Annotated in this window: 42 protein-coding genes and 5 pseudogenes (1 of these 47 running past the window's edge); 20 read left to right on the top strand and 27 right to left on the bottom strand. The window is 64.3% G+C overall.

Annotation, left to right across the window (positions count from 1 at the left end; all coding sequences use genetic code 11):
- Positions 1-170: the 5' end (the start) of a lipase family protein gene (locus AB0L63_RS27055; protein WP_364506017.1), read on the bottom strand. Its footprint begins 1015 nt before the window's first position; the window shows 170 of its 1185 coding nt (coding positions 1-170); it begins with the start codon at positions 168-170; the stop codon falls past the left edge of the window.
- 594 nt (positions 171-764) lie between these two features.
- Between AB0L63_RS27055 and AB0L63_RS27050 the strand changes: the two genes are divergently transcribed.
- Positions 765-2285, top strand: a complete 1521-nt coding sequence (locus AB0L63_RS27050; protein WP_364506014.1) for an alpha/beta fold hydrolase — start codon at positions 765-767, stop codon at positions 2283-2285.
- A 304-nt stretch (positions 2286-2589) separates the two neighbouring features.
- Here AB0L63_RS27050 and AB0L63_RS27045 read toward each other — a convergent pair whose 3' ends face one another.
- A complete protein-coding gene (locus AB0L63_RS27045) occupies positions 2590-4122 on the bottom strand; it encodes a fatty acyl-CoA synthetase (RefSeq protein WP_364506011.1) in 1533 nt (510 codons plus the stop codon).
- A 256-nt stretch (positions 4123-4378) separates the two neighbouring features.
- On the opposite strand from AB0L63_RS27045, the gene AB0L63_RS27040 reads away from it, so the two are divergent.
- The 3 genes from AB0L63_RS27040 (at position 4379) to AB0L63_RS27030 (ending at position 6832) form a co-directional block, all read left to right on the top strand.
- Positions 4379-4669 (top strand): class I SAM-dependent methyltransferase, encoded by a 291-nt coding sequence (locus tag AB0L63_RS27040; protein ID WP_364506008.1) that lies wholly within the window; start codon positions 4379-4381, stop codon positions 4667-4669.
- Positions 4573-4911, top strand: a complete 339-nt coding sequence (locus tag AB0L63_RS27035) for a hypothetical protein (protein ID WP_364506005.1) — start codon at positions 4573-4575, stop codon at positions 4909-4911. The genes AB0L63_RS27040 and AB0L63_RS27035 overlap by 97 nt, the downstream gene beginning before the upstream one ends.
- A 679-nt stretch (positions 4912-5590) precedes the next feature.
- Positions 5591-6832, top strand: a complete 1242-nt coding sequence (locus AB0L63_RS27030) for an alpha/beta hydrolase-fold protein (protein ID WP_364506001.1) — start codon at positions 5591-5593, stop codon at positions 6830-6832.
- Between the two features lie 56 nt (positions 6833-6888).
- Here AB0L63_RS27030 and AB0L63_RS27025 read toward each other — a convergent pair.
- From AB0L63_RS27025 to AB0L63_RS26970, 12 genes and pseudogenes are all read right to left on the bottom strand, one after another.
- Positions 6889-7050: pseudogene (locus AB0L63_RS27025) on the bottom strand (IS3 family transposase); the annotation flags it as partial.
- A 47-nt stretch (positions 7051-7097) separates the two neighbouring features.
- A complete protein-coding gene (locus AB0L63_RS27020) occupies positions 7098-7997 on the bottom strand; it encodes a hypothetical protein (protein WP_364505998.1) in 900 nt (299 codons plus the stop codon).
- Complete coding sequence (locus AB0L63_RS27015) at positions 7994-8794, bottom strand: MerR family transcriptional regulator (RefSeq protein WP_364505995.1); 801 nt, start codon at positions 8792-8794, stop codon at positions 7994-7996. The genes AB0L63_RS27020 and AB0L63_RS27015 overlap by 4 nt, the downstream gene beginning before the upstream one ends.
- 506 nt (positions 8795-9300) lie before the next feature.
- A complete protein-coding gene (locus AB0L63_RS27010; protein ID WP_364505992.1) occupies positions 9301-10416 on the bottom strand; it encodes an aminotransferase class V-fold PLP-dependent enzyme in 1116 nt (371 codons plus the stop codon).
- Positions 10413-10823: a RidA family protein gene (locus tag AB0L63_RS27005; protein ID WP_364505989.1), complete on the bottom strand. Its 411-nt coding sequence runs from the start codon at positions 10821-10823 to the stop codon at positions 10413-10415. The genes AB0L63_RS27010 and AB0L63_RS27005 overlap by 4 nt, the downstream gene beginning before the upstream one ends.
- A 28-nt stretch (positions 10824-10851) precedes the next feature.
- Positions 10852-11847, bottom strand: a complete 996-nt coding sequence (locus tag AB0L63_RS27000; protein WP_364505986.1) for a zinc-binding dehydrogenase — start codon at positions 11845-11847, stop codon at positions 10852-10854.
- A gap of 72 nt (positions 11848-11919) precedes the next feature.
- Positions 11920-13242, bottom strand: coding sequence for an aspartate aminotransferase family protein (locus AB0L63_RS26995; protein WP_364505983.1), 1323 nt, complete (start codon positions 13240-13242; stop codon positions 11920-11922).
- 19 nt (positions 13243-13261) lie between these two features.
- Positions 13262-14134 carry a hypothetical protein gene (locus AB0L63_RS26990; RefSeq protein WP_364505980.1) on the bottom strand — a complete coding sequence of 291 codons (873 nt, stop codon included), beginning with the start codon at positions 14132-14134 and terminating at the stop codon, positions 13262-13264.
- Positions 14131-15072: a transketolase C-terminal domain-containing protein gene (locus tag AB0L63_RS26985; RefSeq protein ID WP_364505977.1), complete on the bottom strand. Its 942-nt coding sequence runs from the start codon at positions 15070-15072 to the stop codon at positions 14131-14133. The genes AB0L63_RS26990 and AB0L63_RS26985 overlap by 4 nt, the downstream gene beginning before the upstream one ends.
- 58 nt (positions 15073-15130) lie before the next feature.
- The gene (locus tag AB0L63_RS26980; protein ID WP_364505974.1) at positions 15131-16129 is read right to left on the bottom strand and encodes a thiamine pyrophosphate-dependent dehydrogenase E1 component subunit alpha; all 999 of its coding nucleotides are present in this window, start codon (positions 16127-16129) and stop codon (positions 15131-15133) included.
- A 62-nt stretch (positions 16130-16191) separates the two neighbouring features.
- Positions 16192-17046 carry an IclR family transcriptional regulator gene (locus tag AB0L63_RS26975; RefSeq protein WP_364505971.1) on the bottom strand — a complete coding sequence of 285 codons (855 nt, stop codon included), beginning with the start codon at positions 17044-17046 and terminating at the stop codon, positions 16192-16194.
- Positions 17043-18293: a M20/M25/M40 family metallo-hydrolase gene (locus AB0L63_RS26970; protein WP_364505968.1), complete on the bottom strand. Its 1251-nt coding sequence runs from the start codon at positions 18291-18293 to the stop codon at positions 17043-17045. The genes AB0L63_RS26975 and AB0L63_RS26970 overlap by 4 nt, the downstream gene beginning before the upstream one ends.
- Positions 18294-18765: 472 nt before the next feature.
- Between AB0L63_RS26970 and AB0L63_RS26965 the strand changes: the two genes are divergently transcribed.
- The 4 genes and pseudogenes from AB0L63_RS26965 to AB0L63_RS26950 all read left to right on the top strand — a co-directional run.
- Positions 18766-19530: an acetoacetate decarboxylase family protein gene (locus tag AB0L63_RS26965; RefSeq protein WP_364505965.1), complete on the top strand. Its 765-nt coding sequence runs from the start codon at positions 18766-18768 to the stop codon at positions 19528-19530.
- 17 nt (positions 19531-19547) lie between these two features.
- Positions 19548-20891 carry an MFS transporter gene (locus tag AB0L63_RS26960; protein ID WP_364505963.1) on the top strand — a complete coding sequence of 448 codons (1344 nt, stop codon included), beginning with the start codon at positions 19548-19550 and terminating at the stop codon, positions 20889-20891.
- Positions 20892-21091: 200 nt separating this feature from the next.
- On the top strand, positions 21092-21790 hold the full coding sequence (locus AB0L63_RS26955; protein ID WP_364505960.1) for a hypothetical protein: 699 nt from the start codon (positions 21092-21094) through the stop codon (positions 21788-21790).
- Between the two features lie 138 nt (positions 21791-21928).
- Positions 21929-22355, top strand: a pseudogene (locus AB0L63_RS26950) (IS701 family transposase); the annotation flags it as partial.
- Positions 22356-22382: 27 nt separating this feature from the next.
- Here the strand turns inward: AB0L63_RS26950 and AB0L63_RS26945 are convergent.
- The 3 genes from AB0L63_RS26945 to AB0L63_RS26935 are packed head-to-tail and all read right to left on the bottom strand — an operon-like array spanning position 22383 to position 35040.
- Entirely contained in the window at positions 22383-33575 is an 11193-nt protein-coding gene (locus tag AB0L63_RS26945) for an ATP-binding protein (protein ID WP_364505956.1), read from the bottom strand.
- 14 nt (positions 33576-33589) lie between these two features.
- Positions 33590-34189 (bottom strand): YbaB/EbfC family nucleoid-associated protein, encoded by a 600-nt coding sequence (locus tag AB0L63_RS26940; protein ID WP_364505953.1) that lies wholly within the window; start codon positions 34187-34189, stop codon positions 33590-33592.
- A gap of 2 nt (positions 34190-34191) precedes the next feature.
- The gene (locus tag AB0L63_RS26935; protein WP_364505951.1) at positions 34192-35040 is read right to left on the bottom strand and encodes a hypothetical protein; all 849 of its coding nucleotides are present in this window, start codon (positions 35038-35040) and stop codon (positions 34192-34194) included.
- Between the two features lie 348 nt (positions 35041-35388).
- On the opposite strand from AB0L63_RS26935, the gene AB0L63_RS26930 reads away from it, so the two are divergent.
- Both AB0L63_RS26930 and AB0L63_RS26925 read left to right on the top strand, forming a co-directional pair.
- Positions 35389-37221, top strand: a complete 1833-nt coding sequence (locus tag AB0L63_RS26930; RefSeq protein WP_364505949.1) for a hypothetical protein — start codon at positions 35389-35391, stop codon at positions 37219-37221.
- 27 nt (positions 37222-37248) lie between these two features.
- Positions 37249-38037, top strand: coding sequence for an ESX secretion-associated protein EspG (locus tag AB0L63_RS26925; protein ID WP_364505947.1), 789 nt, complete (start codon positions 37249-37251; stop codon positions 38035-38037).
- A 1-nt stretch (position 38038) separates the two neighbouring features.
- Here the strand turns inward: AB0L63_RS26925 and AB0L63_RS26920 are convergent, their stop codons facing one another.
- Together AB0L63_RS26920 and AB0L63_RS26915 are read right to left on the bottom strand one after the other, a co-directional pair.
- Positions 38039-38245, bottom strand: coding sequence for a hypothetical protein (locus tag AB0L63_RS26920; protein WP_364505945.1), 207 nt, complete (start codon positions 38243-38245; stop codon positions 38039-38041).
- 424 nt (positions 38246-38669) lie between these two features.
- Positions 38670-38942 (bottom strand): annotated as a pseudogene (locus AB0L63_RS26915) (phosphoribosyltransferase); the annotation flags it as partial.
- 140 nt (positions 38943-39082) lie between these two features.
- Here AB0L63_RS26915 and AB0L63_RS26910 point away from each other — a divergent pair.
- Both AB0L63_RS26910 and AB0L63_RS26905 read left to right on the top strand, forming a co-directional pair.
- Positions 39083-39703, top strand: a complete 621-nt coding sequence (locus tag AB0L63_RS26910) for a hypothetical protein (protein WP_364505943.1) — start codon at positions 39083-39085, stop codon at positions 39701-39703.
- A 948-nt stretch (positions 39704-40651) separates the two neighbouring features.
- Positions 40652-41215, top strand: a complete 564-nt coding sequence (locus tag AB0L63_RS26905; RefSeq protein ID WP_364505941.1) for a hypothetical protein — start codon at positions 40652-40654, stop codon at positions 41213-41215.
- Positions 41216-41322: 107 nt separating this feature from the next.
- Here AB0L63_RS26905 and AB0L63_RS26900 read toward each other — a convergent pair whose 3' ends face one another.
- Positions 41323-41778: a 2'-5' RNA ligase family protein gene (locus AB0L63_RS26900; protein ID WP_364506229.1), complete on the bottom strand. Its 456-nt coding sequence runs from the start codon at positions 41776-41778 to the stop codon at positions 41323-41325.
- 954 nt (positions 41779-42732) lie between these two features.
- On the opposite strand from AB0L63_RS26900, the gene AB0L63_RS26895 reads away from it, so the two are divergent.
- Positions 42733-42954 (top strand): tyrosine-type recombinase/integrase, encoded by a 222-nt coding sequence (locus tag AB0L63_RS26895; protein WP_364506226.1) that lies wholly within the window; start codon positions 42733-42735, stop codon positions 42952-42954.
- A 47-nt stretch (positions 42955-43001) separates the two neighbouring features.
- Here AB0L63_RS26895 and AB0L63_RS26890 read toward each other — a convergent pair whose 3' ends face one another.
- From AB0L63_RS26890 to AB0L63_RS26875, 4 genes and pseudogenes are all read right to left on the bottom strand, one after another.
- Positions 43002-43802: a CPBP family intramembrane glutamic endopeptidase gene (locus tag AB0L63_RS26890; RefSeq protein ID WP_364505939.1), complete on the bottom strand. Its 801-nt coding sequence runs from the start codon at positions 43800-43802 to the stop codon at positions 43002-43004.
- Between the two features lie 221 nt (positions 43803-44023).
- Positions 44024-44134 (bottom strand): annotated as a pseudogene (locus AB0L63_RS26885) (transposase); the annotation flags it as partial.
- A 290-nt stretch (positions 44135-44424) separates the two neighbouring features.
- Positions 44425-45585: an iron-containing alcohol dehydrogenase gene (locus AB0L63_RS26880; RefSeq protein ID WP_364505937.1), complete on the bottom strand. Its 1161-nt coding sequence runs from the start codon at positions 45583-45585 to the stop codon at positions 44425-44427.
- A 12-nt stretch (positions 45586-45597) separates the two neighbouring features.
- Entirely contained in the window at positions 45598-47124 is a 1527-nt protein-coding gene (locus tag AB0L63_RS26875; RefSeq protein ID WP_364505935.1) for a CoA-acylating methylmalonate-semialdehyde dehydrogenase, read from the bottom strand.
- Positions 47125-47211: 87 nt separating this feature from the next.
- On the opposite strand from AB0L63_RS26875, the gene AB0L63_RS26870 reads away from it, so the two are divergent.
- The 3 genes and pseudogenes from AB0L63_RS26870 to AB0L63_RS26860 all read left to right on the top strand — a co-directional run bounded on the left by AB0L63_RS26870 (position 47212) and on the right by AB0L63_RS26860 (position 49377).
- Positions 47212-48162, top strand: a complete 951-nt coding sequence (locus AB0L63_RS26870; protein ID WP_364505933.1) for a LysR family transcriptional regulator — start codon at positions 47212-47214, stop codon at positions 48160-48162.
- A 232-nt stretch (positions 48163-48394) separates the two neighbouring features.
- Positions 48395-49177 (top strand): annotated as a pseudogene (locus tag AB0L63_RS26865) (heavy metal translocating P-type ATPase); the annotation flags it as partial.
- Positions 49178-49221: 44 nt separating this feature from the next.
- On the top strand, positions 49222-49377 hold the full coding sequence (locus tag AB0L63_RS26860; protein WP_364505931.1) for a hypothetical protein: 156 nt from the start codon (positions 49222-49224) through the stop codon (positions 49375-49377).
- Between the two features lie 62 nt (positions 49378-49439).
- On the opposite strand, the gene AB0L63_RS26855 is transcribed toward AB0L63_RS26860, so the two are convergent.
- The 3 genes from AB0L63_RS26855 to AB0L63_RS26845 form a co-directional block, all read right to left on the bottom strand.
- Positions 49440-50189 (bottom strand): SDR family oxidoreductase, encoded by a 750-nt coding sequence (locus AB0L63_RS26855; protein ID WP_364505929.1) that lies wholly within the window; start codon positions 50187-50189, stop codon positions 49440-49442.
- A 138-nt stretch (positions 50190-50327) separates the two neighbouring features.
- Positions 50328-53054, bottom strand: coding sequence for an AAA family ATPase (locus tag AB0L63_RS26850; RefSeq protein WP_364505927.1), 2727 nt, complete (start codon positions 53052-53054; stop codon positions 50328-50330).
- Between the two features lie 596 nt (positions 53055-53650).
- Complete coding sequence (locus tag AB0L63_RS26845; RefSeq protein ID WP_364506223.1) at positions 53651-53944, bottom strand: radical SAM protein; 294 nt, start codon at positions 53942-53944, stop codon at positions 53651-53653.
- Positions 53945-54000: 56 nt separating this feature from the next.
- On the opposite strand from AB0L63_RS26845, the gene AB0L63_RS26840 reads away from it, so the two are divergent.
- The 4 genes from AB0L63_RS26840 (at position 54001) to AB0L63_RS26825 (ending at position 57518) form a co-directional block, all read left to right on the top strand.
- A complete protein-coding gene (locus AB0L63_RS26840) occupies positions 54001-54939 on the top strand; it encodes an SDR family NAD(P)-dependent oxidoreductase (protein WP_364505925.1) in 939 nt (312 codons plus the stop codon).
- Between the two features lie 59 nt (positions 54940-54998).
- Positions 54999-55823, top strand: a complete 825-nt coding sequence (locus tag AB0L63_RS26835; RefSeq protein WP_364506220.1) for a DEAD/DEAH box helicase — start codon at positions 54999-55001, stop codon at positions 55821-55823.
- Between the two features lie 658 nt (positions 55824-56481).
- Complete coding sequence (locus AB0L63_RS26830; protein ID WP_364505923.1) at positions 56482-56760, top strand: hypothetical protein; 279 nt, start codon at positions 56482-56484, stop codon at positions 56758-56760.
- 416 nt (positions 56761-57176) lie between these two features.
- On the top strand, positions 57177-57518 hold the full coding sequence (locus tag AB0L63_RS26825) for a hypothetical protein (RefSeq protein ID WP_364505921.1): 342 nt from the start codon (positions 57177-57179) through the stop codon (positions 57516-57518).
- Positions 57519-57671 lie beyond the last annotated feature (153 nt).

The following is a 57671-nucleotide window of genomic DNA, read 5'->3' as shown; positions in this document are numbered from 1 at the left end:
AGACCGAGCACTGGGATCGTCCGCGACCCGAGCACCGCGCCGTTGGGATGTGACGCGAGGTCGGCTGGTGCGGCATAGAAGGGATCATCACCCGGGGACAGCTCTGCGGCTCGAGCGACCGGCATCGTCAATGCTGCCGGCAGCATGAGGATGGCGAGTATGAGGGTCACAAGCCATTGCCCGCCGATCCGCCACCACCTCACTGGTTGCCGGGGCGCGCCGTCGACCGGCAGACCAGGCACATCAGTAGCCGAACACGCTGTGCGGCAAGCATCTTTCCGATACGTCGACAACATATGCCCGGATTCCATCACGCCTCCCGCGTCCAACTATCCGACGCGCAGGCACTCCGGGCCTGCATCAACCGGTCACACCACTGAGGGTTTGGATCACGGTAGCATAACGATTTCATCTTCACAGCTGTAAAGTTTTCAACAACTGTTGCGGCCGCCCAGCAGGGAGGAAAAGGCTCGCTGGACCGAGCCGATACGCGGATGTCCGTTCGCGATATATCGGGCAATTGATTGGCATGCGTAGCTATCGCAACCAGTCTGTGATTTGTGCAAATCGGCTCGCGCCACAAAACCTGATGTCGGAGGCGTAACACCGATCTGACCGGGGCAAGTGTGGGTGACGATTCTGTAAATCCGGACTTCGCCGAGCTGGTTTCAGCAAACGGCTGTATGGTGCTGGTTCGAGACCCCGGAAATGACAGTGCGACGGAATCAGGGATGCGTACACGGAGGTCTCGGGCAGGAGATGCGATGCCGATACGTTGGGTTCGATGGCTCGTACTGTGGGTCATATCGGCAGCCGCATTCGCCACATTGCCCCTGGGGCCGGCAAGCGCCGATCCGGTCGATGACATCCCGAGTGGGTTGGACTCGTTTTATCACCAGCAGCTGGACTGGAAGCCGTGTAACGACGCGGTGCTCGACAATGCGGGGGCCCAGTGCGCGGGCGTTGTCGTACCGCTCGACTACAACCGACCGGACGCACGCACGCTGACCGTAGCGATCTCGCGTATCCCGGCCACCGACCCGGCCCGAAGGCGCGGGATCATGCTGTCCAACCCCGGTGGTCCCGGCGGTCCGGGCCTGAGCATGATGGCCGAGCTCCGGGATCGGTTCACACCGGATGTCCGTGCCCAGTACGACCTGGTCGGCATGGACCCGCGTGGTATCGGCCGATCGGACCGAATGAGTTGTGCGCTGCCGCTTCCCACCATGTTGTTCTCGGCTGGCTTCGATGCCTTCGGCTACGCGCGCGACGCCGCCCTGGCCGCCGCGCTAGCGGCTTCCTGCGTAGCACCCGATCCCGAGAAGGCCCGGTCCATCACCACCCGCAATACCGCCCGAGACATGGATGTCATCCGCGGCGCATTCGGTGAACGCGAGCTCAACTATTACGGCCTCTCCTACGGCACCTACCTGGGCGCGGTGTATACACAGATGTTCCCGCAGCGCAGTGACCGGATCGTGCTGGACAGCGCCATCGACCCGGACCGCTACTGGATCGGCACATACCAGGACATGGGTGCCGTCAACGAGGCCGGGCTCGACGACTGGGCGATCTGGGCGGCCCGCCACGACGCCGAATACCACTTCGGTAGCAACGGACCACAGGTCCGAGCCTTTGTCGAGGACATGATCCGACGTTCCGCCACGCATCCGGTGATCGGCAACGGTTATCTCATCGACGAACACACCGTGCCGATGATGCTGCTGGCGCTGTTGTCGACTCCGCGGAGGAACACCAACCTCGCCGAGGTCGTACGGGGCGTAGCCGACGCGGTGTCCGGGCTGCCCGTCGACATGGAGCAGTTGAAAGCCAAGATCAGCGGTCCCGTTCCGCTGGATGCCTCGGGCATGGCGGCAGTCCTGTGTGGTGACAAGGCTGCACCTCGAGATCTGGCCTGGTATCGCCGCAACATCGAAGGCGTCCGGGCGACCCAACCGGTGTTCGGCGCGTTCGCCAACAACGTCACCGCCTGCGCGTTTTGGCCGGACCCGATCGAGCCTCCCACCGCCGTGCACAACTCGACACCAGCACTGATCCTGCAGGCAACCCGCGACACCCGCACCGCCTACCAGCAAGGCCTCGGGCTGCACCAGGACCTGACAGCGTCACGAATGGTCACACTGGCAGACACCCGCGTTCACGGCGTCCTCGGCTCCGACCTGAGCCACTGCGCGAACGACATCGTCAACACCTACTTTCGTGACGGCACCCTCCCCGATGCCGACCTCACCTGCCAACGCGACCCCAACTCTCTCCCCGACTGACCAGCCCGCGGCACCCAGCGACACGATCCACTCGACGGGCCGACCGGTGATCTCAACCGGTCGACATCACGGTAGTGCCTCCCTCGGCTTGGGCTTGTCCGGTGAGAGTGAGCAGTGGGCCGAGAAATTCACCGCGATGAGCGAATCCGCATTCTGGGTCGCCACCTGCTTCCGTCTCGTGCGCAGAAAGACGTAGAGGAGAACCAGCAATGGTGTTGCGGCACCGGCTTGTAGCGAAGGAATTACGTTCTAGCACTTCTGTTTTCGGGGCCGACACTCTTTCGAGTGGCGGCCTCGAAATCGTCTATGGCGTTGTAAATGGTTTCCGTAGTTCGCGTTTGAGTAGTTTGCCGCTCTGATTCCGGGGCAGTGAGCCGAGGAATCGGATCTTCTTGGGAACTTTGAACGGCGCTATCAGATCCTTGGTGTGCCCTATCAATTCGTCCGCGTTTGCCGTGTGCCCGTCGCGGAGCACCACGAGGGCGGTGACGGCCTCGATCCATTTCTCATCGGGTGTGCCGATGACCGCGACCTCCGCGACGGCCGGGTGGGTGTAGAGAGCGTCTTCGACCTCGCGGGAGGCGACCAGGATGCCGCCGGTATTGATGACGTCCTTGATCCGGTCGACCACGGTGATGAACCCCTGCGCATCGCGCGTGACGAGGTCGCCGGAGTGAAACCAGCCGTCGCGGAACGCTTCTGCGGTCGCCTCCGGATTGTCCCAATAGCCTCGGCACAGCTGCGGTGATCGGTAGAGGACTTCGCCGGACTCGCCGTCGGCGACGTCGTTGCCCTCGGTATCGACGACTCTGGTCTCCACGAAGAACACCGGGTGCCCGCACGACGAGGGCCGATCGGCATGTTCCTCGGGGCGCAGCACGGTGGCCAGGGGGCCGATTTCGGATTGTCCGAAGCAGTTGTAGAAACCCAGATCGGGGTAGCGTTCCCGAAGTCTGTTCAGCACCGTCACTGGCATGATCGAGGCACCGTACTGGGCTTTGCGCAGCGAGGACAGGTCGCGGAGGGCCAGATCAGGGTGATTCGACAGTGGCACCCACACCGTGGGAGCGAGGAACAGCGATCCGATTCGGTCGTCCTCGATCCGGCGCAGAATTTCCGGAATATCCGGTGCGGCCATCAGATTCACGGTCGCGCCCACTGATAGGTAGGGGAGTGTGAACACATGCATGCCGGCCGAGTGATATAGCGGCATGGCGATGAGGGGATTGTCGTCGGCGGTGAGGTCCAGCGCGATGACCGAGGAGACGTATTCGTGGACAAGCGCCTCATGGGTCATCATGGCGCCCTTGGGTTTCGACGTCGTACCCGAGGTGTAGAGCAGTTGGGCCAAATCGGTCGCGGCCACTCGCGAGACCGGATCGGGCACCTCGCCGGTCACAGCGACCGTCAGCAGTGAGTCCTGCGCGCCGCGCAACACCACCACATGCTCGAGCACGGTGAGATCACCGCGCACCGCGTCCAGATTCGACATGAGAGCAGGGTCGGCCAGCACCGCCCGGGCACCCGATTGGGACAGCAGATAGGTCAGCTCGTCCCCGCGCAACGCGTAGTTCACCGGCACGTGCACCAAACCCGCACGGGCACAGGCGAGAAAGCCGATCACATAGGCGTCGGAATTGGTGCCGTAGGCCGCGACCCGATCACCGGCGGCCAGGCCAAGCGCGAGCAGATGCGCGGCCGCCCGGCTCACCGCGGCGTCGAGTTCGCGGTAGGTGTGTGACCTGCCTTCGAACGTTACGGCGGCACGGTCGGGGACCTTCGCCGCCGAGCGGCGCAGGACACCGTCGATGGTGTTGGTGCGGGGATCGAGAATCATGCACGTCAGACTATCGGGCATCAAACTATTTCGAAAGACATTGCGCTTCCGAATTCACGTTCATCGATGATTTCTTTTGTGCCACCGCATTTCGGATGCAAATAGCGCTACACTTTCCCCGGTCGATGCGACTAGTGCAACTCGTCTGCGCGTCCCGTCACGGCTGCTAACAGACTTTTCCTACTCGAACGCGGCTCCCGTTCGATAACAACCGGCCGTCGTCGCGTTCGAGCGAGCGGGACGGATATCCGGCGCGGTGCTCGATGTCGGCTGCGGCCTCGGTGACAACGCCATCTACCTGGCGAGTCGGGGATATCGGGTGACCACGATCGATGCCGCCGCGCCGGCAGTCGAACAGGCGCGCCGGCGGGCGGCGGCGCGTGGGGTGGACGTCGATTCGCCGTCGCCGACGTCACCAGCCTCACCGGCGTCGAGAGCCGGTTCGACACTGTGCTGGACAGTGCGCTCTACCACTGCCTCACCGACGAGCAGCGCGCGCAATACATCGCGACCGTGCATCACGCCACGAAACCGGGCGCCCTGCTGAGCACGCTGTGCTTCTCCGACCAGACGATCGGCGGGTTACCTGCCCCGCTTCCCGTGTCCGAGCGCAACATTCGCGACACGCTGAGCGCCGGTGGCTGGGCGATCACCGATCTGAGCCCCGGCGAGCTGACGGCGGTAACCGCCTCCGCCCGCGAGTTCGTGACGCAGTACCCGGACGCGGTGAGCGACGACAAGGGACGGGTGCTGATGCCGATCTGGATCGTCCAGGCGCAGCGGGTCTGAACCTCGATCAACTTTGGTGTGGACACACGGAGATCCAGGTTGAGTTGTTTCAGGGTCGTCGCAGATCACCGGTGTAGACAGCTCCGGGATGTCCTTATCTCGGCGGGTCGATGGTCCCGGTCGTCGATAACGACCGGATCGGACGGTGCCGAAAGTCCCGAGATCGAGAGACCCGCGTCCTGAACGTGTCCGACGTTGCTCCCTTCCTACGGATGGAGCTATCGGCGATTCTCGACATAGACCAGTTCGCTTGTCGTGCTGGGAACCAGAACCGCCCCTGTCTCTATGGCCTGAAAATGAACAGCGACACAGGTGAGCCCACGTCAGGAGTTCGGATGCCGATATGGCGGGACTTTCTCCGGCCTCTCCGGTCTGCCGGAGTCTCGCCGCCGCGCACTCGCGGGCATGCCTGCCGATCGAATCCGCCCGCCCCCGCAACCGAACTGGCGCCGCTTGGAGAAGACCGTCCTCGTTTACCCGCACACCATCGCCCTGCCCGGCAGGTACACCCGGCTTATCTACGATCCTCACGCCGTTGGCGAACTCATCAGCAATGTGATCCGCGAACCAGTCGTAGGACACGTCGGCGGAATTGCCGACCGCGAGTGCCCCGATCGCGGGCTTGTCCTGCCGCACGCCACTCGCCGGGGCCAGACCGACACCAAGCGAGGTGGCCGGAATGACGGTGTCGCTACTGGACGGCTGGTTTCCCTGGGCACTGCGGATAGCGTCAGCGATCCTGGTGGTGCTTGCCATCCGGTGGCGGAATCGCAGATGGCGAGCGCGGTGGTTGTCGATTGCTGCGGGCACTGCGATAGCAGGGGCCGTTGCGGCGTGGGTCGCGGTGCCAGCCGCGCTGGCCTTGGCCGATCCCGTACCGACCGAGGCGTGGGTCTGGTTCGCAGTGCTGCTGTTCGCGGCGCTCATGCCGATCCTCGGCTGGCGCGGCGACCGGTGGTGGCGCCGCGGAGTTGCGCTGCTCGCCGTCATGCTTACCACCGTGACGTTGGTCAACGCCGTCAACGCCGCAATCGGCTACTACCCTACGATCCGCGACGCCTGGCGCACGGTATCCCATGCACCGATGCCGGCCGCGGTCGACCCCGCCCAGCTCGGCGCGGTGCCACCCACAACGTCGTCTGGCCAGATCGTCGCCGTCACTATTCCGGATACCCTCAGCCACTTCCGGCACCGCCGGGAATTCGTCTACCTGCCCCCGGCTTGGTTTCGCCAGCCTCGACCACACCTGCCGGTCCTGGAACTGATCGGCGGAGTGTTCGCTGTCCCGGACGACTGGATCCGCGCGGGCCACGCGGTGGAAACCGCCAACGCCTACGCTCAGCAGCACAGCGGCCTCGCACCCATCCTCGTATTCACCGACGCCACCGGCGACGTCATCACCGACACCGAATGCGTAGCCGGCGACGCCGAAGACCACCTCGTCAAAGAGATCCCTGCCTACATCGTGTCCACCTTCGACGCCGCGCCGTCACCCCGAAACTGGAGTGTGGCCGGTTGGTCCATGGGCGGCACCTGCGCCGTCGACCTGGTTGTCGAGCATCCCGAGACTTTCGGTCACTTCGTCGACATCTCCGGCGACCTCGGCCCGAACCTGGGCAGCAAGAAGGACACGATCAGCAAACTGTTCAACGGCGACTCCGCTGCGTGGGCCGCGCATGACCCGCTCACCGTGCTCGCCCACCGCGGCCCGTACCGTGACGTGACGGGGCTGTTCATCTGCGGCACCGCCGAGCCGGCACACGTCCGCCAGGCCGGCGAACTCTCCACCGCCGCACGGCAAGCCGGTATCCCCACCGAACTTACGATCCTGCCCGGCGACCACACCTGGAAGTTCGCTGCTCGAGCCTTCGCCGCAGCTCTGCCTCGGCTTGCCGCCCAACTCGACCTTGCACCGCCGTAAATATCAACCTGCATCCGCATATCGTCGAACGGGACACGCATTCGCGTCACCGGGCCTTGCCGCACCCACTTGCGGACCGTTTCCGGGGTCCCCACACCCAACAACTCGGCGACCGCACACATCGCCGCCCATTCCGACTCGTGCTGCTCCCGAATCTCGACGAACGTCCGCACGGCCCGCTCACGCAACTCGACCCGGTACTTCTTGCTCGACGACACGACTCCATCCTTCACAGAAGATGAAGTCCCCGGACTTACCGGGGGATTCATATCGGAGCCGACGAACCCGGTTGATGGGCGTCTAATTTCTGCTTATTCGACGTTGCCTGCACGTCTGTTTGTTGTGTGCCCCGGACAGCATCCGCAAGCTTCGACGGCTCATCCACATATAGGAATATCGTGGTGACGGCCCCTGAGCTGCGCCACTTCTCGAGAAAGGCGGGCACGGCAGCAGCGCTTCGCTGGTTCAGTGCAAGCTCGATGTTCGTGCCCTCATGATTCGGGAGATACAGCCTGCTGCCCTCGATCTCAGGTTGCGTTCGAGAGTACCGGCGGATGCTCACGACACGCGATACGTGGCTGACCGGAACCTTGACGACGACTTTCCCGGAGCGACGAAGGACGAGGACGCCCTGCGACAGATAGTGCGGATGTACGACGTCGTTGGCGACGAACGCGGCAAGCAGTACGAGAGACCACAGAGATATCACTGCCAGAACGATTTTCAGCCAAAACCACGGAAGCACCAGATGCAGGACCACCACCTCTATCAGTGTGGCGGCCCCGAAAGCGGCGGGCATCGTGAGCACACCCGCCGACGCCGTGAACACCAGCCCACGATCTGGATCAGTCTTGCCCCGTATCCACATCCACACCGACCGATACGCCCCGAACTCTGAACGAGCGAATCGATAGATCGGCGACTCGGACAACGCAGCGTGGACAGCGTCGCCGACACTGACATCATCACGCCGAACAGCGACTCGTACTCGCCATCCGAATAGGGCGACAGTGATCGCGAAGAGCGGCAATTCCACAGCGAGCCATAACCCGACTGCCGTGCCCGTGGTTATCACACCACCGCCGGCTAGGGCCATATTGGTGCCGATCATGGCCACTGTCAGCACCTGTGCCACACCCGCGAGCAGCCGAGTGCTGACCGTCATGAAATCACCGACTCAGGGTGGGGCGACAGGATCTCGAGAGTGCGCAACACCGCCTGGCGCTGAGCAACGTCAGGAACGCATTCGTCGAGCCGGAGACCACCGATTGTGTCGTAATCGGCAGCAGAAAAAGCCGTCTCGAAAGGAAACGAGGTTCTCAGATGACCGGCGAGCTCGCTCGCCGCGAGGTCGATCTGTTCGCCAGCATCCACGACCCGCTGCCCCTCGAGCTTTCCCCACGCCTTTATGAGCCGCCGATATGCGACACGTGTATCAGCGGCACTCAACATCTGGGCGAACCACGTGAAGACCTGGTCGGGCAGCTCGCTCGAAATCGCAAGGACCTCCAGGAGGTCCCTTTCGCGGTCGAGCGTTCGAATCTCCGCCTCACAGCGCGCTTCTGATCGCATCGCGTCGAACGCCGCAACCAAATCTGCTGGAAGGGCGGTCAGCTCCTCGCTCTGGACTGCGGAGTCCAGCAATCGTGTCAACCGCTGTCGTTTCAGCTCGAGCACAGCGATCTCGCGCTCGCAGCTCGAAATAAGCGCATGCAGATCGTCACGAAGATCGTCGGCGCCGGTGGTTGATTGCTTCTCGGTCAGAACCGTTGCTACGGAACCAAGTGGTAAACCGTTCTCGGCGAGCCAGCGAATACGCATCAGTCGTGCAAGGTCCTTCAGCGAGTAGTCGCGATAGCCGTTCGCGCTACGCGCAGGCTCCGCGAGTAGGCCGAGCCGGTGATAGTGCCGCACCGCACGAGGTGTCGTGCCCGCTGCCCTCGCGAGTTCGCTGGTTCTCATGCGACGAGTCTCAACTATGACGCTACGTCATGGTCAAGTCCGCAGCTGAATGACACAGAGTCGGCGCAAGATTGCCAGCGTGCAGTATGCGGCATCGGGGCTGGATTCCCAGCGGCGGGAATCCCAAAGGATAAGGGACACAAGGCAGCCGGCAACTCGTAACAGATACAGGTGATCCGATCGTCCGTGCTTCGTGCCGATCGCCGGTCCACCGTCCATCTTGCTGAACTCCCGCATCCGTGCGCCCATATGTGGCTTCGGCGACACTCACACCGCGATTGCTGAAGGACGCACCACATTGACGATGCTCGAAGGCGCGGTCACATCACCACGACTGGTGTCCGAGCTCCGGCCCCGTCAGAACCCTTGTCATAGCCAGCGCCAAGACCGACGCCAACGAATTCCGGACCCGCTTCGACGCGTTGAGCGGCCGAGTCGCTGCCATTTGAATAGCACGTATCTGAATCAAGTCCGAGAACTATCCTCGGTTAGGCGGGCCAAGGCATTCACGGGACAAGTGCTGAAGCGGCTGCTTCGATGACATGATCGACATCGGTGTCGGTATTGAAGTAATGGAATCCTACTCTGAGCGCACCGCTTTCGGTCAAGGTGGCTCGCACCTTCGCTTTTCGAAGGGCAGCGGGGTCGATGCGGCGATATTCGGGTGGCGCGGTGACAACGATGTGAGACGGCGCACCGTTGTTGAGCGGACGAAAGCCGTTCTCCCGCATACGTCTGGTGTAGTCGGACGCGAGGCCGAGGGTGTGGCGGCGGCTTTCATCCTCGCTGATCTGCGATAGTAGGCTCAGCGCTGCACGAGCGCCGATCCAGGATATCCACGCGGGTGAGGAGTTGCAGCGGGTCATCGTTGCCGATTCTGTGTACGGGCCCCCGAAATAGTGCTCGGCGTCACGGGTGGTTTTCCAGCTGGCAACCGTCGGTTGGAGTTCCGCTCTGGCGGGGTCGGCGACCAGCCAGGTGGTCCCACGCGGACAAAGCATCCATTTGTAGCCGTGCGCGGCAATGATGTCTGCGGGGTGCCGAGCGAGATCGCTGCGGAGAACGCCCAGCGACTGGGTGAGGTTGGCGTAGACGAGTGCGTCGTATTGGTGGGCGGCATGGCATATCGCCTCGATGTCGACCAACTCGCCGTCATTGGTCAGCACTTCGCTCACCATTACCAGCCCCGTATTGGGCCCGATCGCGTCGATGATCGCGGCGGTGCGGCTGCTGCCCGGTTGTCGGGCAACGACACAAAGATCGGTACCTGTCGCAGCGTGGTAGTGATGTGCGGGGAAGAGAACACTACGGAACTCGTCCTCGGCAACGACAATCGTGGTGCCGGGCGCGGTGCTGCGTACCGCGACCGTGGACGCTTCCGCGAGGGAGGTCTGGGAGGCGATGGTATCGGGCCCCACTCCGATGTACCGGGCGAAGTCCGAACGCGCAGCATCAACGGCATGGTCCCAATCGAGCCAGTCGAACGAGCCGGACGACCAGTCGTCGAGGGCCTGACGCAGAGCGGTGACAACGGGCGTCGCCCCTGGAGGCGCGCCAGGGGTATCGAGCCAGGTCCAAGTTTCGAGGGCCGGAAAGTTCGCCCGGAATTCTTCCGGTGTCATGACGGGCTGGGAACGGCGACGACAGCTTCGATCTCGACACGCAGCCGCGGCTTCGCCAATGCTGTGACTGTTGCTGCGGAATGCGCCGGATACTGGCCGCCGGGGAACCACCGAGCGTAGACCTCGTCACGTGCTCGTGCGAATTCGGCGAACCCGTCGTCGCCGACGACGAGGGTAAGCATTTTGACGATCGATGCGGGAGTCACGCGCAGGTGCTCGAGCACCATTTCGAGGTTGGCGAAAGTTTGTTTGGTCTGGTCGTAGCAACTATCCGAGTCCAATACTCCGTCTGCTCCGACACCGATCTGTCCCGAGATGTATGCGATGGCGGTCGAGCTGGGGACCAGCACGACGTGGCTGAACTTGCCGATAGGCGGGGCGATGGTAGGTGGGTTCACATATTTCATGCGATTCTGTTCCTCTCGGAAGGTGGGGTCACGGGGTGCAACGGCGCGGGATGAAAACCGTTTTGCCGAAAGTGTTTCCGGAAGCCATCTCGCGGAACGCGTCCGGCGCTTCACTCAACGGGCGGTACGCATGTACCACAGGTCTGATTTCGTAGTCTGTGACAAAGTCGAGCATGCGGGCGAATTCAGGTGCACTGCCCATCGAGGTGCCTTCCAGACTTATCTGCCGGAAAAACAGGTCACGCAACGACAGCGTGATGTCCGGTGCAGTCGTGGCGCCGAAGGAGACAATGCGACCCCCCGGCCGTACCGCATGGATCGCGGCGGGAAACGAGAATGCTCCGACACTGTCGAGCACCAGGTCCGCCGGGGCGTGGAGGTGTTCGTCGAAATCGGCGGCGCCAACGACGACGTGGGCCGCGCCGAGGGTGCGCGCTTGCGCGGCTTTACTGTGGTGTCGGGTAACGACGGTGACTTCGGCGCCGACCGCGACGGCCATGCTCAGGGCCATGGTTCCGGCGCCGCCGGTGGCACCGGTGATGACGACGTGATCGCCGGGCCGAAGATTGCCTTTGGTGAACAGCGCACGGTAGGCGGTAAGCCCAGCCAGTGGCAGCGCGGCAGCTTCGATGTCGGACAGGTGTTGCGGGACCGGGTGAACGTTGTCTGCGGGCACTCGGATGTATTCGGCGAAAGTGCCCTGGACCGGGCCGCCAAGGATGGTCGGTACCTGCGGTACATCATCGGGATCGGTCCACCCCAGACAAGGGTTGACCAGCATACGGCGGCCGACCAGTTCCTGCCCCGCATCGATGCCGGCAGCAATGACAGTGCCGACGGCGTCGGCACCCACGATCTTCGCGTCGTCGCCGCTGTGGGCGTCGATCACGAACAGTTCGTGTCGGTTCAGACCAGCCGCGGCTACTTCGATCAGAACATCGTCAGCACCGATCTCCGGGCGAGGCACGTAGTCCAGACGCAAACCGTCAGGCCCGGGTATGTCGGAGTGCACCAAGGCTTGCATGGTGAAGTGGTGAGGCATGAGAATCCGTCCTGGTTGAAAGTGTCTGGTGTCGCGAAGCTCGGCGGTGCGCCGTCAGACCGGCGCCGCGGCGTCGGCCTGGTACACCTTGTCCAGAACATCGCGCAAGATGTCGAGCGCTTCGTATGCCTCGGTCTCCGTCACCGTCATCGGCGGTGTCACTCGCAGCACGTTGCCCGCCAACCCGCCTTTGCCGATCAGCAAACCAGCGTTGCGGGCTTCGGCCAGCACGGCGTCGGTCTGGCGGACCGCTGGCGTCCGAGTATCCGGCACGATGAGCTCGACACCGATCATCAGCCCGGCACCACGAACTTCACCGATCAGTGGACAGCTACCGGCGAGGGCCTCGAGGCCCTGGCGCAGTATCCGTCCGACATGGTCGGCGTTGGCTTGCAGATCGTGGGACTCGATGTAGTCGAGAACGGCGTTGGCGGTGGTCATGGCGACAGGGTTGCCCCCGGCGGTGGAGATGGAGTTGGCCGTCAGGCAGTCCATCAGGTCGGCTTCGGCCACTACTCCCCCGATGGCGATTCCATTGGCAAGGCCCTTTGCGAATGTGATCGCTTGCGGCCGCACCCCATAGTGCTCGATACCGAAATAGGACCTCCCGGTGCGGCCCCAACCGGACTGGACCTCGTCTGAAACGAAAGGCACGTCGTACTGGTCGAGGACGGTCTTCATCTCGACGAAGAAGTCGTCGGGAGGAGTCGCGAATCCACCGGCACCCTGGATGGGCTCGGCGATATAGCAGGCAATATCACCGGAGGTCGACGTCTCGATCATCGTCTGCAGCTCGTCGCGGCACGCGGCGGTGAACTCGCGGTCCGACAGGTGACCGAACGGGCTCCGGTACTTGTATCCGGAGTGGGCATAGGTGACCTGTAGCGGGCTCAGACTCGATGCGGACCAGCGACGGATACCCGTTGTGGCCGTCGCTCCGAAGGAGCGCCCGTGATAACTCCCGCGAAGGGCGATGACCTGATTGGACGCCCGCGCCGTGGTCGTCAGCAGAAACGCGGTCTCGACTGCCTCGGAGCCGGAATTGACGAAGAAGACCTTGGGGTTATCGACTGGAGCGCGAGCCACAATTTTCTCGGCGAGTTCCACCTGACTCCGGATCAGATAGAGGGTGCTCGAATGCAGAATCCGGTGTGTCTGCCGTTGTATGGCCTCGGTGATCTCCGGGATGTCGTGGCCGACCATAGTCGCGAGGAGTCCGCCGAAGAAGTCGAGGTACGTTCGGCCATCTCCGCCGGTGATGTGTCGGCCCTTACCATCGACCAGTTCGAGTGGGTCATCGTAGTAGGTGGCCATCCAGGTGGGCATCACCGCACGGTGGCGCTCGTGCAGGGTCGGTTCGGTGCCAGCTGCGCTCATTAGTTGATCCTTTGTCTGCCTATTGGTGGCGGCGTCGCAGACGCGTGGCGATGTTTTCGCTGAAGGCAGCAACCAGATCGGTGGCCACCATTGCTTGTCGATAGCCGAAAACGACTGTGGCACAGTGGCGGATGGCGATCGTGGAGTGTCCGAGTTCGTCGTCGACAGCGACGACAGCGGCATACGGCTCGGAGACCGCCACAGTGACCAGCACGTCTGCGGACGGTGGCGTATAGAGCGCTCCCGTTGTCGGGAGCAGGTGTAGCTCCACGCCGACCGCATTCTCGTTCACGGGGAGATCGCCGGTCGGTGCGGCAAGAGCACGGATCAGTCCTGTCGAAGACAGTGTGTTGGCGTTCGGAATCGTTACCTTGCCGTCGTCGACGGACGGATCGTGAACCGTGATCACCGTGTCGGTGCCGACCGATATCGGCCCGGAGTTACCGTCCGTCCGTGGAACGGCGAGAAGATCCACTGAGTCGACGATCGCACTGACGAGCAGCGCCACCCGTGCCCGTCGGTCGGAACTCTCGACGGCTGTCGGCGCAACATTCGTCCACGTCGAGGATAGGTAGCTGACCTCAGCGGGCGAAGGGCCCTCGCGAGGCGTGCGCACGGCGACGGTGGTGTCGCTCGTTGCTGTCGGCGCGTCGTTGATCCACGCGACAAGGCCCGGGTGATCGTCGATCGCCTCGGTCGGTGGGTATTGGATGAATCCGTCGGCGTCGGCGATCGCTTCCATCTCGGTCCCGCGTGCGTCGATCAGTTCGGCGACTGCGTCGAAGCGGTGAACTCGCGCTCCGTCCTCGACAAGTCGCTGCGCAACGGTGACGGTGGTGACATCCAGATACGGCGGCGCAACCAGCTCTCTGGTACGAATCGGGCCGGTCATCGGGCTGAAACCGGGGATTCCATCAGTGTTCGTACCCGGTTGACGATAGTGTCGGTACCAGGTACGACTGCTTGGAGCAGCGACGGTGCTGCGGGAATACGGGCGTCCGGAGTAGCAATCCTGATTGGGGGACGCCGGGTGGCGATTCCTAGCTCGGCGATCGAGGCGAGCACCTCGGCCCCCAGCCCGGCGAACTGATGCGCTTCGTGGACGACCGCAAGGACACCGGTCCTTTCGACGCTCTTGGCAACAGTGTCGATATCGAGCGGCCGAAGCCACCGCATATCGATGACCTCTACGGAGATTCCGTGGTCGCGGTCGAGTTGCTCGGCCGCATCGAGTACCTTGTGCTGGATCGCGCCCCAGGTAGCGATGGTCAGGTCGGTTCCGCTACGCCGTGTAGCCGCGCCACCGGGAATCGGGACCGGGCCGTCCAGGGTCACCGGTTGCCTGGCCGTGTGGTAGAGATTGCGATTCTCGATCACGATGGTTGGGTCGTCGCTCGCGATAGCGGCCAGCAGCAGATCGTGGGCGTCCTGGTGCGTTGCCGGCATACAGACCTCGAGACCAGGTATGTGCGCGAAAAGGGCTTCCAGATTCTGCGAGTGCTGGGCGCAGGCACCGGGTCCGCTCCCCTGCTGGGTGCGGATGGTAAGCGGAGCGGTCAGGGTGCCGCGGTTGATGTACCGGACGTTTGCCGCTTGGTTGACAACTTGGTCGAAAGCGACGAGGGCGAAGTCCGCCCACATGATCTCAACGATGGGGCGCCGCCCAACGAGCGCCGCGCCGACTGCTCCGCCGAGGATGGCGGATTCGGAAATGGGTGTGTCGAATACCCGGTCGCCGAACATCTTGCGCAGTCCCTTGGTGACACCGAACACGCCGCCGGGGATTGCGACGTCCTCGCCGAAGAGCAAGGTCGTGGGGTCGTCGGTCATGGCACGTCGAAGGGCCCGGTTCACGCTCTCGGCGTAGGTAAGATCTTTTCGGGTAGCGTCACGCATAGAGGTGCTCCAGGACGGTCGCGGGATCGGCGAGCGGGGCTTTTTGAGCTTGTTCGCTTGCGGCGCGAACCTCGGTGGTAGCGCGCTCGACGGTCGATTCGATGTGGCGCTTCTCAACGCCCCGTTGCATGAGGGCGGCAGTCAACCGGGCTATGGGCTCGGCAGCTTGAATACGCTCGAGTTCTCCGGCCTGCCGATACTGTTGGGCGTCACCGATGTAGTGGCCGACGATGCGGTCGGTCATGGCCTCGACTACGGTCGGGCCCTTTCCAGCGCGAGCGTGCGCGACTGCGTGTGCCATGGCGCCGCGCACAGCGTCGGTATCGTTGCCGTCTACGCGAACTCCCGGCATGCCGTACGCGGAGGCTCGCTTGAAAAGGCGGTCGGAGGTTGTGGTCGCGGTGATCGGGGTCAGCTCCGACCAGTGGTTGTTCTCGACCACGAATACCACGGGTAGTGACATGACAGCAGCAAAGTTGAATGCCTCGTGCACCGAGCCTTGGTTGACGGCACCGTCGCCGAAGGCGGCCACAGTGACGCGGTTCGAACCGTCGTAACGGGCTGCCAGGGCGGCACCGGCGGCGATAGGTGCTCCTGCGCCGACGATCGAGTTCTCGCCCATCATGCCCACCTCCGGAACGGAGAGGTATGCCGACCCGCCGCGACCACCGTTGACACCGTCTTGTCGGCCCATCAGCTCGGCGAACATCCCGACCATCGGCGCGCCGCAGGCCAGCGCCCAGCCGTGCCCGCGATAGGTCGGAAACACGAGGTCACGTGACAGATCGAGAGCGGCCACGGCACCGGTGTAGATCGCTTCCTGGCCGCTGCACAGGTGCACCGACCCGACGACGACGCCGAGGCCGCGCAAGCGTTCGATCTCTGTTTCGAACTCTCGAATGCGAACCATGGTGCTCAGGTAACCCAGCAGCCGGGCGCTGTCAGCCTCTTGTGTAGGCAGGTACGCCGCTGTTGGTGGGGTGGGGGTCATTGTTCGTGGTCCTCAAGAATGGTCGTCGGCGACGCACATACGTAACCGGGAGGGCGGTGGGGCTAGGCGGGCCGAAAGTTGGATTCGCCCGGGACGCCGGGGATGGTGAGGCGTCCGGTCTTGAGCAGGTTGGTGGCCAGTGCACCCGCTTCCCGGACCTCATTGGCGAGGGTGCTACGCAGCTGGGGGAACCGTGAGACCGGCACCGAAACGGTGAACGAACCAGCCGGCGTGCCGGATGCATCGAAAAATGGGGCCGCCACACAGCAGATGTCGTTCTCGAAGGCTTCGATGTCCAGGGCGTACCCACGGCGCCGGATCGTGTCGAGTTCGACCACCAGGTCCTCGAACGTACCGATCGTGTTCGCGGTCAGCTTCGTCAGTGGCGTTCCATCGAACATCATGCTCACCTGCGCGGCCGGCAGGTAGGCCAGTATCGCTTGGCACGAGGCGCGGGCGTGCATGTTGCCGATGTAGCCGACGTTCAAGTTCTTGACTGTGACCGACTGCACTCCAGTGATCACCTGCTGGCGCAGGATCGTCCCGTGGAACCAGCCACAGACATACGCCGTCTCATGGGTTTTGTTGTGCAGGCGCGTGAGAATCGCGGCAATGTCCGGCGCCGGGGATGTCCGTGCGGCCACGCTCTTGCCGAGCAAAGTTCCGCGTGGCCCGATATCGAACCTTCCGCCGGGTAGCCGCAGCACATAGCCCTCTGAACGCAGTGTGCGAAGTAGGTGGTAGCACGTCGCCGGCTTCAGCCCCAATTGCCGTGCCAACGATTTCGGAGTGGCCGTACCGTTGCGTTCGGCGACCGCTTCCAGGACCGCCAGCCCGCGGACCAAGGTCTGCAGAACAGTCTCGGAAGTGGCCGGTCCGGACGAGTCAGCGGTCGCTTCCGCGTGGTCATCGTTCACGGCAGCGAGTCCCTGTCGGCCGGTTCCGCCCAAGCCACCAGCGCGTGCGCCAAGACCCGCGCGGCTTCGACGACATCGCGTTCGGCGATCTTCTCGTCGGGGCTGTGGGCGTAGCGCATCTCACCCGGCCCGAAAACAACAGTCGCTACCCCGGCGTCCCGCAAAATCCCGGCATCACATCCTGCGGTCATGCCCTCGATCCTCGGCGTTAGGCCCGCGCGGCGGCACCCCTCGGCAAGCGCGGTCACCACCGAGTCGGATTCCGGTGTCTCCCAACTTCGCAGCCCCTGGTTGTTCCATCGAATAACAGGCGGGTGCTCGGTCAGCCACGGATCAGCGGCGGCAACAGCGTCGACGCAGGCGGTCAGGACATCTCGGACGTGGTCCATGCTCTCGCCCGGCATGACGCCGATCCGGCCGGACAGGGTCCCGCGGGCGGGCACCGCAGCGCGCCAGCCACCGATATCGACTGTGCCTATCGCCAGCGGCACGGCACTTGGGAACGGCATCCGCTCGTCGGTCAACATCGCGGCACGCTCGTCGCCGAGTCGCCGCAGGGCGCGATAGATCTCGATGGTCTTCGGACCGGCGTCGATGCCGTGCCACGGCACGGATGTGTGGGCGGCACGGCCCGTCACCTCCACAGTGAAGAAGAGGAGCCCGGACGCAACAGTAACAATGGCTCCAGCGGTGGGCTCGAGAACGATCGTCCCCAGCCTCGAGGGGATCCGCTCGAGCGCTGCACGGGTGCCGATCCCCGTGGTTTCCTCTCCGACCACGAGTTCGACCGCAACATCGAAGGGCAGGTCCACACCAGCTCGATCGAGACCATCCAGCGCCCACAGTGCGGATGCGATGCCCCCCTTCGTGTCGACCGCACCTCTGCCGTGCACGAAGCCATCCGCACGAGCACCCGAGAACGGAGCCCGCTCCCACTGGTCCTCGTCCAAGACGGGAACCACATCCACGTGACCGTTGATCACCACAACCGGCAGTTCTGGTCTACGCACCCGGTAGTACCCGATGACATTCGCACGCTCGTCGATCCGCGGCTCCACCGCACCGGCTTCCGAGTGCGCAACCGCGCTCGACGCCAGTACCTGCCTGTCCACCGGCCATCCCCGGGAGGCGAAGAAGTCGACGTACAGATCGGTGACACTGTCCTCGCTTCCAGTGACACTCGCGCGTGACACTGTGGCGGACAAGAACTCCAACTGTTCGTCCGCCGCGATGTCGATCGAGTCCATCGAAACTCGTTGACTCGAAGAGTGATTGATGTCCGAGATCATGTCTGTGGTCCTTCCGCTGCTCGCTCAATGCGCCAGCGAGAACCATGATCACCAGCACCCGACAGAGAAGTCCAACATATGACGGTTGGGTTCGATTATTTGAAATTCTTCTCTTCGCGATGTCGCTGCCAGGTTCGATGGAAGCCTCTTAGGTCAGTGTGAACTGTGCCATAGCCAGTATTTCAGATAGTCGACATCGTGTTCGCAGCGCTGGTTTTCACGTCACCCCTCGTTCATCTTGTAACGGCAACTACCGAGCAATGAGCTCAGGGAGAAGCAGCCGGTCGATACTCGGGACCACCGCAAAGGCCGTCCGAGATCAGCCCCGCCTCAAGGAAGAGGAACTCATGTGACGAGCCCACTGTCATCCGGCATCGGAGATACCCACCGCCCCGCTCCTAACGGGGCTATCACGGGCACGTTCGGAGCGATGCCGGCGTTCGCTCCGTTATTCGTCCCCGGAGCCGAACAGGCCTCCGTCCGATGGCTCTCGGTGGTCTACCCGACCAGCCGCGACATCGTCGACGCCGTACTCCCGGCACCACTGACCGGCACCCCGATGCCGGAAGTGATCATATGGATCGCCGAGTTTCGTGGCGCACGGTTCACCAACAGCCACGGAAACGTCGAAACTCGCCCCGCCTACATGCAGGGGGGTGTGAACCTACGGTGTCGGCACGAGGGCACCGAGGGCGCCTACGCCGTCGAAACGTTCGTGGAAGGCCTCAATCACGGCATCCTCGGACGGGAGATGTTCGGGCTACCCAAAAAGCAGGTTCGCCATGTCGAACTACACCAGCTGTCCGGGAACGCGACCTTCGGTTTCACCGACGCCCGCGGACACCCCCTGCTTGCCGGCTTCGCCCGTGCGAGCGCCACAGCGGTCGACCAAATCGCCCCGGACTGGTTCGGCACGCAGTACACGGCGAAGCTCATCCCGCGGGCGGACGGCCCCGGCTACGACGTCAGCCGGCTCGTCCGGATACCGTTCGGATTCGATGTGAACGGCCCATTGCAGGCCGGAACAGCGACGTTCGAATGGTCGCCGTCGCCAAGCGACCCACTACATCTCTTCAAACCTCTCGGGGAAGCCAGTGCGGTGTGGGGCGAGGCCCAAATGACCGTCGATTACGGGACCTATGTGGCCGACCTGAACCCCCACGACATCGCCGCCCTCGGAACACCCCAATGGTAAGCCTCAGAAAGACCGCAATGCCTAGTCACAACACCACTCTCGACACTGTCGCACCCGGTATGACCCAGCAGCGACGGCGCGCGATCATCGCCGCCTGTATCGGCAACTTCCTCGAATGGTACGAGTTCGTGCTGTACGGGTATTTCGCCACGATCTTCTCCGTGCTTTTCTTCGTGGACAGTGATCCCACTGTCGCGCTGATGATCACGTTCCTGGTCTTCGGCATCAGCTTCGTCGTCCGACCACTCGGTGGGATCTTGTTCGGGCACATCGGAGATAAATACGGGCGCAAGGTCACCCTCTCATCGATCATCGTCACCATCTCGCTGGCCACGGCGTTGATTGCGGTGGTGCCGTCCTACGCCAGCATCGGCATCGCGGCTCCCATCCTGATCCTGTTGTTGCGATGCTTGCAAGGACTCTCGGCCGGCGGTGAGTGGATGGGAGCCGCCGCGTATGTGGTCGAGTCCGCGCCGGCGCACCGCCGGGCTTTCTACGGCAGCTGGCAGACGATCACCATTACATTGGGAATGTTCACTGCGGCGTTGACGTCGCTCGTCCTGTCCCTCACATTGACGACAGAACAACTGCAGTCCTGGGGATGGCGCGTTCCGTTCCTGGCTGCTTTTCCGCTCGGGATGATCGGTCTCTACATGCGGCTCAAGCTCGAAGAGTCCGTCGAGTTCGACGAAATGAGTCAGACCGAACAGCGAGAGAAGTCTCCGTTGCTCAAGGCGGTCACGGAGAACTGGCGATCAATCCTGCTGGTGTGCGGGCTGGTGTGCTCACCCACCATGTGCACCTACGTCCTGCTGGTTTTCGGCCCTACTTTCCTCAGCAAAGACCTGCACATGAACACTAATGCGGCGCGGGCAGCGTGCCTGGTCGCCATGCTGATACTCGTCGTTCTCGTCGTCTTCTTCGCACGGATCTGCGACCGCGTGGGCCGCAAGCCGTTCGTCGTCTTCGGTGCCATTCTTGTCGCCATCACCGCACCGCTCGGATTCCTCCTGATCCATCAGCGCTCGTTCGCGGCCGTGATCGTCGGTATGGCCCTGATTCTCATCGGAGATGCGATGATGCTGGCGCCACAGCCCGCCCTGTTCTCTGAGCTGTTCCCCACTTCCCGCCGCTACAGTGGCCTCGCGATCGGATACAACCTCGGCGTCGTCCTGTTCGGTGGAGCGGGCCCACTCGTCGCCACCGCACTCATCAAGGCCACGCACTCCACCTACGCCCCCGCGATGTACTTGGTGGCGGGGGCGACTATCAGCCTCGTAGCCGCAGTGCTAGTACCTGAAACGCTCGGAGTTTCGCTGCGCTCAGGCCGCATCGAGACCGCGACGCCAATCGCGGACTGACTGTCGATGCTCGCGCCCGCAGCCGCTAGCGGCTGCGCGTTGACAAATCACGATCCGTTCGCTGGTCCGAACAGTCGAACTGGTATTCCTGCGACGCCGATCGAACAACCTGCGGGATAGGCAGTGCGAGCTTCGCGGCGGTTGTGCGGCGCGCTGGTCGCGACCGCTTCCTGTGAGAAATCAAGAGAAAAGAAGCAAGGATGAGCAAAATCGTTACGGTGGCTGCTGGCCTCGTCGTCGCGGTCGGGATCGCTTGCGGTTCCGCCGGTGCGCAACCCGAAGCGGATGACGCCGTCGGCTTCACAGCCCATGCCACCGACACCCAGTCCATCGTCGAGACCGATGCCGGTGCCATGGTCGTCGAGGACGGTGTGTTCAAGATCAAGGCCGCCGACGGCGCCGTGCTCACCGGTATGCCGCTGAAGTTCCGGGTCGATGACTTCGAGTTCCCGATCGCGGCCGATATCGCCGGTCGCACAGCGACGCTGACTCCGCAGTTCGATATGGCGCACGCGGCCTACAAGCCGGTGGCCCTGCCGTTCGAGGACAAGGCGCCGTGGAAGAACGAATACGACCGTGAGCAGGCCGCCTGGTCCCGCATGACCAGCACCATCACAATGGGCGCCACTCTGGGCACCCTGATCGGTGGTGTCGGCGGCGGCGCCGTCGGTTGCGTGCTCGGTGGTATCGCGGGCGCGACGGTCGCCTCGGCCGCGATCGTCGGCCTGTTCGGTGCGTTCATCCCGGCCGCTGCCATCGGCTGCCTCGGCGGCATCGTCGCCGTCGGCGCGCTCGGCACCCTGGCGGGTCAGATCCTGGTCACCGCTCCGGTGGCGATCGGTGCCGCGATTCAGTACTTCACCACGATCAATCAGCCGCCGGTGGCGCCGGCCAAGTAGATAGTGGGGAGGATCCCAATGGCGTTCGTTGGGGGACACCCGACCCCGTCCGGCTTCACCGCCGGGCGGGGTCACCTTCCGATCCCCGATCAGCCCAACCGGCCGAGCCGGCATTACTACGCAGATTCTCAGCTGCCCAGCAGCGGTGAGCTGGCCTATTACCGCTGCTACGCACCTCAACCCGTGCTGTTGCACAAACTCGTCACCGTCGCCGGTCGTCGTTGGTCGATCGAGGAAAATTTCCAGACCGGCAAGGGCCTGTGCGGGCTGGATGAGCATCAGGTCCGTCGCTGGAGGTCGTGGCGGCGCTGGACGATCCTGGCGATGTTGGCTCACGCCTTCCTCACCGTCCTCGCCGTCACCGAACTGCGCCGCCGTGAGCCCAGACTCGGAGAAAGATCTGATCCCCTTGACCCGAAACGAGATTCGGCACCTGTTCGCCATTCTCGTCGTCAACCCACTCCACAGCATCTGGCACCGGCTCGCATGGTCGACATGGCGACGACGCCACCAACACCGCGCCAAAACAAGCCACTACCAGCGGCGATTGGCTACCACGACATGACAGTCACGAAGTCTGGCTGGAGTAGTACTAGGCACGACGAGTGTTCTGCTCGATACGCGCCAGCTGTTCCAACACCGACCGATACCAGTCGTGGCGACCGCGTCGCTCGAATTCCGGTGCCAACTCCTGGATTCGCTGCCGCAGCGCGGTGACCTCCAGTTCGGTGAGATCATGCCGCCGCCATCGGACAGTGCCATCGGCAGTGCGCTCGAGAAAATGCGCCGCGAACCCGCTGGAGGTCTGCTGGTCGCCGCCAGGACCGTTGCCGAATGCAAGGCTGTGGTCGATACCGCTGATTCGCCCGTCAGAGCTGATCAGCCAGTTTGTCATGCCTCGATCCGGTACTCGCGCAAGCACATCCAGTAGTCCCAGCCGACGCCCGGCCGCGGAGTCGCCGATCTGGATCTGCTGCGTTGACCACACGTTTCCGTAGATGCGACTGGCTACCATCCCTGGCATCACCTCGATGTAGAGGACCGTGGCATTCGTCCTGACTACGTCCGGAACATCGGCACCGACCGCACGTCCGAGCAGCGCGGCCAATTCCTCGGCATCAGCGTGCCGTGGATCGGTGACTTCCTTGCGAATCCGCTGGGTGCCATCGGCATAGGTGATCAGCTCGACGCGCCGAGCCATGTTGACCGCGCCCTCGCTCAACACGGTGCGGCTGACCTCAGGCGCCCTGGAGCTCTCGGCGAACTCCGGCGCCGGAGGATCAGCGCGGCTTGCGGAGCTGGAGAGCAAGTTGTCCGCTAGCTGAAACGGAATGTCCGGGCTTGCCGCCGAGATCGAGTTCTCTGCTCCTTCTGCATCCGAATCCGGTTGAGCTGCAACATAATCAGAGCCGCCCCCTGCGTCGAGACGTTCCGAGATGTCGACGGGGGAGCTATCCGACGTGTCGTTTGAGACCGCCTGCCGGAACATGTGCAGAGCTTCTGCCCATTCCATTTGCAGATCCTCGGCAGCTATCAGCTGCCGCATGTAGTCCTGATCCAGCTGATGCTCGGCACTCAGGATCGAAACCAAGTCGTCACGGTCCTGTGGTCGTTGGGCGTGCCAAGCCATCAGCTTGAAGATGATCATGTCCTCGACCGAGATACGACCGCCGTGCTCGGCAGACCTCTGCACAGCAACGGCCTCCAGCGGATCCTCCACCGGGATCAACTCCACGAGTACTCCATTGAAACGGGTGGCGATCTTGTCGGGCTCCATCCCGATACGGTCGAAAACCTCGACGGGGTAGCCCGATGCGGCAAGCCAGCGCTCGGCTTGCCTGAGGTCGACGACCAGAATGTCGACATCTGCTGTGGGTCGTGGCTGGGCCCGGTAGGCGTTGGCGGCAGCCGCACCGAAGACGGCGGCCTCGATTCCCTCGGTACGTAGCAAGGTCGCGAATTCGTCTGCGACACGGTCGATCTCGTCCGGAGACCGTTCCGATTCCGCGGGTTGGGTGAGCTCCGCTGTGGTGCCGATCTCCTGTGTGCTCGAGAGTTCGTAGAGGGCCTGCTGGCCTTCGGAAGGCGCGATGCCCTCGTGCAGGACGGCCGCGAAGGATTGGGCGAGCGCCCGATCATGGTCGAGGTCACCGTAGTCTGTGTAGCTGCCCGCCGGGAATTGGCGGGTCTCCCAGTTGGAGTAATCCTGGTCGGGCGCCACCTGCTGATGGCGCTGAGCCAGCGTCTCCTCGATCCGATCGTGCATGGTGTAGCCGTCTGCCGCCGCAGCCAACCCATGGCAGAGCTCATTCAGTGCGGCGCCGTAATAGGGCCGGCCCGGCACACCGACCTGATCCCCGAACTCCACCTCCTCGGCCCAGCGCTGCCTGAATTCGGTCGGATCGGTGATGCATGAATCGCTGATAGTCAGTGTGCCTGCAGCGAATACCGCGAATTCGTGCTCTGCCAGTGGCCCGATTCGGACCGCCCTCAGACCGAGTTCGGGATGGGCCGTTCGTGCGGCCGATACCGCGGCCTCGATCTCACGCGCCGTTTCCACGGTGAGGCCGGCCTGATCGAATCCGGCGACCGTGAGCCGGTGGTGGTTCTCGAGCAGGTCGATAACCGCAGGCACTGAATCCGCTTGTTGAAGTCCGGATTGCCTGCCCTCGGGCGCCGGTTGATGGCCGGGATCACCAGCGGGGCGGTCGGAGAAGCCGATTCGGGGGTCGCGGATGAACATCGCCTGCTGGGCGCCGAGTTCACCCTCGGCGATCCGATCGAGTGCCGAAGTCGAGTGGCCGGTCCGCGCCCGGCCGGCGTCGTCGGTATCGTGTGGATTCGATGTATTCGGCTGTGGCCCAGTGGATTCGGGATCCTGATTATCCTCTCGCGGCCGGTCGAACTCGACGTAAACCCGTTTGCGCCAGCCCTCGACCCACTCGGCGTCCGAGTCGGTCAGCACCTGCGAGCCGTGCCGGTCGGTGTAGAGCGCCAGCAGCGCAATGCCCATACCTCCGGTAGATGCCGCCGTGGGCATGGCGCGTTCCGGGATATCGGTGAGGTCGGTGTCGTAGACCTCCACACTCAGCCATTGCCGCTCACCGACGCCCCAGACGCGCACCACCACCCGGACCGGGCCTCCGCTGTGCCGCACCGCATTCGTGACCACTTCGGTAGCCGCGAGGTGGATGCGCTGCAAGTCGGCTGCCGGCCAGGCGATCGGCGCGGCGACTACCTGCTCGACCCCACGACGTACCTGTTCCGGGCCCGTATTGTCGTCGGCTGGTATCCACACGACTGTTCCCGCCAGCACGGTCGGCTGGCCGGGCTCGTGCTGCACTGCCCAATCCACCGGCTCCAGTTCGACGCCCGCAGGTTCGAGCCATTGGGTCAGGCGGTCGTGCAAGGCATCGAGGATCCGATCGATGCGCGCCGTCTCGATCCCCCGATCGATTGTGGCGTAGCGGGCCGTAATCGTGTCATTGACTTGCTCGAATACCAGGGTGGCCGAACCGGGTTCGCCACGAACCGGGTTGAGCGTCAAGGTCACCGACAATCCGTTTTCGATCCGTTCATGCAACGAGACATTCACCCAGAAGTCGTCGCCACTGCCACGGAACAAATCGAGCGCCATGGGGGGCAGCTTGATGAGATCCTGCGGTGTCGCGAGTGGTGGCTTGTAGGAGCGTTCACCTAAATCCGGCCACAGTGTGCCTTGGCTTTCGGCGTAGCGGAAATTGACGGCCGACAAGTCGATGCCGTGTCCGGTCAGCTCATACCGCAGCTGGGCAACAAATTTCGGGTCGGAGCTGGCGGCGAAGAACGTCCCACTGGCAGGGACCACGGACACCAGCCGGCCTTCTGAGACATGCCATGTTCCGAATGCGGCCGGTGCGTCAGCTACGGAGGGGAACGATCGCCACAGGTCGATGTGGTCACCGTCCGTGCTGACATGGAAATCGCCTGGCGTGCTGCCCATCAAAAAGTTGTCGCCGATGCGACGGGTGTTGTACGGCTCGCCGTCGGGGCCGTGGAACAACCCGTCCGGTCCGAGTGTGATCGTGGTGATGGTGTACGGCTCGGCTGGGCCGTCGTCGCCGAAGTCGTACAGTTGGGCGACCTGGTAGGTCGGCCGACTCGGCGGCAGTTGCACCGACCGTTGGCCAGGATGTACCGGTTCGAACCCAGATCCGAGACCAGGGGGTTCGGCTGTGCCCGGCGTTGCGCCAGAGTCCTCGCCAGGGGGCGACGGCGATTGTCGAGGTCGGCTGTCACTGGGCCGCGGTTGATGGCCGGGAGAACCGGAGGGGCGGTCGGAGTAGCCGATTCGGGGGTCGCGCATCGCCTGCGGGGCGCCGAGTTCACCCTCGGCGATCCGGTCGAACACTGAAGCCGAGGGGGCGGAAGCATCAGGGCGAGAAGCCATTTCGGAGGAACCGGTGGCGACCGAGATGGTGAATGTCTGGGTCCATGCTGGGACTTCGGTCGGGATCACCTTGGCGTTGTGGTGCGCGGACTGGGTGATCCGTACCCGCACGGTTCGCCGCCCTGCAGTTTCGGTCGTCCTGACATTGACCGTGACGTCTCCGTCGCCTCTGCGCAGTGCGCTGCGGAGTCGGTCGCCTAGCTCCGAGTAGGCCGAAATGGACTGTTTGATCGAGTAACCGTCGAGGTGTGGCGCAAACAGTTTCAGCACCCGGTCCACACCATCGATGTCACCGTGGGCGAGGGTGATCGGGAAGTGACCGCGCGGTGGCAGGAACGGCGGCGGAACCGGAATCTCGGGCACGAACTCCGGGGCCATCGGGCGGCGGCCGGTGAGCCGGCCCCACATGCTCTGGCGAGCCATCGGACCGTCCAGGTGCGGACGAATGCTGTCGCAGTCGTAGCCCAGGGTCTTGGTGACGTACAGGTGGGCTTGTTCCCAAATGAGGTCGGACAGCGTGTCGCCCGCCTTGTTGGTGCTGGTCTGCGCATCCAGGAATTCGGCTTCGGCGAGGGCGGCTTCCAGCAGGATGATGTCGAAGCGCTTCGGTTCGTTATCGATGAGCCGCTGGCAGGCGCGCGCGACATCGGCCACCTGGTCCAGTTGCCCGATCGTGCCGTCGGCGAACCGCATATTGTCGTGCAGCAGGTGGTCGAAGATGCGGTGCAATCGGGCCATGAGCTTATCGATGGGCAACGGGCGTCCGTTGGCGTCGGTCAGCCACCGCGATCCGTCTGGGCGCAAGGGAATGCTCGAGCCAGTGGTATCCAGTGTCCATATTTTGGATTGCACCCAGGACCCGTCTCCACCCAGATATCGCTCCACGGAATCCGGGTCTTTCAGGGCATTTTCGGCTATCTTGGCGATCCATCTGTCGTCTGATCGGAGATCGTCGTAAACCTGAGCTGCCCATGCTTCGACCGCTTCCCAGCGCGCGCGCTCCGCGAGCAAGCGTCGCGCGTAGCCAGCCTCGCCCGCTGCTGTCAGTTCATGGATCGGGTCGAGTGGTCGGAGATCGTCGTAAACCTGAGCTGCCCATGCTTCGACCGTTTTCCAGCGCGCGTGCTTCGCGTGCTCGCGTCGCGCGTAGCCAGCCTCGCCCGCTGCTGTCAGCTCATGGATCGGGTCGAGTGGGTTGATCGTTTGCGCCACGGTGTGCATAGGTTGCGCTCCGCTGACTCCGGTGATGAAGAACGGGTAGGAGCCGAGCCGTTTGATGATCGGAATATTGTGGCGCAGCCCCGCTTTCCGGTTATGCCGCGCGATGGCCTGGTCGATGATGGTGGGGTCGATGCCCTCCGCGGCAAGGTCGGCGCGCAACTCCTGAGCGGATAGCCCGCGATCTGGGGACCACTTCCCGTCCGACGCCCACCTGGTCATCCGGAGTATCGCATTAGCCAGCCAGGGCCGGTTCTGGAAGAACGCCGTGATCCACTGCTGCTTGGGTGCGCGCATGAACAAGATCCGGAACCAGGTATTGGCGTTGTGCGCCAGCATGCCTGCCTGCTGTTCGAACACCTCCTCCTCGTGAATGCCGAGCGGAAGCCAGTAGGGAGGACTCGAGAACGGCGGCGCGCCCGGCATCACGCCCGACGCGTACTTTCCGTCTGGTATGGGGCCCAGGATCGGGTCCAGCCCATCCGGGATCAGGTGGTCCTGAATGTATTTCTGTGGCATTCCGTCGCTCTGCAACAGTCCCGCGATTGGATCCACCGTGCCGCGGGTGCCCCACACGAAGGTGAACGGGTCCTTGGGCAGGATGTACGGGTCCGGTTCTTTCTTCGGTCCGCTCTCTGGTACCGGCGCCTTATTGCTGGAGATCTCGACCGGCCCGATCGGCTCCGCCGGCCCGCTCTCGACCAGAGGGCCGGCGGGGATAGGGATGGGCCTTAATGCGCCGTCCGAATCCGCCCACCACAGTGGGCCATGCGAGGTCCATCCTCGCGTCGATTCGGCTAGGTCGCCGAATGTTGGTGATGGCAGATCAACATGATGCACGGTGCCGTCGGGCTCGGCGGTGAACGCCTGGAATCGAGCGTTGGCGCCCATCTGGATCATCGTCCGCAGCTCACCGTGTATCTGCAGTCCTGCCTCGAGCGCTGTGTCGAGGTCGGTGGCGCTGTCGTTGCGGGTTCCGGTCACGATAATGGTTGCCGCACCGCCGTATCCGACGATCGCGATGCGGTCGCTGATTCGGCGAGCACCAGCTTCGTGTAGGGCGGCGAACGCCGCACGGCGATCTGCGAGGTGTTCTGCCTGTCGCTGTGCCTGCTGTATCTGCTCATTTGCCGCGACCGCGACCGGATCGATTCGGCTGGGTACGGGCCCGAGCTGCTGCGCCAGTGCGGCAAGCCGACCCTGCGTCGCACGGAGCCGGTTGTCGGTCGCGGCGCGCCGGGTGCGCAGACCGGTCACTTCCTCAGAAGCGGTAGTGGGGGAAGGGGTTGCGGCCGTGAGAGCGTGCCAGCGGCCGGTGCAGTCCTGCCACTCGGTGTGCTCGACATGGACCCGCCCGCGGGCGCGCCGAGTGCGTGTCGCCAGCCGCACCGGGCTGTCCTTGCCGACCTCGATGATCATCTTCTTGCCGCGTGCCGAATAGTCCCCCCCGAGGACCTTCGGGCCGCCGTCCCAATAGTCCCCGCCGAACTCGTACAGTTTGTAGCCGCGCTTACCGTTGCTCATCGGCTCCGGCGCCTGCCACACGTTGCGGCGCACTTTCGGCCCGTCGAGCTCGGTTACGTTGCCGTCCTCATCGACATGCCCGGCGAGCTGGGATATGTTGCCGTCCAGGTCGACTCGCCGATAGAGCACGGGAACTCCGAATGCCAGCGCGGCGGCAACTTCCGGGTGCCGCAGGCTTTCCCCGAACCTCCGATCGTGCTCGACCGGCCCCGAGCCCGGGGCCGGGTGGGCGCCGAGCACCAGGATGCCTTGCGCTGTGCCGTCGGCGCCGTGCACCAACCCGACTGCGTCGGTCACCGGCCGCGCACCCAGCGCCGCCAACGTCGCGCCCCATTGCCCGGACAACCCGGCGATCGACTCGTCCAGATGCGTCAATTCCTCTGTGCACGTGGCAATTTCATCCTGGGCCTGCATCAGCTTCAATGCCTCGGCGTCCTGCGCAGGTGACACTCCGGCCTGCCGTAGCAGCTGGGTGCGAATCGCCAGCAGCGCCCGCAAGCGCTGCGCTACACCAGCTGCCTCACGCGCCAACGCGTCGTAGTCCGAGCGATAATCGCCAGCCGATGCGCTGTCGAACGACGTATCCAGTATTTCCGTTGTCGTGGCCTCGGCCGGTGTACCGTGCACGGTCGTCGTGATCGCGGTATCTGCCTTGCCGTCGGCGCGGATATCGACACGAACGTGGTGGTACCGCACCGTGATTCCGTCTTGCTCCAGCGCGGCCAGCTGTTCGGTACTCAGGGCGGCGGCCTCGGCGGGGGTTCCGACTGGGATCACCACCTCGACCGCGGCGTCGGTCACCCGTATCCAGTCGCCGATCGGGACCCCGTCGATCCGCTTCAGTTCTTTGTGCGCGGCCTTGGTGGTCGCCTCGGCGCGGAGAATGTTCTCGGTGTCGGCTGCTTCGTCGTAGGCGTCGAACGCGTCCTGCAGGTGGGACAGGTCGGCCTGCTCGGTCTCGGTCAAGTGGGCGTCGGCCGCGCCGATCGCGGCCACCTCGGTACGCAGTTGCGACGGGCTCAGCCGAGCGGCCGAATCGATGCCGAATAGCCGCTCGGCGGCGGAACGCACGGCTGCCAGACGAGTCCCCGCTTCCTCTTGGGCCCGCACCACCTGAACCGCGAGCCCGCGCACCGTGGCCTGGGTGTCTGGGGTGCGTTTCGGGGGAGGGACGAACACCGCTCTTTCGGGGATCGCGTCAGCCGTGGCAGGTGGTTGCTCGGCGACACCGCGCGAACACCAGGCTCGGCCATACTCGTCGACGTCGATATCCCAGTATTCGACGGTGGTGTCAGGACCAGACAGCTCAAGGATGTTCCAGCCCAAGAGGGCACGCGCTCCGAGCGGTGAGGTAACCACCAATCGCGCCGAAACCCCCGGAACCACCACGGTTTTCGTCTCAGCGGCGACGGTCAACTGCTCCAGTACCGTGACCGCGTCGGTGTACCGCTGGTACGCAGCGGCGAGTTCGTCGCGCACCGTAGTTGGGTATGCCGACAGCTGCTGCCGTACCACGTGCGACGAAAGCCCAGGAGACTCCAGCTCGTTCAGCGTGACTCCGTGCTGCCGCGCCAACTCCAGCAACTCTTTCAGCGCGGCGTCGCGATGCTCGCCGGCCGCGAGCATCCGGTCGATCGGCACTGTGGCGATCTGCACGGTCGCGGGGGGACCGGGCTCACGCCACACGCCCTTGATCTCGTGGTGGTCGGCGTCTTTGACCCGAACCAAGCCTTGCGTCAGTACCTCTTCGGCCTGGCGGCGCGCCTGCGTCCGAAGTCGCAAAACCGTGTCCGCGGCCTCGGCGTAGGCGTCATAGGCGGCCCGCAACCGCCGGAGTTCTATCCGGTTGAACAGCTGCCCGATCAGCGGACCCTTGCGGGCGATCTCCTCGTCGACGGCCTGCCACAGCTGGCGCGGGAGGGCATCGCGATCGACCACCACGGCGAACCTCGAATTCCGCACAGCGAGACGGAATTCGGCCGCCTCCCGCCGTGCCGCCCTCTGCGCCTGGTCGAGGTCGCTTTGCAGCTTCCTGTCGGGGGGAATCATGGTGCGCGGCCCCAAACCCCCGGCCTCCGGCGGATCAGTGGACCCGCTCTGTTCCTGCCCGTCGGCCCACCCGCCGACGCGCGAGATCGGCGCGGCTACTCCGGGCCGCGCGGCGGACGGCTGCCCGGGCACCAACTTGTTCTCGGGCGTACCGCCACTGTCGAAGACGATCCCGTACACCGCACCACGCATGTAGGTGCCGGGCTGGTAAAGCGTCCGACTCTCGACCGTGCCGAAACTTTCGTACACCATCACGTCCTTACCCTTCCGGTACAGGGTGATGGCGTGCGCGCCGACGATATCGGCGTTGCTGCTCGCATATTCGATCGCAACGATCACGCTCTTGCCCTCAGCGCGCACCAGATCGGCCACTACGTCGAGCGAGGCGAAGCCGCCCTCGTGCCAGTCGCCGCCGACTGACTCGGCGAGTTCGGGACCGGAGTTGCCGGCGGCCCGCTTCCCACCAGCGTTCGCGTCCAACCGGTGGTTGAGTTTGACGTTGAGGTTTTTCGCGGCGTTTTCCGCGGCCCGGGCTGCGCAGTTGTAGAGGGCGCTGCCGCCGAAGGCGCTGTCCAGCTGGCCCATGGTCGCGGTGGCGTGTGAATCGTCTCCGGACGTCCGTAGCCCGAGTAACGAGTCCTCGGTGTCACCTGTCGGCACCCCCATGGGCTCGACAGCGGACGCGGCACCGGATATCGCGAATGTCGGCAGACCTCCTTCAACCAGCTCATTGTCGGACGGCGGAGCGGCCACGGCCTCTGAGTCGGTGCGGCCGGCGCGCACTGCTCCCGCGAGCTCGCCGTGCGCCGCCTCGGTTGCCGCGCTTGCTCTGGCGATGGCGTCGGCGGAGTCCTCTGGCGCGACGAGCTGTGCGGAGATCCCGTGGAGCGCAGGCTCGGCGTCTCGATCAGCTTCTGGCTGTTCAGATTTCGGCATTGCCTGACCGGCCGAACGGGCAGGTGAGCCGATGGGGGCGGCAATCCCGCCAAGCGGCTGACCGGCAGCTGGCGGTATAGCGTCGAATGCCGGTGCTGCCGTGTCTGCTTCTTCACCGACCGGCGAGCTTTCGGTCAGTGGACCATCTGCGGCGACGGTTTCGCCGAAATCGACCAGTTCGCCGTCAACGGCTCCAGGCAACTCCGCACCCGTCGGCGCGCTGTCGGCCAACGGCCCGGTCCATATCTCGGGCGCTGCCCCGGAGATCAGATGGCCGGAGTCCAGAGGTGCCGAGACGATTCCCTGCGTACCCATCGGCGCACTGTCGCCCAATGGGCCATCGAGCGCTGTGGCCCGCGCTCCCTCGAAATCAGCTTCGGTGTCTTCGGAAGCTTCCACATCGCGCTGCCGGTGGTCCTCGGGCAGTGCTTCGGAGACTCCGGCCTGCACGGGCGCGGACTTCCCGGTAGCTGCAACTGGCCCGGATCGGTTGGCTTCCGGTGTTGCCGTGGCGAATCCCTTCGGCGACGGTGCGGATTCGGGCTTGGAAACGGCTCCGTCGGCGGGGAAAGTGGATTGTTCGTCATAGCGCTCGCCGTCATAGTTTTGCGGCCCGTCGTGTTCGGAGAATCCGAACCTGTATCCGGAAACCATGCCGGGAGTGCCGCTCGCCAGCGCGGGGGATAGCCAGTCTTTCAACGTCATCTGCCCGAGTTGCCCGGTGACGGCGTTGACCGCCAGTGCACCGGCCAGTCCGGCCCCGCCGCCGATCGCCAGGCTTCTCAGACCGTCGGCTGCCCGGGTTCGGAACGGACGGTTGCCGAACGCCGGCGTCATCTTGCCGAACACCTTCTCGACCCCGTGGTGCAAACCGAACCCGGCTATGCCACCAGCACCGCCGCCGAGTGCGTTGAGACCGACGTTTTCCCAGAACTTGCCGTCGGAGAACTTGTGGTCGTATCCCGCCGCCGTGGTGGTGGCATGCACGATGACGTCCTCGATGACGCCTTGGGCTATCTCTTCGAGCGTTTCATCCAGAACTTCGTAGAGGAGTTTCGAGAGCGCCTTCTCCGAGATCTTGGCGATGAGCTTCTCGACGTAGGTCCCCGCGAATTTCGTGGCGAGTTTGCGGACCATTCGGGAGATGGCTGCGAGCACACCTTTGCCCATGGCCGCGAACCAGATGCGGGTGCGAATACAGGACTGCACCTTTTCCGCGACCCCCGCCGGCCCCATGGTGTACGAGAGATACATCTCGCTCGCCCAGATCCCCAGCGCGACATAGGAGGAGACGTCCGCGGCGAAGACCTGCCCGGCGAACTGGCGACAGCCATCGGCGAGTCCGCCGATGCCTTCGGCGAGCACGGCGAGCGAGGAATCTCCACTGCGCAGCTCCTCGAGGCTCTCCGCTAGTTTGTCGGCGCCGTCACTGGAGCCGTACGCCTCGATAGTTTTCGCGATGGCATCATCGAGATCGTTGTCGATGACGTCTTGGACCATGCCCTGTATCTCGCCCAGATCCGTTGCCAACCGGTCGAGCTGGTCGGCATTTCCCTCCGGCCAGTCAGCGCCGACCACCCACTCGACCATCTCGACCAGCGCCGCCCACTCGGGGATTTTGTCACTCATGGCGTGCCCTGCGGCTACCAGCTCAGGTCATTGGGGCCGCTGCCACGATCGCGACGGAACCCTTCGTCGTAACTTTCGCCGGACTCGGTTGCTGCGGCGGGTACCTCGGTGACGGAATCGGATTCGGTGGTCTCGGTAGCGGGCCCGCGCTGTGAGGCGGCCTCGCGCAAGGTGACCGCATCGGCGAATTCCCATTGCTCCGAGTCGCCGTGCACCGGCATCCGGGTACGAACCGGTGGGGCCTTGGGAAGTAACCGATCGATATCGGGCAGGTCCGGCATCAAGTCCGCTAGCTTCGGTTGCCGCAACCGAGCACCGAGCACCGGCTCGAACAGTTCCGCATTGCGCCGGGCGACCTCGGCTTGCGCGTCACGGATCGCCGCGGTCACCGCCTCGGCCAGCCTCCGGCGGGTCAGGTCCGCCACGCCCGGCGCGAACCGGGTCTCGAGGATCGCGCCATCGGCGTTGAGCGCCACGGTGACCAGCCCGCTGGCGGCCGAGCCCGTCACGACCATATCCGCGCGTTGTTCCTGGGCTCGCTTCAGGGCGTCGATCTGCTCGCGCATCCCTTCCATGACTTCCGCGAGCATCTGCTCCCGCAGCGAATCCCGCATAGTCACAAGTGATACGGGGTCGAGCCGTCGATGGCATCGGCGACAGCGGAGACGGCAGATTCTGCGGGGTTCGGGAGCAGTACGTCCAAGCTGGTTTCGGCCAATCCAGCAGCGACGCCCGAGACGAGCTCGCCGAACGCGCCAGCGGCCGCGCTCACCGCATTGCCTTCTGGCTCAGTTGGACTTGTCGCGGTCGGTTCGGTGTCGGCCGGTCCGACGTCGCCGGGGTGCTGAATCGGCTTGTCCGGGTCGGGTGTTGGTGAGTCTTTCTCGGGCGGCCCCTGGACGCTGCCGAGCATCCCCCGAACCCCGGAGAGCAGCGCCGAACTCATCCCGCTCAGAGCGTTCAACGCCTCCGATTGGCCAGCTTGCGATTGGTTTGTCGCAGCGGGGTCATCGATGATTGTTTCCGGTGCAGCCGAGAGCTCCGGGGTCGCTGCCGACGGTGACCATGTCGATAGGGCCCCGCCTCCTGGTAGGGCCCCGTTATTCCAGGAGCTGGATGCCGTGCCGCCGTTTGCGTACTGCTGCAACAGCTCCTGGTTTGTACGCTCGGCCTCATCGAACATGTCGGCGGTCTCGGTCGCGCCGTCAGAGATATTGGAGAACGTTTTGGCGTACCCCTCAGCGTTGCTGACGACGATCTCACCGATCTCGTCGAATCCCGGATCTCCGTTTTGCCCATTGCGGAAAGGTTCGGCGAACTTGTCGCCCCCAGCCGCTTGCGGGAGATTAGCGAGGATGCTCACCAGATTCTCTTTTGCCGCGGTCAGCTTCTCAGCGATGTCGTCCATCCTGGATGCGGCGTCTCGCAACCGTTCTGGTGCGATCTCGATGTTTTGGCCGGACACGACAACCACCCCCGTTCGATCAACACCTGATCAGCTGATCATGTCAGCCCTTCGATTGTGACGCAAGGCACCTGCGCCGCACTTTACCGTCGCTTAAGACTGTGCGCCGCATTACTTTTCGTGGACGTGCCGTCCGTGCCTCGTCGCTGGTACAGGCGATCCCGACCGATCTGGACCCTCGTCGCAACAGCCGCTCACCCCCGCCGATGGTTATTCGTTACGGCTATGTCAAGGGAACCTAAGCTATCTCGAATCCTGCTGCGGTGCAGTCACATGGATGTCACTATGTGCGCGCAGGAGACAGGCTCCCCTCGTGGGGGCGCATCGGCGTGTTGGAGGAGCACTGCGATGGGTGACGAAACTATGCACAAGATCGAAAAGATAACCAAGCCGCCGGAAGCGTGGACCGAGCTGGCGGGAAGCGGCCTGGTGATGATGCTTCCCAAGACCGCGAAGATGATGGCGGAGCTGTGCGGGAAGTTCGTCGGATCCGTGCTCGGTGCCAAAGACTCCGTGGCCGATGTCGTCGAGGTCAAGCAGGTTTCGTCCTTGGACGTCGATGGAAGTTTGACCAGGCGAATCAATGATCGCGGTGCTGAGCTGACGCTGATCCTGGATGCGCATGCTCGGATTCTCACCGAGATGGCGGCGGCGTTCGTTGCCGCCGGCAAGACTTTCGCCGACCAAGACGCTGATTCGGCTGCCGATCTGGATCGTATTGTCATCCCGACGAAAGCGCCCGCCGACTGGTCGTCCGATGCCCCCGGAAGGATGTCCAACATCGATCTGGACCGGCACTTTGGTCTCCCGGACGGGTTGGGGCCGAAGATCACCGATGGCACGCACGTCCCGAATCCGCTGCCAGGGACGCTGACTCAGGGCGATGCGATGAGTATGGTCCCTGAAGAACTGGTCGAGCTGCACAACAGTATCGACGCCTCCGGTATCGCTTTCGCCGCTGACCGCTGGCATTGGGCCGCCGGCCAGCTCGAAACTCAGTCCGAAACATTCCGAACGCAACTAGGGGGGATCATGAAGGAAGGCTGGCTGGGTGCCAGTAGAGAGAAAGCCGCCGATGCTTCCGGTGCATACTTGAGAGACTTCAACCAGCTGACTAGAGACATGAAAGTCACTGGTGACACGCTGCATTACACCGGCGACGCGCTGTATCAAACCTGGAAAGCGACCGAAGAAGCCCAGTATCTGAAATCGGAATCCGATGCCCGGTTGCTCGCCGAAGAGGTCGACTACGGAATGCTCGGCAGGGTTCGAGATGGTGTGAACAAGTGGTACTGGGGTCACATGGACACCTCGTCCGGTGCGGGCACGCAGGATAAGGGCGCGGATCTGGTTCCGATCATGCTGCCCTTCTCCAACCCATTCTCCACTGGCCCGATCCTTGTGCCGCGAGATCTGATTGATTTGTTCACAGAACCCACGTCAGGTCTTCCCGTGGTTGCTGTGTCGAAGGAGCAAACCGGCACACTCAACTTTCCGCCGCATAGTGTCTTTGTCGCTGATTCACGTTTCCCAGAAATGTCTTATCCGGTCAGCCCATTCACACCGGCCGAGGCCGGCTCGTCAGAAGAGTCATCGGTGACCGATGGTGTTGGTAATCTGGGCGGTCCAAGTCCGGGGCTTGGTCCGATGGCGACAGGACCATTGCCGACCGGGGGCCGGAACAACTTGCCGTCCAATAGCTCGACCGCCGGTGGTGTCGGTGACGGCTTGGCGAGTCTCGGTCAGGGCCTCGGCAACGCGCTGCAGTCCGCGGCAAATGCGGCGAAGGATTTGCCGGGCAGCGGTACGCCTTCTACCGCGCCCGGGAGTCCTTTGAAAACGATGTCCGCCAGTGCCGGACCACTAGCTGCCGGCGCCAAGTCAGGCACCGGCGGCGGGCTCGGCGCAGCCAAGGAGCTCGGACGATTGTCGAGCCAGTTCCCTCGCGCCGGGGCTTTGGGGCCGGTATCGACCGGGGCTGCCATGACCGCCGCGCGAGCCGGAATGGCTTCGACCGCAGGAACACCGGGATCGCCGGGCTCCGCGGGTTCGGCGGGCCGTGGTGCAGGACAGGGCGAGAACGCGCGGAAGCGAGCGGAATACCTGGACTCGGTGGAGAACATGGAAGAGATCATCGGTTCCGCGCAGATAGTCGCCCGGCCGGTGCTGGATGACCAATGATCCTTGCGCGCGAGGAATCGGAAGCCGATGAGTAGCAGTTGGCGATTCTCAGATCTCGAGTTCGTCGTGATCTGGGAGTCGATGCGCGACGGAACCGTCCCGCCTCCCTTCGTGTACACCAGTCGCACACCCATCTACCAGGACTATTTGCGGGAGAAGGCCGAGGCGCGGGAGAGCTTGCGGAGCCGGTTGGGGCAGGCCTTCGGCAGTGCGCTCGTCGCGATGGCGCGGCCGGAGATTCGGATCGTGGTGCGGGGCTGGGACAGTCGTGATCCGGCGAATCCGAAGGGGCGAATCAGCCTGCTGGCGGTTAGGCGTGGCAACGAGGGCTATCTGATCACGCAGGAGGCGGGTGAGACCGTCTGGCACAGCGCCGGTTTCACGGTGGAACAGTGTGGCGCACTCGAGCTGGCGGAAGTAGTGGCGCGTGCACTTCCACACAGTGACGCCGGAACATTGGACCGCCTCGCCTTGGATTCGGTAGCCAATCCGGAAGCTGATCTGGACTTCCGCTACGGCCGATCGGTTGCCCATGAGCTGAACTATGACCCGGACCGAGACCGGCTACAACGGTTTCTCAGCGCGACACCAGAGGCCGGTGGCCGGATCGAGGTCGCGCAAGTGGGTTCGCGGTTCGGGCCGCGCGGTGTCTTCCGGCGCGCACTCGACTGGCGCGATCTGGCCGGGGACGGAAGATACGCAATCACCGAGGGCTGCCCACGAATGGCGGTAGGTGTCGACGCCAAACGGTTGACGTCCTTGATCAACGTCGAGATCGCCGAGGTGGTCCGCGCGATCAAGGATGAGCGGAGATGAGTCAGTCGGCCACCTGGTCGGTGAGTGTCAGGAACACCGGTATTCGAGCCAACGGGTGGTCTGGCCCGAGCTGTCGCAGGGCAGCGTTGTGGTTCATTTCCCGGCTGCGTAGCTCCTGGTAGTAGGCGCGGGCTCCGGGGTCATGCAGCATCGCGGCATGGGCTTGGTTGTGCAGGGCGTCGACAAGGCGGTCGTTGTGGACGAACATATCCGCCAGATTGGAGCAGATGGCACATAAAGGGACGTAACAACGCTGGTTCCTCGCGTACTCCTCTTCATCCCGTTCGCCGGACCCACACCATCTGGCAGTACTGGCCCGTCCCGGCTTCGTCAGGGCCGCTCCCACCCTCCCCGGCACCACCCGGATCAGGCTGCCCTCAACTCCACCGACCTACTACGACAGGCCGGAGGCGGGGGTCTTTCACCTCCACTCGAAACACAGCGCCTCACGGCGCAAACCAAGTCTGTGCCAGATCCACGATTCGCGTGCCGTTGACAGCATCGAGAAGTTAACGGAAATTGATAAACACCAGGTCAAGCAGCAAAACCCCAAGAACTTGAAGGGGTTCGAGTTCCATCATGGTGGCTGATCGGCAAGACGTGCGCTCCAGATCATCCCCGGTCTGTGAAGCCGCGCCGGGCAGGGCGGCGATCATCGTCTCGCCCGGCATCGCGGCTTGGGCGCCGACTCGATTCCAAACCAACGCGATCGTCTCCGCCGGCGATGAACAGGGTCGGCGCGCGAACCGCGCCCAGCGCGATGCCCGCCAGATCGGGCCGACCACCACGGGATACCACCGCGGCGATGTCGACGCTCGGATCCGCCGCAGCGACCAGGGCCGCACCCACACCCGTGCAAAGAATTGCGCCACTGGCCGCAAACGAGCAGTGTCTGCGCTGGTAGACGTGGGTCGTCTCGGACCGAGACTTTCGACGTCATCGACCGGACTGGGTGCATGGTCTCCGGCGACGACTTGGCTGAGCAGTTGCGCCGCGATGTGCTGTTACGCCTGGACACACTGCTGACCGATTAGGGTCTGAGCGCATGGCAGTCCTCTCCCGCTCCAAAGTAAGCCTGGCGGTCGTAAGCCTGGCGATGTTACTCGGTGTGGCCGTTGCGGTTTCGATGCTCGCGACCCTGGCTTTCGCGGCGATCGGCCACCCCGAATGTGCGACCATCCCCGAAGATGTGGGTCCCTGCGGATACTGGGCCCGCGTGGCGTATTACGGGCCGTTCATCATGTTGTGGGGAACGGTCGTCCTCGCAGTACCGGGAGTAACGGTGTGGCTGGTGGTCGTCGCCGCACTCGCTCTTTTCGCAGCGCTACGCCATCGCCGCGAGTCGTCACCGCCACAAGTCACCGCGAAGCGCCCCCGCGTCATCATCGCCTCGCTGAACCGCTTCGTCGATGATGAGGACCCGGACTGGATCTGGTGGTCCTGTAAATACGAGTTGCGCGGCGAAAGCGTCGGTATCGACGACTCCGGCAACCCCGACCTTCAAGACGTCGTGAACGGAGTCCTCGACTACGCCCGCGAGTGGTCGAACCGCTACGACATCACCATCGAGTGGACCGTTGACGGTGACCCACCCGACGACGGAACGGTCGAAGACGCCATCGCCGCGCTGGGTGTGACTCTGCCGGCTCGAATCCCGGGTATGTAAGTTCTCCGGTGTAACTCCTGAGGACGATAGATGCAGTTGTGACTGATGAGAAGTCCGAGCAGCCTGTTTTGACGATGGATGAGCAGATCCGTCGGTGGGCCGTGGAGGCCCGCCGGGACGGGTTGCAGTTGGTAGGTGAGGGCGGGCTGCGGGCGCGGATGATGGTCAATCACGCAAAACGTGCCAGATCCACGATTCAACCGAAGTTGACACAGCCGCGTTGATTCATGCGTTCGAAGTATGCGTCTTCTTCACCGATGGTCCCATAGACCGTCAAGTCCGGGTTGCGCATGGTCGTCCAGTTGCTATGAAGTAGCCGTATGCTTGCGGCTGCCCGCTTTGATGCACCCTCATGCCGATGAGCGCGCCTGTCATGCCACCGGTGTGACTACCTCCACGACCTCGGCTAGGCCGACGAGTCTGGCACCCTCGAGCATCGATAGCCGCAGACCGGGCGTGATCGATGGCCAGAGATCAGGTCTGACCAGATGGAGTCGCACCATCGCTTCTTCACCGAGCGCGAGGGTTCTGTTTCCTTTGAGTGTCAAGGGGGCGTCGTGGCTGTCTGGATGGATGTCTGATGGGAAGCCCAGTGCGCTCGATAGCCGGAGCGGATCGGGGTCTGGAGTCCGCCCTGCTCTGTGGTCAGCAGCCGCAATCGTGCACGGATGTATCCGCGTTGGAGTTCACTCGCTGCCGCGGCATTTACCGAGGATATTGCGTCGCTCTGAGCCCGGGTTCGATCATGCGCGAGTTCATGCGGCGCATGCTCGTGCACTCCGCCCATCCCGATTATGTAGTGGTTCCCGCGGGAGTCATCCGCACACGGCTAGCGAGCGAGTCTGTATCCGCGCGGCGAGTTACCCTTCGCTGTAACGTGTTTCACTCCGGTCTGGCAGGCGCATGGGCGGCATCGAAACCGGCTAGGTCACTGCTGCGGTCCATGGCATGATCCAGCACGTGGACGGTGCGGACGGTGGCTTGTTGGTAGATCTTGATCTGGACGCGATCAGGCAGTGGGCTGCAGAGGTTTCCGTCGCAGCAGACCAGCAACTGTTCTCCCGGCATATCGATGAATTCGGCTTCAGTGACGAGAGCTTGCGGGACCCCGCCCGCTTACTCAGGAGCAGCGCGAGCGCCTTTGACGCACTCTGTAAAGGTGTCGACTGGACAAATCGGCTGGGCGTCGCCGCCAGCCTGATCCTTCCGTTGGAGGAAACGGACGCGCTGCCCTCACCGAAGTCACTACGCGCCGGGATCGACTTTCTGCGCAACCATCTGCATCGGAACCAACCGCCCGGCCTCTATCTTCTGCCCGCGGGCAGTTACAGCCAGTGGTCGGATCGCGAAGAGGACTACCGATTCCCCTTCGATCCTCGAAGTGTTGTCGACATTCCGGTCGATTCGGCATTCGTCCGATACATGCGAAGCGACGACGACATCGCGAACGACGACGTCTACTATGGGGCAATCTATCTGATCCGATCGCCCAAGGCGCAACCGTTGAAATAACGGGCCGGGTGGCCCCGAGGACAATGCACGATAGTGCCGCTGGGCGCGCGGTTAGGAACGTCCGCAACTGCCGATGAACGTGCGGCCTGAAGATCAACTGCGTGATCTCAACTTTCAGTAATCAGACGGTGCGATGAGATGAGGTCCCAGGTGAAAGTCCCCGCGCCTGGGTCCTGGTGTACAGCAACGAAATGCACTGCCCCGACAGCGAGTTCGATGGAGATCTGCACGCGCTGAAGGTCCTGCAACAGCTGCCTCGAGTTCTCGTCGGCGACGCCGTAGCCTAATGACACATGGGGCCTGGTGGGAGGCGGCGGGAGAGCGCGAGCGGTTCCGAAGACCTGCTCGACGGCGGTGCGTGTGTCATCGAGCAGTCGCTGCCACCGAATGCTCGATGGTGCCTCCATACCGATGGTGGTGTCATCGGCAACCGGACCGGCCATCGGGACCGCGAAGGGTGCGGCTCTCGCGGCCATTGCGCCGAGGGCATAACCGAACTCTGCAAGTGTTCGGTCGTCGACCTCAGTTCGCCACCAGGGAATTCGGGTGACTGTGGCATGCATCCAGGGGGTTGCCACCGGGGCGCAGAATCCGAACCTCGCGATCGTGTCGACCGCTGGCTGCACGACGCTTGCGAACTCTGGAGCGGGCAGGACGTAGACGTGTAGCGAATCGCGCAGTCGTGGCCATTGGAGAACGCTTGGGTCGAATAGATTTCGCATAGTCGGATCGTAGGGAGAGAAGTCTGCAACGGCGTTTCGAGCATCCACTTCTGCCGCGATCAGGTGGTGAATAGCTCGCCGATCGCAGTCATCGTGGAGCATGGGTACCTCGACCGATATCGACGTTGCCTTCGCTGGTGACGATCTCGTGCTGCGGCTGGCCTGCGCGGCCTACCTCGCCCGCTACACAGGGAACTCCCGGGTCCACTGAACCGCGGACCTGCGCCTGTATTTCCGATGGTGTACCGAGCGTCAGCTCACGCCACTGGCCATGGTGCGGCCAGAGGTGGAACGGTATGTGCGGTGGATGTAGGAGACCCGCTGGTTCAAACCCTCCACCGTCGCTCGCCGCACTGCCGTGCTTATCGGATTTTATCGCACCTGTGTCATCGATCGGTGTTCTGGAGCACTCACCCGCGGAGTACGTGCGTCGACCACGGGTTGCCGATGAGTCTGCGACGTTGGGGCTTTCGCATCTGTAGTTCGAGGCGCTGCTCACGGTGGCGCGGGACTCGGCCTATGCCAGTGATTTCGCGTTGGTGGCGATGCTCGGGTTGCTGGGATTGCGGATCTTCGAAGCCTGCGGATCCGACATTGACGATCTGGGCGAAGAACACGGGCATCGAGTCCTGCGAGTTGTCGGCAAGGGCGCCAAGCTCGTTCTGGTGCCGCTACCGCCAGCAGTGGGCCCGGTAATCGACCGATCGTGCGGTGATCGCGCCGGCGGTCCAATTCTGTTGAACACTCGCAGTCGACGAGTGGACCGCCACTGCGCAACCCGTCGCCTAACCGAAGCTGGCACAGAAAACTGGGATGCGGTTGCCGCGGATGCACCCGCATATGCTGCGGCCCACGTTCGTGACCACCATGCTCGACGCGGGAGTCGGTCTGCGAGAGGTACAGATCGCCGCCCGTCATGCCGACCCGCGCACGACCATGCGCCATGATCGAGCGCGAACGAATCTCGACCGGCACCCGAACTACATTCTGGCCGCCTACATGGCCTCCGGCACATGACATCTCAACCGTGCACTACATTGCCGAATTGAGCGCGATCGGCTGGTCTACAGCCTGGGTAGACTCAGGTGGTTGTGCCGTCCGGTTCGCCAACTGCAGGCGGCCACCGTCGCGGCCAGGGTCAGGAGCGCTCCGCCGATAATCAGGACGATCGGCTCGTCGTAATCCGGTGTTGCCACGGCGGTCACATTGAGCATGGCGTGAAACAGAATCGCAGCCAGGATGCTGTGGCCGGTCACGTTGTGCAGCCAGACAATCAGCACTCGCCCGGCTACGGTTCCGGCGAACCACCCGGCGATCCACCAGAACTCGTGCCCGACCTGGGCAAGTGGCACCAGATGCCATGCCGCCCAATATATTCCGAGAACGATGCCCGTCCACGCCGGACCCCAGCGCTGTTGCAGAGGATCGGTCGCATAGCCAGTCCACCCCAGCTCCTCACAGGTCGCCGAGAACCACGTTGCGATCACCACGAAAGGCAACGCCGCCAAGGCAATCGGAACACCCCCGTCGGCCTCATCGAACCCGGAGACGATCCAGTGGGCCGCTACTGCGGCGGCCACCGGCAACCCTGCCGCCGCCAGGTACCACACCTTGTGGGGCGCGGCCGAATAGTCGAACGCACGCCGCAGCAACGCCCACACCGCCGTCCTACCCTCGTCGCGGTACACGAGGAGCACCGCCGCGAGCACCGGCACCAGGAACATCACCGCGCTTGCAGGCAACCCCAGCGCGCCCACCCGCACACTGTCGAGGACCGCTCCCAAGCCGAAAAACGGCAACGACATCGCGGTGACCAACGCCAGGAACAGCAGTGGACGCCGCCCGGAATCGAGCTCATAACCCATCGCACCATCTTGCCGTACAACTAAATCGCCGCCGGCCCCTAGGGCGTCGCCGCTACATCCGCTACTGCCGCCTATCGACTGTTGAGCACCGGTTGCTCAGCTTGCCTGGGGGGTGGGGTCGTGGGGATGATCGAGGTCGGTCATGATGCGTTGTGGACCTGGCGGGTGATCAGCGCTCGAGGCAGCGGATGATCTCGCGTTTGGGCAGTCCATCGGTGGTGCATGTGCAGGGCGGCGTTGGCGTGGCGATCGCCGTACGGGTTGAGTCGGTGGCGGTGGGTTTTGCCGCTGCTGGCGGGGATGGGATTGGCGGCGCACAATGCGGCGAACGCGTGCGTTTGGCGATGTACGCCTGATCCAGCCCCACCCTCGCCTCGATCCGCAGCATCGCGACCGCGCCGGCTTGCGAGACCACCCCAGCCCCGTCCCCGTCAATTTTCAGCGATGGGTACCACGACGTAGACTCCTTCACCAGAAAGGTGCTCCTTACACTGCCCTATTCGACCCCCATCAAGTCGAATCATCGCAGCTCAGAGCACCTTTCGTCATTTCTGGACCATCAATGTCTCAATCGGCATGATTGGTCGAGGCTAGGACGCAATGGATCGGTTCATCTGCGCGGTCAGGCGTAGATCCGGCAGTAGATCTCGATGATCTCGTCGGCGGTGGGTGTGCGGGGGTTGTTGGTAGGGGAGCCGGAGGCGAGGGCCTGTTCGGCCATGAGTTCCAGGCGGGTGTTCCAGTCGTCGGCGTCGATGCCGTAGGCACGGGGTGTCGGTACGGCGACGTCGTTGCAGAGCTGATCGAGTTCGTCGACCAGGGCGGTGGCTGCGACAACGTCCGGCGCGGATTCCGGGACGATGCGCATGGCGCGGGCGCAGTCGGCGTAGCGGTCCAGGGCCGCGTCGACCGAGAACCGGGTCACTTCGGGCAGCAACATGGCGTTCGACAGCCCATGAGCGATGTGGAAGTGCCCCCCGATTGGGCGGCTCATACCGTGCACCAGGGCCACACTCGCATTCGAGAACGCCATACCGGCTTGCATGGATGCCAACATCATCGCCTCGCGCGCCTGCGGATCCGCGCCGTCGACGTAGGCGCGGCGCAGGTGTGCGGCGATGGTGCGCATGGCCGCCAGCGCCAGAGCATCGCTGAAACCGTTGCTGCGGCGGCTCACATACGCTTCGATCGCGTGGGTCAGTGCGTCCACTCCGGTGTCAGCGGTCAGGCGCGGCGGCATGGACGTGGTCAGCTCGAAGTCGACCACGGCTGCCACCGGCAGGAACGCCAGGCCCGGACACAGCATCTTCTCGTCGGTGACGCTGTCGGTGATGACGGTGAACTGCGTTGCCTCCGAGCCGCTTCCAGCTGTGGTCGGCACCGCGATCACCGGCAGCGCGGGTCCGGAGAACGAGCTGGGAGCCTTGTAGGAGGCGACGTCACCGCCGTTGACCGCCAGCACGGCCAGTGCCTTGGCGGCATCCATCGGGCTGCCGCCGCCGAAACCGATCACCGCGTCCGCGGCGTGCTCGCGGATGGCGTCCAGGGCGGGGCGCAGGGAGTCGGTGGTCGGGTCCGGCACGGTGTCGTCGAAGACCGCGGGTTCCTGCCCGGCGGTGCGGAGAATCTTCACCAGCCGCTCGGTGTGGCCGCTCTCGGTCAGATAGCGGTCGGTCACGAGCATCGGGCGCGTGACGCCGAGCTCGGTGACCACGTCGCCGAGCTCGGTGACCGCGCCCGCGCCGATACGCGCGAACCGCGGTAGTTGAATACGTGTCGTCATCGCTGTGCTCGCTCAGATGTTCTGTGGGAAGCCGAGGTTGATGCCGCCGTGGCTGGGGTCGAGCCAGCGTTCGGTGACCACTTTGGCGCGGGTGAAGAAGTGCACGCCTTCGGTGCCGTGCGCGTGGGTGTCGCCGAAGAGGCTGTTCTTCCAGCCGCCGAAGCTGTAGTAGGCCATGGGCACCGGGATGGGGACATTGATGCCGACCATGCCCACCTCGACCTCGTTCTGGAAGCGCCGGGCCGCGCCGCCATCGTTGGTGAAGATGGCGGTGCCGTTGCCGTAGGGATTGGCGTTGATCAGATCGAGGGCTTCGTCGTAGGTATCCACGCGCACAACCGACAGGACAGGCCCGAAGATCTCGTCGGTGTAGACGGTCATCTCGGGGGTGACGTGGTCGAGGAGGGTCGGGCCCAGCCAGAAGCCATCGGTGAGATCGGCTGCCTCCCCGTGGGGTTCGACATCGCGGCCGTCCACGACGACGGTCGCGCCCGCGGCCGCGCCGGCGTCGACGTAGGAGGTGACGCGATCGCGGTGGGCCTTGGTGACCAGCGGCCCCATATCGGTCCCGCAGGTTCCGTCGCCGGTTTTCAGCGTCCGGGTGCGCTCAACGATCTTGGCGATCAGCTCATCGGCGATATCGCCGACGGCGATCAGTGCGGAGATGGCCATGCAGCGTTCCCCAGCGGAGCCGAATCCCGCATTGACCATAGCGTCGGCGGCCAGGTCCAGATCAGCGTCGGGCAGGACGACTGCGTGGTTTTTCGCGCCGCCGAGCGCCTGCACACGCTTGCCGGTGGCGGTGCCGCGCTCGTACACGTACTGGGCGATGGGGGTGGAGCCGACGAAGCTGACGGCCTTGATGTTGCGGCTGTCGAGCAGTGTGTCCACCGCGACCTTGTCGCCCTGGAGCACGTTGAAGACACCGTCGGGCAGTCCCGCTTCGCTCCACAGCCGTGCCAGCCAGATCGAGGCCGTCGGATCTTTCTCACTGGGCTTGAGCACGACAGTGTTGCCAGCCGCGATGGCGACGGGGAAGAACCACATGGGCACCATGGCAGGGAAGTTGAACGGGGAGATGATCGCGACCGGTCCCAGCGGCTGCCGCAGTGAGAACACGTCCACCTTGGTCGAGGCGTTCTCGGTGAACCCGCCCTTGAGCAGATGTGGTATGCCGCAGGCGAATTCGACGACATCCTGACCGCGGGAGATCTCACCGACGGCGTCCGGGAGCACCTTGCCGTGTTCGGCGGTGATGATCTCGGCAAGCTCATGCTTGCGGGCGTTGAGCAGCTCCCGGAATCGGAACAGCACATCGACGCGCTTGGCAAGCGAGGTGTCGCGCCAGCCCGGAAAGGCGGCGCGGGCGGCGTCGATCACCGTGCGGGCATCGACGGCGTCGGCGAGCGCCACGTGGCCGGTGACCGCGCCGGTGGCCGGATTGGTGACGGGTGCGGTGCCGCCGCCGGTGCCCACGAACTCCTTTCCGTTGAGCCAATGCCGAATGGTTGTCGTCGAGCCAGGAACTGCTTGAGTCATGTAGGCATGTTGTTTCGTCATCTATGCACGGGTCAACAGCCAAACGTGCACGTTGCGGTGCAGATTTGCACAAGTAGCATGTGACGCATGGCGACGGCGGACAGTCTGCGGTTCTTTCTCCAGGTCGCCAGGTCGGGGCGGCTCAACGAGGCGGCGCGGGTACTCGGCGTCGACCACACGACGGTGGGCCGGCGCATCACCGCGCTGGAGAAATCGTTCGGGTACCGCTTGTTCGACCGGGCACCCCACGGGTGGCGGCTCACCGAGGCCGGCGCGCGGCTGCTGCCCCGCGCGGAGGCGGTTGAGGCGGCGGTGATCGCGGCGTTCGAGTCGCACGATGCGGCGCTCGGCGGGTTGACCGGCACCGTGCGGATCGTCGCGCCGGATGGGTTCGGCGCGTTCGTCATTACGCCGCACTTGGTAGATCTGCGGCGCCGGCATCCCCAACTCGACGTCGAATTGGTCACTGCCACCGAGCACGGCTCTATTTCGGCGCGCCATTTCGACGTGGCGGTCACGCTGGAACGGCCCTCGCCACGCTACCTGCGCTCGTCGGAACTGGCCTCCTACGATCTGCGGCTATACGCCGCCGACGCCTACCTCGCCACCGCCGCTCCGCTGCGTGATCTGCGGGACCTGCGGGCGCACACACTGATCTCGTATGTCGACGCGTTGCTCGATGTCGCCCCGCTGCGTTTCCTGAGCGCACTGCCGCACGAACAGCACGTTGCGATCCAGACGAACAACATCACCGGCCACTGGCTCGCGGCCCGCAGTGGACTCGGAATCGTGCCCCTGCCGACGTATATCGGCGACGCGGACAGTTCGCTGCGGGTGGTGCTCGATGACGGGTTCGCGGTCCGCCGCACATACTGGCTGGTCGTGCCGCGCGATCTGGCACGTCTGGGGCGGGTGACGGCGGTCGTGGAGTTCCTGCGCGACGTGGTCGCCGCCGACCATTACTTCACCGTGCCGAAACGGGACCGCCGCGACCCCGAAACGGTCGTGCCCCGGCGGCGCCGTAGCAGCGAGCGCTAACTCGGAGCGTGCATTTTTGCTACAACCCATGCAGATCTGGGCATTGCGACGCGCACTCGTCCGCACGACTATCGGACTGCGTTTTGCCATGCGCATCACACGAACACGATGATCTGGCTGCGGTCATGAAGGAGTATCCGATGAGCGTGCGGACGGCGCTGCAGCTGCAGCGGTGTGGCCTGGCTGTGGTAGCCCGACCGTGTCCCATACTCGCGCAGCCTGGAGGTGAACCATGGTCGCGCCGACCCTCACATCCGCCCGCCTGAGCCCCGTGTCCGCCCGGGTGCCGGTGCGCCGCACGAGGTTGTTCGCCCTACCCGAGATGCGTTGGGCTGCACTGGCATTGGGCCTGTTTTTGCTCGGCCTGGTCGCTCAGCTGGCCGGTGCCCCGGTCTGGGCGTGGTGGGCGCTGTATCTGGCCTGCTACGGGGCTGGTGGCTGGGAGCCCGGCCTGGCCGGGTTGCGCGCGCTGCGGGAGAAGACCCTGGATGTGGATCTGCTGATGGTGGTCGCGACGATCGGCGCGGCGGCGATCGGGCAGATCACCGACGGTGCGCTGCTGATCGTCATCTTCGCCACCTCCGGCGCCTTAGAAGCCCTCGCCACCGCCCGCACCGAGGACTCGGTGCGAGGGCTTCTGGATCTTGCGCCAGAGACCGCGACCCGCGTCGACGCCGACGGTGGGGAGCAGACGGTGGCGGCGGCCGACCTCGAGGTCGCAGACCTGCTTATAGTGCGTCCCGGTGAGCGGATCCCCGCCGATGCCACGGTGATCGGCGGCGGCAGCGAGGTCGATCAGGCCACCATCACCGGCGAGCCGCTGCCGGTGAACAAGACCATCGGCGACGAGGTGTTCGCCGGAACGACCAACGGCACCGGTGTGTTGCGGTTGCGGGTGGATCGCCGCGCCGCCGATTCGGTGGTGGCGCGCGTCGCCGCCTTGGTCGAGGAGGCCAGCCAGACCAAGGCCAAGACGCAGCTGTTCATCGAGAAGGTCGAACAGCGCTACTCCGTGTCCGAGACACCGCAGCAGCAGCGACACATGTCCCGACCTTGCTCATGACTGCCCAGGGGCAACTCGACGCGGTCCGAGCCACCGTCTCCCCGCGCATAACCAACATCGTGCGTGCGGTCGACGTGCCGCTTGCAGGACATTGGCTCGTCGAGGAGAAGCCCGAGTTCGTCACCGCGGAACTACAGCGCTTCCTCTCCTGACAACACCGCTCCCGACGTTTGTGCTGAGCAGGCGTAGCACCTGGCCGGCCCACGCCCTCGGGTCAGTCCGCGTAGGCTCCGCAGGAGATATCGATCTGGGCGTCGGTGATCGATCGGGCCCGTTCGGAGGCGGCGAAGGAGGCGACATAGCCGACATCGGCGAGGGTGGCGGCGCGCTTCAAAAGAGTGGCGTCGATCATGCCCTGCTTGGCTGGTTCGGTCTGCGGGATGTCGGGGAGGCTCTCGGGGATGCCGCCGGTGCGCAGCGTGAGCACGCGGATATTGTGCGGGCCGAGCTCGCAGGCCCACTGGCGGCGCAGCGCTTCGATCGTGTCGCTGCCGATCTGGACAGTGCCGAGGCCGGGCATTCTGCTGGCGTAATCCGAGCCGCCGAAGAAGAGGATGACGCCGGATTCTTGCGTGACCATATGCCTGGCGGCGGCCTGCGTGGTGTTCAGCTGGGAGGTGACCAATCGGGACATTGAGCTCGCGAAGGCGGAGACCGGGAGGTCGGCGAGCGGACCGAACATCGCCTCCTGGGAGATGACGTTTACCGAAATATCGAGGCTGCCGGCTTTTTCGACAATGGCGGCGGCGTGATCGTTCACCACGGCGGCATCCAGGACGTCGACCACGGCGGTTTCGGCGCGACCGCCGTCCGCGCGGATCTTGTCGGCGACGGCGTCCAAGGTAGCGGCGGTACGGCCGACCAGGAAGCAGTTCGCGCCTTCGGACGCGAAGCCTGCGGCAATAGCGGAACCGATGGAACCGGCTGCGCCGTAGATGACGGCGGTTTTGTTGTCGAGGAGCATGAGGGTCTCGTTCCGTGTGCGGTGAATTCCTGACACGAATGACGCTAATGGCGCGGTACTTGCGGCCGAATCCGTCGACTTACCGGCGTCTGAGGGCGGTGACCGGGGTCGGATAAGTCACCCGTGCGTAGTTCGGGCTTATATCCGGAACTGTGCGAGGTCGGCTCGGCGGGCGATACCCAGCTTGGGGTAGGCGTTGTAGAGGTGGTGGCCGATGGTGCGCGGGCTGAGGAAGAGCCGGGCGCCGATTTCCTTATTGCTGTATCCGGCGGCTGCCAGTCGGACCACCTGAGTTTCCTGTGGGGTCAGCTGCGCCAGCGGATCGGTGCGGCGTGGTGCCGTCGGCTGATCTCCGAGTGCGGCGAGCTCGGTGTGCACCCGGCCCACCCAGGCCCGCGCGCCGAGCTGCTCGAAGGTGTCGAGAGCCTCGACGAGCTGGATGCGTGCATCGGCGCGTCTTCGGCGGCGGCGCAGCCACTCGCCGTAGACCAACTGGGTGCGCGCACGGTCGTAAGGGCCGCCGTGTTTGTCGTGCTGTGCCAGCGCGGCCGAGTAGAGGCTCTCGGCGTCCTCGCCGGTCGCCAGCAGGGCTCCGCAACGCAGGGACAGCGCCGCCGGCAAGGGGGTTCCGACACTCTCGGCCCATTGTTCGAAGGCAACGAGGTGATAGTCCGCCCGCTCGCGGCGACCGCCGCGCACGGCCGCCTCGATGTGATCGGGTACCGCGCGAATCAGGAAGTCGTACGCGGCGGGACCGGTGCAGACGCTGTCGAGCCGGTCGAGTGCGGCCTCGAAATCGCCCGCGGCCAGATCCGCGATCGCGACTCCCCAGTCAGTGAGCGCAGCATGCGTCCGGTGGGTCGCAGACAATTCCGGCAGGATCTCTCCCGCCAGCGCACGACATCCCGGCCTGTCCCCGCTCACCGCGGCCAGCCACACCTCGATCGCTCGCAGCGCGCCCGCCTCGATCGGCATGCCGATCTCCTCGCTAAGCGTAATACCCTCGGCCGCAGCAGATCTCGCTTCACCGAAAGCGCCGGAGAACCCATGCGCGAGTGCGGCCAGTTCGAGCGCGTACGGAATCCAGTGCAGCTCACCGATCGCACGGGAGCCCGCGATCATCTCGCTCATGATCGTGGCGGTGGCCGCGTCGTCGGCCAGCATCAATCCACTGAATGCGGCGACCACTTTGTGCAGGTCGTCCACCGCATCCCCCTGTGCCGCAAGGATTTGCGCTGCCATGACCGCCACGGCCGGTGCGGGCTTACCGCCGAGCAGGTCGGCCCAGGCGATCTGGGCAGCCAGATGCGGGCGCAGCGGCGAATCCTCCGGCAACCGGATGGAGTTCAGCAGCTCGGTGCCCCGCAACAGCAGCGCGCGGTCCGCCGCGTCACGCGCGCAGCAGACCGCCTCGGCCAGGATGAACACCGCGTGTTCAGGATCAGTGTCCGCGATCAGCGCAGCGGCCCGCAGGCTGAGCTCGGCATCGGCGGCGGGCGAGGTGCGTTCATACTCGACCTGGGCTCTGATATGCGTTGCGTCGGCGATGATTCCGAGGTCATCGGTAAGCGCTGCGGCCTCGGCGGCGAGGCGGGTCGCCCGGTCCGGTTTACCGGCATCGTAGGCGGCGCGCGCGGCCAGCAGAATGCGGTGCGCTTTGCGCGCCGGATCTACGCTCAGCCGCCCGGCGCGATCGTAAGCCGCCGAGACGGCCATCGCCCCGCCACGGCGTTGTTGGCGCCGCGCGGTCTGTTCGAGCGCGGCGGCCACGCTCTCATCGGGTTTCGTGGTTGCCGCCGCGAGGTGCCAGGCGCGGCGGTCGGCGTCCGCGTCGGCGGTCAGCTCTCGGGCGAAGCGCTCGTGCACGGCGATCCGCTGATGGTGTGCCGCGTTCCGGTAGACGGCGGCGCGGATGAGCGGATGCCGGAACACCAGCCGATCGGTCTCCACGGTAACCAGTCCTGCGTGTTCCGCCGGCTCCAGATCCGCACCCGACAATCCGAACCCGGCGGCGACGCAGAGCACCGTGCCTATCTCGGTGCCGCTGTCGGCCGCGGCGATCAGCAGCAGAGTTCTCGTGTCCGCGGGAAGCTCGGCGATCTGTGCGCGGAAGCTCTCCTGCACCCGGGACGTCGCCGCCAGCGGACCGACCTCATGGCCGGGATCGACCCGCCCGGTGGCTTCCGCGGTGCGGCGCGAACCGCCCAATTCCAGCAACGCCAGCGGATTACCGTCCGATTCCGCCAGCACCCGCTCGCGCCCCGGCACGGTGAGTCCCGGCGTGCACCGATCGAGCAACTCCTCGGCCGCTGCCCGTGGCAGTCCGGCCAAGCGCATGCTCGCGATGCCCGGAGTCGGGAAGGGGACGGCAGTTTCGCGCACACCGAGAATCATCGCCACAGAGTCCTCGCCGAACCGCCGCGCGGCGAACAGGAGCGCGTCCATGGAGCCTTGATCTATCCACTGAGCATCGTCCACGAGCAGCAGCGTCGGCGTCTCGGCGGCCAGCTCCGCGAGTAGCGTCAACGTCGCGGCGCCGACCAGGAAACGATTGACCTCCGTCGCCTCCGCCTGCCCGAACGCCGTCAGCAGGGCCGCCGCCTGCGGGCCGGGCAGTCCGTCGATCCGATCGGCAAAAGGGTTCAGCAGCATATGCAGCACCCCGAACCCCAATTCGGCCTCGGATTCGATTCCGACACCCCGCAACACCCGCATGCCCTCGGCGGCCTCACCGGCGTACCGGAGCAGCGCCGATTTCCCGATCCCCGCCTCCCCGCGAATCGCTAGCACCCGACCGTGTCCCGCCATCGCATCGGCCAGCAGCACGTGTATGTCGGCCAGCTCGCCGTCCCGTCCCACCAGCATTTCGTCAGCATAATTCCGGCCGGTGCCATCCGGTACGTCTGACAGGAATCGGCCGCACCGTTCGACCGCACCGTCCTGGAGCAAGTCGCGGCTACGCCATCCGGCTCAACGGCACCGACAGGCATCGCTGAGCTGCTGCGATTCACGTACGCTCGGGGAGCGTGTTCGAGCCGGACTGGATCGTGTCCAATACGGCTGCCGCAGTGAAACTCCCGCTCGACGTCATGAAGACTCGAGAACGGCTGTGAAGCCACGGCGGTCGCCGTATTGGCGTCTGCCGCAGCGGCGGAACAATATCCTGCATTCGTGGAAGTATCACTTGGCCAGAGGATCGCCACCAGCGATGAAGTCAACGGCGTGACCTCGATCGCAGGTGCGTGGTTTCGGCACAAATGCTCGTGACGTGAGGTCCTTTACCATGAATATGGGGAATCCGTTCGGTCACAGCGAATTTCACTCCCACAACCGCGAGCACGGCAATGTTGGAAGGTCTTCGGTCACGTTGTCATCGACCGTGACAACGACCTCCGGTGATCCGTGAGCCAGCTCATCGGCGACATTCTGGGCCTGTTCGGCCGACCTCTGATAGTCCAACCTCAGCGCATCGGATTCGATCCGGATGTGTCGTGGCCTACGCGCCGAAGTGCCGGTTTCCGAGCGTTCGTCGTGGTGATGATGTGCTCGTAGCCGAGCTGTTTGCTCAGTCGGATCACCTCGCAGTAGTGGGGATGGAGCGTCGGCTCCCCACCGAGAATGGTCAATTTGCTCCCGCCCAGCCGACGCCACGTGGTGAGGGTGTCCACGATCTTGGGCAGCGGCATCTTCAACGCCCGGTGCAGCCGTTCGCCCATGTAGCAGTGCTCGCATCGAAGTCGGCACGCCTCGGTGATGTAGAGGTAAGTGGGATGTGAGGGCGATGCAAGAGTACGGTGTCAGGGTTGCCGACATGACATGGCGCAGCGGCTATCGAGCCGAGGGGAAAACGATTCTGGTTACCGGTGCCAGCGCGGGTATCGGATATTTTGTCGCGGAGCAACTCGCGGCCACTGGCGCCACCGTGGTGCTTGGCTGTCGTGACACCGCCAAGGCCGACCTTGCGATACGCGCGATCCGAGCACGGGTTCCGGACGCTCGACTGCGGTCGGTGCGCTTGGATCTGGCGGATCTGTCCTCGCTGCCTGCGACAGTGGACGCCCTCGGCGTCGAGTGCCTGGATGCGGTCGTGCTCAATGCCGGAGTACTACTGTCGGGCCCCGAACGTTACGTGAACGCTCGGGGGCACGAATTGATGTTCGCGACAAACCATCTCGGGCACTTCGCGCTGGTCGCGCACATGTTGCCGATGCTGACGGCTGCCTCGCACAGCCGGGTGATCACGGTGGGAAGCTTCGCCGCGCGGTCGGAACTGCTGGATCTTGCCGATCTGCAGTCAGAGCGCGACTATCGGTCCAAACGCAGCTACGGGCGATCGAAACTGGCCCAGATGCTGTTCGGTTTCGAATTGGATCGCCGACTGCGGGCACGCGATGCCGATACCACCAGCATCGTCGTCCATCCCGGCGGTGCCCTGGACGCGCTGACCCCCTCGCGGCCACCATTGTTCGTCCGCACCAGCGCCCAGCGCTTGCGCGGGCTACCCGCAAGCGTTGTGCTGCACGGCAAACACGCGGGGGCCGAAAGCATCGTCCGAGCCGTCCTCGACACCGAGATCACCGGTGGGCAATTGTTGGGGCCAAGAGTTTTCGGTCTCCGCGGACGACCACGCCGCGAAACACCCCACGCACACATGACCGACCTCGACGCCGCCGATGGGCTCTGGGCCGCCAGTGCCGCCCTCACCGGCGTGGATCCGCTCGAGCGTCCGGCTACGCTGATCCGGCCATGACCACCGCTGCTGATCCGCCCGAATCACCATGATCGACGACCCGAAATGCCGTGCAGCTCATGATCCTAACCCGTCCACCGGGCGACGCTCCGCCACGAACAGGACCGCCACGGGCTCCTGAACAGCGACCAGGGTGGCGGCGCGTCCATCGACGAAGATTCGAGAGGCGACGGCTGGAGAGAATCACACGGAAACCGAACCTGGCGGGCGCATCGACCTCTACTGATCTTCTGCGCGCGGAGGTGTATAGCGCTGCAGTCGCTGCCGCGGAACGTGATCCGGGGGTGTTTCGTCTGGCCGCACCGACCGGGTTGGGGAAGACCTTCGCCCAAGGTGCGTTCGGGCTGCAGCACGCGCGGGCTTGGGGGAAGTCTCGTGTGGTCATCGCTGTGCCGTTCGTGACGATCACCGAACAGAACACCGATGTGTATCGAGGGTTATTCGACACCGAGGAACAGCCGGTGGTGCTCGAGCATCATTCCAGTGTTCGCTTCGAACCAGACAGGGATGTGCCCGCTCCGCTGACCGAGGCGCAGAGGTGGGGGCGGCTGGCGGCTGAGAATTGGGATGCGTCGTTCGTGGTGACGACGACGGTGCAGTTGTTCCAGTCGTTGTTCGGCCGCAAGCCTTCCCAAGTGCGTAAGCTTCATCGGCTGGCGAACGCTGTGCTGATTCTCGACGAGGTGCAACATCGGCGCGGCGCTGCTGTCGCGGAGTCAAAACCGTTGCTGCCCTGCGTTTCACGTGTGCGTAGTAATGGTGGACAGGGGTTCTCGATCCGGCGCATGGCGCATCTGGCAGCCGCGCTGCCTCCGACAGCTGAAGGTGTCGACGTCGGGCTAGCAGCGGGCGCGGGAGGCGGGGGATGTCGTTCCGAACGCTGATTGCTGCATGTCCGCGCCTTCTAACCCTCGCGACCGGGGAAGACATGCGCCAGTACGAAACTTGCCTACAAACGCACGATAATGCCGCCTATCGCGCGGTTACAGAGCGCGCGCACATGCCGATTATCGAGTGGTAGACGCTGATCAGCTCTGGGATCATCGGGGTCGGCGTTCGACATCGGTGCCGGTGGGAGGAAATCGCGGATGACCACGGTGCGGCGGTTCTGGATCGAATTCGACCCGCAGGAGTGCTCCGACGCCCGGTTCCGGCAGGGCGTCGGTGTGACCGGCTTCGATGTGCGGGATTGCTTGTCGATGGTTGCGGATCTGGTCCCCGACGGACTGTTGCCACCCGTGCATCGAATTACCGTCGACATCTCGCTGGCCGAGCCACTGCCGGTGAATCCCCGCCATCTCGGAGTCCCGGTGTGGCGCGGCGTGTGGTATCCACCCGTGAACCTCGGAACCGGGCCGACTCGCGACATCGACCGAAGAGGTGCGCCCTCCGACTACCCGCCGCCTGTCACAGCATCACACCGCCGAGTGCGGGCCGGCGAGACCCTGCGCACGAAAACCACGTGGTGGGACGAAATCCCGCATATCGATGGCCTGCTGTGGCCGTTGGTGGATATGCACCGCGCCGAGCGCGGGCCGTGGAATGCGGCATTACGCCCCGGCGCTGCGCGCCGCCTGCGCCACGGATCCGACCTACGGGGGCCTGGTGCGCGAAGCCCTCGACTACATGATCGCGTGGCGCCCGACACCGGACGAATGGTTCGATCCGACCGAAACCATGTTCGCCGATCAGCGGGAACTCGACGAGTACCTGCGAGCCTTCCGCGCCTACTTGTTCGGAACTCGCCCGGAGCCGATCTACCCTCCCGGCGGGGAACGGCTTTCACCCGACGCGCAACCACGACTTCCCGAGGACGCGTGAAACCCTCCGGGGTCCAGGACGTCCCGCGATTGCCGCTCGGTGCGCGACTGAGCAGTGCGGAACGCGCCGCGGCTCAAGACATCCGGTAATGCCGCTGGGCGCGCGGCTACAGAGCGCGCGCACATGCCGAGTTGAGTGCGTTCGTTCGAAAGCAAAGGCCTGTCGAGTCGGATCGAATCACTAGGGTGGTCTGCACCTGTTCGAGCGGATATTGCAGGTGGAGTGGGTACCCGTATATGTTGGCGCAGTGATCTTCTCTTATGGAAAGGGCGCCGTGCGCCCCTGCCGGTGATCCCGGCAAGTGGCTGATTTCCGGCGATACGGATGACCAGACCACTCTTCTTATTCACCCACTCAGTCTCAGCGCCTTGCACGGCTCAGGACCATGGCCTCGGCACTACTTCGATGCGCTACCGGTGCTGGTCCGATTCGCCGAGTTGCTCGCGACCACGGCTCCAACCATCACCCGCATCCGTTCCGTGCAAACCATCACGAGGTTGCTGAAAGATCCACCCCCGGAACTGGATTGGCCATCCGGCGAGGTCGCCCGTCTGGCCGGGAATTACTCGGCGCTGTTCGCGCGCACCGAATGGTCCGATGAGGTCGAGGCCAGACTTGCCGAACCGGATGGTGAATTCGGTTTCAACCGATACACGCACCGCTACCACCCCGCCCGCATCCTCATCGACGAGCTGAACGAAGCCGCGGCCACGTACCGATCCACCGGCGAGACGGGATTTCACCATGGCCATCAATAAGATCCAGTTCGACAGACAAGTCCAGTTCCCCCGCCCACGCCGCTGGCTCCTCGCCGGAATCCTCCCGATCATGCGACGTGACCGGGTCATCCCACGTATCGACGGCGTGCCACTCACCGATCTGATCGACAGATTCGAACTCGACGCAGGTAT

Source organism: Nocardia sp. NPDC051990 (assembly GCF_040680755.1).
In the GTDB taxonomy this organism is placed as follows: Bacteria; Actinomycetota; Actinomycetes; order Mycobacteriales; family Mycobacteriaceae; genus Nocardia.
This window is presented reverse-complemented; position numbering and strand designations above follow the sequence as displayed.

Excerpts from the sequence above, each read along its gene's own strand:
- AB0L63_RS27050 (WP_364506014.1), top strand. The coding sequence starts at position 765 with ATGCCGATACGTTGGGTTCGATGGCTCGTACTGTGGGTCATATCGGCA.
- AB0L63_RS27045 (WP_364506011.1), bottom strand. The coding sequence starts at position 4,122 with ATGATTCTCGATCCCCGCACCAACACCATCGACGGTGTCCTGCGCCGC.
- AB0L63_RS27030 (WP_364506001.1), top strand. The coding sequence starts at position 5,591 with ATGACGGTGTCGCTACTGGACGGCTGGTTTCCCTGGGCACTGCGGATA.
- AB0L63_RS27020 (WP_364505998.1), bottom strand. The coding sequence starts at position 7,997 with ATGACGGTCAGCACTCGGCTGCTCGCGGGTGTGGCACAGGTGCTGACA.
- AB0L63_RS27015 (WP_364505995.1), bottom strand. The coding sequence starts at position 8,794 with ATGAGAACCAGCGAACTCGCGAGGGCAGCGGGCACGACACCTCGTGCG.
- AB0L63_RS27010 (WP_364505992.1), bottom strand. The coding sequence starts at position 10,416 with ATGACACCGGAAGAATTCCGGGCGAACTTTCCGGCCCTCGAAACTTGG.
- AB0L63_RS27005 (WP_364505989.1), bottom strand. The coding sequence starts at position 10,823 with ATGAAATATGTGAACCCACCTACCATCGCCCCGCCTATCGGCAAGTTC.
- AB0L63_RS27000 (WP_364505986.1), bottom strand. The coding sequence starts at position 11,847 with ATGCAAGCCTTGGTGCACTCCGACATACCCGGGCCTGACGGTTTGCGT.
- AB0L63_RS26995 (WP_364505983.1), bottom strand. The coding sequence starts at position 13,242 with ATGAGCGCAGCTGGCACCGAACCGACCCTGCACGAGCGCCACCGTGCG.
- AB0L63_RS26990 (WP_364505980.1), bottom strand. The coding sequence starts at position 14,134 with ATGACCGGCCCGATTCGTACCAGAGAGCTGGTTGCGCCGCCGTATCTG.
- AB0L63_RS26985 (WP_364505977.1), bottom strand. The coding sequence starts at position 15,072 with ATGACCGACGACCCCACGACCTTGCTCTTCGGCGAGGACGTCGCAATC.
- AB0L63_RS26980 (WP_364505974.1), bottom strand. The coding sequence starts at position 16,129 with ATGACCCCCACCCCACCAACAGCGGCGTACCTGCCTACACAAGAGGCT.
- AB0L63_RS26970 (WP_364505968.1), bottom strand. The coding sequence starts at position 18,293 with ATGGACTCGATCGACATCGCGGCGGACGAACAGTTGGAGTTCTTGTCC.
- AB0L63_RS26965 (WP_364505965.1), top strand. The coding sequence starts at position 18,766 with ATGCCGGCGTTCGCTCCGTTATTCGTCCCCGGAGCCGAACAGGCCTCC.
- AB0L63_RS26960 (WP_364505963.1), top strand. The coding sequence starts at position 19,548 with ATGCCTAGTCACAACACCACTCTCGACACTGTCGCACCCGGTATGACC.
- AB0L63_RS26955 (WP_364505960.1), top strand. The coding sequence starts at position 21,092 with ATGAGCAAAATCGTTACGGTGGCTGCTGGCCTCGTCGTCGCGGTCGGG.
- AB0L63_RS26945 (WP_364505956.1), bottom strand. The coding sequence starts at position 33,575 with ATGAGTGACAAAATCCCCGAGTGGGCGGCGCTGGTCGAGATGGTCGAG.
- AB0L63_RS26940 (WP_364505953.1), bottom strand. The coding sequence starts at position 34,189 with ATGCGGGATTCGCTGCGGGAGCAGATGCTCGCGGAAGTCATGGAAGGG.
- AB0L63_RS26930 (WP_364505949.1), top strand. The coding sequence starts at position 35,389 with ATGGGTGACGAAACTATGCACAAGATCGAAAAGATAACCAAGCCGCCG.
- AB0L63_RS26925 (WP_364505947.1), top strand. The coding sequence starts at position 37,249 with ATGAGTAGCAGTTGGCGATTCTCAGATCTCGAGTTCGTCGTGATCTGG.
- AB0L63_RS26920 (WP_364505945.1), bottom strand. The coding sequence starts at position 38,245 with ATGTTCGTCCACAACGACCGCCTTGTCGACGCCCTGCACAACCAAGCC.
- AB0L63_RS26910 (WP_364505943.1), top strand. The coding sequence starts at position 39,083 with ATGGCAGTCCTCTCCCGCTCCAAAGTAAGCCTGGCGGTCGTAAGCCTG.
- AB0L63_RS26905 (WP_364505941.1), top strand. The coding sequence starts at position 40,652 with ATGATCCAGCACGTGGACGGTGCGGACGGTGGCTTGTTGGTAGATCTT.
- AB0L63_RS26900 (WP_364506229.1), bottom strand. The coding sequence starts at position 41,778 with ATGCATGCCACAGTCACCCGAATTCCCTGGTGGCGAACTGAGGTCGAC.
- AB0L63_RS26890 (WP_364505939.1), bottom strand. The coding sequence starts at position 43,802 with ATGGGTTATGAGCTCGATTCCGGGCGGCGTCCACTGCTGTTCCTGGCG.
- AB0L63_RS26880 (WP_364505937.1), bottom strand. The coding sequence starts at position 45,585 with ATGACGACACGTATTCAACTACCGCGGTTCGCGCGTATCGGCGCGGGC.
- AB0L63_RS26875 (WP_364505935.1), bottom strand. The coding sequence starts at position 47,124 with ATGACTCAAGCAGTTCCTGGCTCGACGACAACCATTCGGCATTGGCTC.
- AB0L63_RS26870 (WP_364505933.1), top strand. The coding sequence starts at position 47,212 with ATGGCGACGGCGGACAGTCTGCGGTTCTTTCTCCAGGTCGCCAGGTCG.
- AB0L63_RS26860 (WP_364505931.1), top strand. The coding sequence starts at position 49,222 with ATGACTGCCCAGGGGCAACTCGACGCGGTCCGAGCCACCGTCTCCCCG.
- AB0L63_RS26855 (WP_364505929.1), bottom strand. The coding sequence starts at position 50,189 with ATGCTCCTCGACAACAAAACCGCCGTCATCTACGGCGCAGCCGGTTCC.
- AB0L63_RS26850 (WP_364505927.1), bottom strand. The coding sequence starts at position 53,054 with ATGCTGGTGGGACGGGACGGCGAGCTGGCCGACATACACGTGCTGCTG.
- AB0L63_RS26840 (WP_364505925.1), top strand. The coding sequence starts at position 54,001 with ATGACATGGCGCAGCGGCTATCGAGCCGAGGGGAAAACGATTCTGGTT.
- AB0L63_RS26835 (WP_364506220.1), top strand. The coding sequence starts at position 54,999 with ATGATCCTAACCCGTCCACCGGGCGACGCTCCGCCACGAACAGGACCG.
- AB0L63_RS26830 (WP_364505923.1), top strand. The coding sequence starts at position 56,482 with ATGCGGCATTACGCCCCGGCGCTGCGCGCCGCCTGCGCCACGGATCCG.